The sequence below is a fragment of the Streptomyces sp. NPDC002817 genome (assembly GCF_053592055.1).
This window is the reverse complement of record NZ_JBSFUY010000011.1, coordinates 1-55,264: the sequence shown is the minus strand read 5'-3', so window position 1 is coordinate 55,264 and position 55,264 is coordinate 1. Positions and strand designations below refer to the sequence as shown.

The window sequence follows — 55,264 nt, the reverse complement described above, 5'->3', positions numbered from 1 at the left end:
CGGGGTGCGGGCCGCGATCGGTGTCACCGGGCAGTTCTCCGCCGTCGACGGTCTGATCACCGGCGAGGAGAACATGCTCCTGATGGCGGACCTGCACCACCTGCCGAAGCAGGAAGGGCGTCGGGTCACCGCCGAACTCCTGGAGCGGTTCGACCTCACCGAGGCCGCGAAGAAGCCCGCCTCCACCTACTCCGGCGGCATGAAGCGCCGCCTGGACATCGCCATGACCCTCGTCGGCAGTCCGCGGATCATCTTCCTCGACGAACCGACCACGGGCCTCGACCCCCGCTCCCGCCACAACATGTGGCAGATCATCCGCGAGCTGGTCACCGACGGGGTCACCGTCCTCCTCACCACGCAGTACCTGGAGGAGGCCGACCAACTCGCGGACCGCATCGCGGTGTTGCACGACGGGAAGATCGCCGCCGAGGGGAGCGCCGAGGAGCTCAAGCGCCTCGTCCCCGGCGGTCACGTCCGGCTCCGCTTCACCGACCCGGACGTCTACCAGAGCGCCGCCGGCACTCTGCGTGAGGTCACCCGGGACGACGAGGCTCTGACCCTGCAGATCCCCAGCGACGGCAGCCAGCGTGAACTGCGCTCCCTCCTCGACTGGTTGGACGCGGCCGGCATCGAGGCCGACGAGCTGACGGTGCACACCCCCGACCTCGACGACGTGTTCTTCGCCCTGACCGGCGACATCGACAAGCCCAAGGAGTCCGTCCGATGAGCACCCTGTCCCTCGCCGTCCGCGACTCGTCCACGATGCTGCGGCGCAACCTCCTGCACGCCCGCCGCTACCCGTCGCTCACCCTGAACCTGCTGCTCACCCCGGTCATGCTCCTGCTGCTGTTCGTCTACATCTTCGGCGACGCGATGAGCGCCGGCATCGGAGGTGGCGGGGCGGACCGCTCCGAGTACATCGCGTATCTCGTGCCCGGCATTCTGTTGATGACCATCGGCTCCACCACGATCGGCACCGCGGTGTCCGTCTCCATGGACATGAACGAGGGCATCATCGCCCGCTTCCGCACCATGGCGATCCACCGCGGGTCGGTACTGATCGGGCACGTCATCGGCAGCGTGCTGCAGTGCATCGCCAGTGGAGTCCTCGTCGGGGTCGTCGGGCTGGCCATCGGCTTCCGCTCCGTCGACGCCACCGTCCTGGAATGGATCGCCGCGTTCGGGCTGATCGCGCTCTTCGCCCTGGCGCTCACCTGGATCGCGGTCGGCATGGGCCTGTCCAGCCCGAACCCGGAGGCGGCGAGCAACAACGCGATGCCGCTGATCTTCCTGCCGCTGATCTCCAGCACCTTCGTCCCGGTGGACGCGATGCCGGGCTGGTTCCGGCCCATCGCCGAGTACCAGCCCTTCACCCCGGCCATCGAGACCCTGCGCGGACTGCTGCTCGGCACCGAGATCGGCCACAACGGCTGGCTGGCCGTGGCCTGGTGCCTGGGCCTCACGGCGCTCGGCTACTTCTGGTCCACGTCGCTCTTCGACCGCGACCCGAAGTAGCGGCGCCGGCTCGCCCCGCCCACCCGAGGGCACCGACCGCACCAGGCGGCCGGTGCCCTCGAAGCCGTCACCAGGCCACAGACAGCTGGCGCACCCCATGGATCGCGCGTCCCTCGAAGGCGTACTCCTCCGCGGGAAGGCCGGTCAGACGTAGCGCCGGCAGCCGCTCGAACAGCATCGGCAGGGCGATCTGGAGCTCGGCGCGGGCGAGGGACTGGCCGAGGCAGTGGTGAAGGCCGTGGCCGAAGGCCAGATGCCGGTCGGCGTCCCGGGTGAGGTCGAGCGTGTCCGGGTCGGTGAAGACCGCGGGGTCCCGGTTGGCGGCCTGGAGGGCGACCACCACGCCCTCGCCGGCCCGGACGGTGACACCGCCGACCTCGACGTCCTCGGTGGCGATACGGCGCAGCCCGATGTGCACGACGGTCAGATAGCGCAGCAGTTCCTCCACCGCGCCCGGCACGAGGCCCTCGTCGGCGCGCAGCGCCGCCAGCTGGTCGGGGTGGCGCAGCAGGGCGACGACGCCGAGCGAGAGCATGCTCGCGGTCGTCTCGTGCCCGGCGATGAGGAGCTGGACCAGCATCCCGGCCGCCTCCGCGGGGGTGGCCTCGCCGGTGGCGACCCGTTCGGTGGCGAGCTTGCTCATCAGGTCGTCGCCGGGTTCGCGGGACTTGGCGGCGAGCAGCTCCCGCAGGTAGCCGAAGAGTGCCCCCCAGCCCGCCCGCATGGCCTCCGGCCCCGCCGAGACGGTCGCGAAGGCGGCGGCATGCTGGTTGATGAAGTCGCGGTCCGCGTACGGCACTCCGAGGAGTTCGCAGATGACCAGGAGGGGCAGCGGAAGGGTGAAGTGCTCGACCAGGTCGGCCGGTTGCTCCTGTTTGGCCAGGCCGTCGAGGAGGTCGGCGGTGATGTTCCGGATGGCGGGCCGCAGTTGCTCCACCCGGCGGAAGGTGAACTCGGGGATGAGCATGCGGCGCAGCCGGGTGTGGTCCGGCGGGTCCATGGCGAAGAGCTGGCCGGGCGTGACCGGCGGAGGCGTCGGCTGAAGGCCCGGGAAGCCCGGCCGGACGTTCTGCGAGCTGAACCGCGCGTCGCTGAGAACGGCGCGGGCGTCCTCGTGCCGGGTGACGAGCCAGGGGTGGGTGTCGCCCCAGAGGCTGATTCTGGCGAGGGGGCGCTCCTCGGTCCAACGGCGGTATTCGGCGGCGGGGTCGAGGAGTGGCCGGTGGTGGGGCAGGGATGGGGGCTGGACGTGCATGTGGGGGGAGCTCCAGTGGTTCAGGTGGTTCAGTCGGTGGTGATGCCGGCCAGCGTCAGGAGGAGGTTCTTGACGTCGGTCGCGTCGATCTCGTCGCGGGCGTTGTCGGGCCGCGAGCACAGCAGTACGGGGCTGTCCTGCGGGTCCTGGGGCAGGCGGCCGTGGCTGCCGCGTACGCCGGAGGGGTCCAGCGGGACGGTCTGGATGCGGTAGCGCAGGCCGGCCTTCTTGCGGGCGACCTGGCCGATGGCGCGGGCCTTCACGGCGGGGACGGTGGGGTCGTAGAGGAGTTCGGCGGGGTCGTAGCCGGGCTTGCGGTGGATCTCCACCTGGCGGGCGAAGTCCGGGGCGCGGTCGTCGTCCAGCCAGTAGTAGTACGTGAACCAGGCGTCGGACTCCGCCACGGCGACCAGCTCTCCCGAGCGTTCGTGGTCGAGGCCGTGGGCCGCCTTGCCCTCGGCGTCCAACACCTGGTCGACTCCGGGGAGTTCGGCGACGATCTTCGCCACCGCCGCCGTGTCGGCCGGGTCGCGGACATAGACGTGGGCGATCTGGTGGTCGGCGACGGCGAAGGCGCGGGAGGTCCAGGGGTCGAGGTACTCCATGCCGTCCTGGGTGTGCACTTCGAGCAGTCCAGCCCGGCGCAGGGCCCGGTTGATGTCGACGGGGCGGGAGGCGGGCGCGATGCCGTACTCGCTGAGGATCACGACGGTCGCGTTCTCGCGTCGGAAGTGCTCCAGCAAAGGTCGCAGGGCGTCGTCGAGGCGGCGGGCCTCACGGGCGGTCTGCGGGGAGTCGGGGCCGGAGCGCTGGGGCTCGTAGTCGAGGTGCGGGACGTAGACCAGGGTGAGGTCGGGGCGGTGCTCGTCGAAGATCTGGCGGGCGGCGGCGAGGATCCACTGGCTGGAGGGCAGGCCGGCGTTGGGTCCCCAGTAGGTGAACAGGGGGAAGTCGCCGAGCCTGTCGGTGAGTTCGTCGTGCAGGGCGGGCGGCCAGGTGTAGCAGTCGGGTTCCTTGCGGCCGTCGGAGTAGTAGATCGGGCGGGGGGTGACGGTGAGGTCGACGTCGGCGCCCATGGCGTACCACCAGCAGACGTTGGCGACCTTGTAGTCGGGGTCGGCCTTGCGGGCGGTGTGCCAGATCTTCTCCCCGCCGACGAGGGCGTTGTGCTGGCGCCACAGCAGGACCTCGCCGAGGTCCCGGAAGTACCAGCCGTTGCCGACGATTCCGTGTTCGGAGGGCGGTGCGCCGGTGAGGAGGGTGGACTGCACGGAGCAGGTCACGGCGGGCAGCACGGTGTTGAGCCGGGCTTGGAAGCCTTGTTCGGCGACGGCCGAGACGGCGGGCATGTGGCGGAGCATGCGGGGGGTGAGGCCGACGATGTCGAGGACGACCAGTCGGGTCATGAGACGGGCTCCTTGGGTGAGTGAGGTGTCACATCGAGAAGCGGCTTCAGGCCGAGCTCCTCGAACCGGTCGCGGGTCCACGCCAGTTCGGCGGCCAGACCCGCGACGAGGCCCTCGCGGTCCTGCGGGCGGAGGTGTTCGGGAAGGACCGACCAGGTGTAGGTCTCGACCTCGATGTGGTCGCTCACGGCTTGCGGGCCACCGAGCAACACGCGTAGAGACGAGGTCAGTTCGTCCGCCGTGGTGCTGAGCGGCGGCTCGGGCGCGGCGTGCAGGGGCGCGTGGAAGTGCACCCGCCAGGGCGAGCCGGGGTCCAGGCCGCCCGCCAGTGCCTCGGGAAGGTCGTCCACGCCGGTGACGGTGCCGTCCGGGGCGGTGCGCGTCTGGTGCAGGAACCGGGGTTCCGCGAACCGCTCGAGGGCACGCCTCGCCTCGGGGTCGGCGGGGTCGTCGGCCTGGAGCGCGCTGGACGCCTGCACCTTGACGACCGGGAGCCCGGCGTCGGCGAGCCGGCGCAGCGCGGCGGCCGGTTCCTCGAACTGCACGGCGAGATGGCAGGTGTCGAGGCAGATCCCCAGCCACTCGGGATCCACTCCCCCGAGTTCCCGGGCGGCCTGGACGGTGTTCTCCACCACGCATCCGGGCTCGGGCTCGAACCCGACCCTGATCGTACGGCCGGTCTCCCGCGCCAACTCGGCGAGCTGCCCGGCGAGTTGGTCGAGAGCGCGCCGTGCGGAGTCCCGTGCCTGGGCCGGCCACGGTGTACGCCAGGCCAGCGGAAGCGTCGAGACGCTGCCGCGCCGGGCGTCGTCCGGCAGCAGACCCGCCAGGACCCGGGCGCAGTCGACCGTGTACCGCAGCCGGGCGGGGTCGGCCCAGTCCGGCAGATAGACGTCCTTCTTCACTACCTCGCGGTGGAATCCGCCGTAGGGGAAGGCGTTGAGGGTGACCGTCTCCAGGCCGCGCGCGGCCAGTTCGGCGCGCAGGCGGCGTACGGCGTCGGGAGCGGCGGACAGTTCGGTGACCACGTCGCGGGCCAGCCACAGGCCGATGCCGAGCAGGTCGGCGCCGACGGTCTTCCGTACGGGCTCGGCGTACGCGGCGAGTTGGTCCACCACTCCGTCGAGGTCCTCGGCCTGGTGGACGTTGCTGCAATAGGCGAGATGGACGGTGGTGCCGTCGGGGTGTCCGAAGCGCACGGCGGGATCACTCTCCGCCGCGTTTGATCGAGTTGCCCTCGAAGAGGGCCGTGTCGTCGGCCTTGACGTCCTCGAGGTCGAGCCGGCCGCTCTGCCCGTAGAAGGCGACCGGGTTGCGCCACATGACCTGGTCGACGGTGTCGTCGTCGAAGCCGGCGGCGAGCATCGCGTCGGCGGTCTTCCGGGTCTTGAGCGGGTCGCTGCGCCCCCAGTCGGCGGCCGAGTTGACGAGCATCCGCTCGGTGCCGTGCTCCTGGAGGATGCGCACCATGCGGTCCTCGGTCAGCTTGGTGTCCGGGTAGATGGAGAAGCCCATCCAGCAGCCGCTGTCGGCGACCATGCGCACGGTGAGTTCGTTGAGGTGGTCGACGAGGACGTGCTCGGGCGGGATGCCGGACTCGCGCACGACGTCGAGGGTGCGACGGGTGCCGACGGCCTTGTCGCGGTGCGGGGTGTGGACCAGCACGGGCAGCTCGTGCTCGACGGCGAGTCGGAGCTGGCGGGCCAGGGCCTCGTCCTCCTCGGGGGTCATGGAGTCGTAGCCGATCTCACCGACGGCCACCACGCGGTCCTTGGCCAGGTAGCGCGGCAGGACGTCCAGCACACCGGTGCAGCGCGGGTCGTTGGCCTCCTTCGGGTTGAGGGCGATGGTGCAGTAGTGCTGGATGCCGAACTGTGCGGCGCGGTACGGCTCCCAGCCGAGCAGTGCGTCGAAGTAGTCGGTGAAGCTCTCCACCGAGGTGCGCGGCTGGCCGAGCCAGAAGGACGGCTCCACCACCGCGCGGACGCCGGCGGCGTACATGGCCTCGTAGTCGTCGGTGGTGCGTGAGGTCATGTGGATGTGGGGGTCGAGGATGCGCATCATGCGGCTCCGGTGAAGGCGGCGAGGGCCCGTTCGGCGGCGGTGCGGCGGGCGGGGACGGGTGAGTCGGCTTCGGCGGGCAGCCCGGAGGCCTCCAGCGTGCCGGGGTGGGCGCGCAGGATCGGCCAGACGTCCGCGGGGACCGCCCGGCCGGCGGCGACCCGCTCATGGGCGAAGTCGGCGAGCATGCGGGCGAGTTCGCGGTCGGCGCGCTCGTCCAGTCCGGCGACCCGGTCGAGGGGTATCTCGCAGAAGACGCACTTCAGTACGGCGTGCCGGTAGCCGTCGTAGTCGAGGTGGCGTGCGGCGTACGGGCCGAGGGCCGCCTCGATCAGGCCGGTGTCGTTGCCGCGCAGGGCCGAGTGGACGAGCGGCAGGCCCAGGCCGGCGAAGGAGGGATCCATCTTCTCCAGCAGGGCCAGCGAACGCAGTACCGCCCGCTGTTCGGCGGCGTCCCCGTACCGGTGGAGGGCGGTGACCTCCTCGGCGAGCCCGGCTCCGCGCAGTGGCAGGGCCGCGAGCAGTCGGGCGCGGGCGGCGTCGGCCACCGTCCAGCCGAGGACGAGGGGACCGCGCCCGCAGCGTCGGCCGACGGCCGGGAAGACGGTGCGTACGGCGGTGGGGTCCTGTCCGACGCGGGCGACGGCTTCCGTCAGCCAGAGCTGCGCGTCGGGGGTGAGTTGTCGGTCGAGGGCGGTGGATGTATGGGCGTCCACGGCACAGTTCTCCTGTTCGGATGCGCTGATGTCGAAGGCAAGTCGCGGCCTCAGAACGGCTCGGCGGCCTTCAGGAACTCCAGGGAGCGGCGGGCGACGTCGGGCGCGTCCAGGGACGCGCCCTGGATCTCCACCGAGACCGGCCCGCGATAGCCGGAGGCCTTCAGCGCGGCCAGCACGGGCGGGAAGTCGATCTCGCCCGTGCCGAGTTCGAGGTGCTCGTGGACCCCGCGGCGCATGTCCTCGATCTGCACGTTCACCAGGTGCGGCGCCGCCGCCGCGACGCAGTCGAGCAGCGCAGGCTCCTCCACGCAGTGGGCGTGCCCGATGTCCAGGGTGATGCCGAACAGGTCGGGATCGCCGAGCCGTCGCCGCAGGTCCAAGACGCGCTGCACGGTGTCGACGAACATGTACGGCTCGGGCTCGAAGCCCAGGGCCACACCGTGCTCACCGGCGATCTCCAGGACCTCTTCGCAGCCCGCGGTCAGCCGCTTCCAGGCCTCGTCCTCGGGCATGTCCCGTGGCGCCGGGCCACTGCACAGATGGACGGCCGGGGCGCCGAGACCGGCCGCGATGCGCACCGCGCGCGCCAGCAGGTCGACGCGCCGCCCGGCGTCGGAATCGGACATCAGGGTGGGGTGGTGCTTGTGCCACGGATCCAGGAGGTACGGCGCTCCGGTCTCCACCATGACGGTGAGACCGAGCTGATCCAGCCGCCGTGCCAGGCGGTCGACCTGGCGGGGAAGGTCGGAGGCGTACGGGTCGAGGTGTCCGTGGTCCAGGGTGAGGCCGACGGAGTCGTAGCCCAGGTCGGCGAGGACGGTCAGTACGTCGTCGAGGCGGTGGCAGGCGAAGCCGTTGGTGCCGAACCCGTACCGGAGCCGGTCCGAAGGCCCGGATATCGGGGTCACGTCGGCGACACCTTCCGCGCGAGCCTGCGCGCCAGCGGATGCGCCGCCGCCAGGACCCCGGCGAGCCCCGCCCTCCCGCCGCCCGCGGTGAGCGCCGCCTGGAGGGGCATCAGCGACATGATCCCGGTGCCTACGGCCTTCCGCACGTTCGTCGCGGACGGTTCGCGTGCCGCGCGGACCTGGGCGCTGCCGTACGAGGCGAGGTAGGCGAGCGCTCCCACGGCCGCGCCGATCCGGGCCGTCCTGCCGTGCTTTCGCAGGCCCGGAAGTGCCGCGGCGGCGACGGCGGTCGCGGTGCTGCCGACCAGCGTGGCGACGGGCACCTCGCGCGGGGCGCCGGACACCTCGTGACGGCTCAGCGCCGTGACGGTGTAGGTGTGCGCGCCGACCAGCAGGGCGGCCGGCAGTGCGGACGCCCTGTGTCCCGGCCGGGCTCCGGCCAGGACGTTCAGCGTCCGCGCGCCCGCCATGGCGGCGGGGCCGGCCGGAGTGGACTTGAGGCCGAGGTCGTACGCCCAGACCAGTCCGGTCAGCGGCAGCGCCACACCGAGCGCCCGCCGCCCGCCGGTCAGGGCCGCGAGGCCGAGCCCGGCGGCGGTGAGTCCGCAGGCGGTGGCGAGCGCGGCGCGGCGCTCGACCCGTCCGGACGGTACGGGGCGTTGGGGCCGCTCCACCGCGTCGACGGTCGCATCCGCGTAGTCGTTGAGCGCCATCCCGGCCCAGTAGAGGGCGATGGACGAGGCCATCGTGCCGAGGATGCGGGGCGGCGGTGTCCCGGCGCTCGCGGCGGCCCCGGCCAGGACATCACCGGGCACGCTCAACGCTGCGGGCAGACGGACGAGTTGTGCAAGATCAGCGAGGCGGGGGGAGGAATTGCGGTTGTTGGGGCCGTCCATGATCGGACCCTACGCCCAACGCTTCAGTTTTGGACATCCACTTACCCTCGACCCTGTGAAGAATTCGTGCGCAGGGTGTGCCGCGTGACTCCACCGAGTGACCTACTCGGGCGGTGTCGGTGTGTCGTGCGTGCGGTACATCGCCTGGACGTCCAGCTCCAGTTGGACCGTCGGGCCGACCACGGCGATCCCACGAGCCAGCATGGACCGCCAGTTGAGCGTGTAGTCCTCCCGGTGCAGTTCGGCCTTGGCGAGGGCGGCGCACCGGAGCTCTTCGCCGTAACCGCCGTTGACCATGCCGAGGTAGTTCGTGTCCAGCGACACCGACCGGCTCACGCCGTGCATGGTCAGCGTGCCCAGCAGCGACCACCTGCTGCCGCCCCGGTAGGCGAAGCGGGTGCTCCTGAAGTCGATGTACGGGAAGTGCTCGACGTCGAGGAAGTCGGCGGACCGCAGGTGCGCGTCCCGGGTGTTGTTGCCGGTGGTGATGCTCGAGGCGTCGATGCGGACATGGACACGGGAGTCACCGATGTCCTGGGTGACCTGGATACCGCCCTCGAACCGTTCGAAACGGCCGTGCACATGGGCCATGCCGACGTGCTTGGCGATGAACCGGATCGCGGTGTGCGGCGGGTCGAAGAGCCAGGTTCCGGGGACCGGGAGTTCGGCCTGCCGGGCCGGCTGGAGCCAGACACGCTGGGACGACAGTCCGGCGTCGGCGACGACGTCGATGCTCTCGCGGTGCGGTTCCAGTCCCTCGGCCACGATCATCAGGCTGTAACCGCCCGGTGGCAGCGCGGCCAGGAACAGTCCGTACGGATCCGTGGTGCCGCGTGCCGCGACCTGGTGGCTGCGGAGTTCGGTCACCGTGACATCGGCCCCGCCGAGCGGCTGGTTCACCGGGTCGAGGACCTCGCGGCAGACGACGCCCGCGCCGGCCGGGACCGGCAGTGCGAGGCCCGCGGCACCTCCGGAGGCATTCTTCGGTCGCCGCCGGAGCAGTCCGAGGGGCATGGGGTTCACCTTTCCGTTCTGGTTGTTCAGTAATCTCTGCGTGGCCGGTCGCCGGCGTACGCCGCTCTCAGCACGCCCAGCACGCCCTCCGCGGTGACCTTCCGCGGGTTGGGGTACGCCTGCTCGGCCACCATGCGTGCCGCCACCGCCACATCGGTTTCGCGCAGTCCGAGTTCGGCCAGCGAGCGAGGTACACCGGGCTCGCCGGCGAGGTCCCGCACCGCACCCGGGACGTCGGCCGTGCCCAGGGCCCGGCCGAGCGCCGCCATGGCCTCGGGTGCGGCGGGTGCGTTGTACGCGAGGGCGTAGGGCAGGACCACGGTGTGGGTCTCGGCGTGCGGCAGGCCGAAGGTGCCGCCGAGGACATGGCAGAGCTTGTGGTGCAGCCCCATGGTGGTCGCGCCGAGTGCGGCACCGCAGAGCCAGGCCCCGTACAGGGCCCGGCCGCGGGCGTCCAGGTCCCGGGGAGCGGCGGCCAGTGCGGGCAGGGCACCGGCCATGGCCCGTACGCCCTCCTCGGCCATCAGCGACACCAGCGGCGAGGCGTCCGGCGCGTACAGGGCCTCGGCCGCGTGCGCGAGGGCGTTGACGCCGCTGGTCACGGAGAGGTCCACCGGGAGGGACAGGGTGAGCTCGGGGTCGTAGACGACGCTGCGCGGCAGGACCGAGGGATCGCGGCCGGTGCGTTTGGCCCCGTGCTCGGTCAGGCCCCAGACGGGGGTCATCTCGGAGCCGGAGTACGTGGAGGGTACGGCGACCAGCGGCAGTCCGGTGCGGAGCGCGATCGCCTTGCCCAGCCCGATCGCGGAACCGCCGCCCACGGCCACACAGCCGTCGGCTCCGGCGGCCCGGGCCACCTCCACGGCCCGGTCGGCGCTCCCTACGGGCACATGCATCCGGGCCTCGGCGTGCAGCCCCGCGCAGACATCGCCGAGCGCGTCCGAGACGGCCCGGGCCGTCTCCGCGCCTCGCGGCCCGCTGACCACCAACACGCGCCGGAGTCCCAGCCGTTCGACCTCGTCGGGAACCGCTGTCACGGAGGAGCCGGGCCGCAGGACGACCCGCATCGGCTGGGCCTCGTACGCGAACTCCATCACGAGTCCGCCGAGTTGAGCACGAGGTCGAAGCGGGCGTGCCGGAACGGGTTGGGGACGGCGAACTCCCTTGCCAGGGACGGGTCGTCGGTCGGAGTGAAGTCCTGGACGAGGCTCCTCCTGACCGCGAACACCGCGTCCGAGTCGAGGTAGTCGCTGCCCGCCACGAAGATGTGTGTGGTGACCGGCTCGTGCCCGTCGGCCGTGGCGATGAAGTGGATGTGGGCCGGACGGTAGGGATGCCGGCCCGTGGCCCGCAGCAGCTTCCCGACGGGACCGTCGGTGGGGATCGGGTACGGGCTCGGCACACAGGTGCGGAACCAGAAGCGCCCCTGGTCGTCGGCCGTGAACAGCCCACGTCCGTTGCCGGCGGGCTGGACCTCCGGCTGCTGGACGTCGTAGAAGCCGTTGCCGTCGGCCTGCCAGACGTCGAGGAGCGCACCCGGCAGCGGGGTGCCGTCCGCCGACAGCACCCGCCCGCTGACCACGCAGGGCTCGCCGCCGCCGACCAGGTCGATGTCCGCGCCCAGTGCCCGGACCGGTGACTCGGTCATGTGGAAGGGCCCCAGGACGGTGCTCTCGGTACCGCCCTCGTCGCTGTTGACCGTCTCCACCAGCATCGAGACGCCGAGCACGTCCGACAGCAGGATGAATTCCTGCCGGGTGTCCGTGCAGGTCTGCCCGGTCGCCGTCAGAAAGCCGACGGCCTGCTCCCACTCCGCCATGGTCGGCTCGGTCTCACGGACGAAGGCGTGCAGATGGCGGGTGAGGGCGGCGAGCAGTGCGCGCAGCCGGGGGTCCGTGGTGCCGTCGAAGCTGTCGACCACGGCCTCGGTGAGTTCGGCGCCCATCAGGCGTGCCCGAGGACGCGCCGCACGGCGTCGGTGAGTACGCGCTCGGCGTCCGCACCGGAAGCTGCTGCCGTCGCGTGCCGGAAGGCGACGTACCCGTCCGGCCGTACGAGGAGGGCTCCCCCGTCGGCGACCTCGCTCAGCCGCGCCCAGTCGCCGTACGGGTCCTCGTACTCCTGGCCGGGCCCGATGACGACGGTGGCGATGTCCAGGTCCTGGGCCCCGGCCGCCCGTACCCAGTCGGCGCCGCCGATGCCGGTGACCAGGGTGAACCGGCCCTGTCCGACGGTGTCGAGGGTGGAGAGGGTGCGGGTGCCGGAGGTGATCCAGGCGTGCGGGAGCTTGGCGCCCGGGCGGGAGGTGGGCTGGTGGTGCAGTTCGGGGTCGCGGTCGAAGCCGGGGTCGTCGGTGCCGTCGGGGACGATCGCGGTGGAGGTGTAGCGCTGGTTGAGGTCGACGCCGTGCGCGTTGAACTCGTACGCCTTGAAGGCGATCGCCTCCCGCAGCCGCGCCCGCTGCTTCTCGGCCGCCTCGGTGCCCTCCTTGCGGGCGGCGATGTTGGACCACAGCTGCTCGGGGGTCTGCGGGGAGAGCCCGTCGAGCGCCTCGAAGACGGGGGCGGTCTCGCCGATGGACTTGTTGGCGCGGGTGACGATCTGCCGGCCGATCGGGGCGCGTTCGGCGGTGTAGGTGTCGAGCAGCTTCGGGGAGGCGGTGCCGTCGAGGACGAGCTTGAGCTTCCAGGCCAGGTTGTAGGAGTCCTGGACGGAGGTGTTGGAGCCCAGGCCGTTGGACGGCGGGTGGCGGTGGGTGGCGTCACCGGCGCAGAAGACCCGGCCGTCGGAGTAGGTCTCGGCGTACATCTCGTTGACGGTCCAGGCGGAGGACGACTTGATGGTCACCGGGATGTCGTCGTCGCCGACCAGCTTGCGGACGACGGACTCGGCGTACTCGGTGGTCAGGTCGGGGGCGCCGGCGTTCACGTCGTAGCCCCACACGATCAGCCACTCGTTCCAGGGCCGCACACAGCGCACGAGCCCCGCGCCGATGCCTCCCACGGTGGCACCCGGGGCGAGCACCCAGTAGAGCGTGGAAGGGCGGTGGGCGGTGTACTTCGACAGGTCGGCGTCGAAGACGACGTTGATGCTGCCGGCCACGCCCATCTGGCCGCCCATCGGCAGTCCGGCGTCCTCGGCGACCTGCGAGCGGCCGCCGTCGGCGCCGATCAGGTACTTGGCGCGGATGGTGTACTCGTCGCCGCGCAGCCGGTCCTCGACGGTGACCGTGACTCCGAAGGCGTCCTGGACGAAGGACTTGTAGACGGTGCTGAAGCGCAGGTTCGTGCCGCGCGAGACCGCCGCGTCGATGAGCACCGGCTCCATGAGGTGCTGGGGCATGTCGCACATACGGGTGGGGCTGGCGAGCTCGTGCGCCGCCTGGACGAGCGGGTCGTTGCCCCAGGAGCGGACCCGGCCGAGTTCCTCGCCGGCGAGGCTGGTGCAGAAGGTCGTGTTGCCCATCAGATGCTGCGGGGTGGCCTTCGCCACGACCTCGTCCTCGACACCGAGGTCGCGCAGCACCTCCATGGTGCGCTGGTTGGTGATGTGCGCCCTGGGCGTGTCGGCGAGGCTCGCGTAACGCGTGACGACGATGTTGGGCACGTTGTAGGTGCTCAGGGCGAGCGCGGCGGCGCCGCCCGCGGGACCACTGCCGACGATGAGTACGTCGGTCACGACATCGGGCTCGACGGTGTGCACGGGGGACGCTCCAGGGAATGAGAACAGGCACCGACTGTTCAAGATCATGTACGGGGGTGCGGGAGCGCGGGTGTCTCAATTCGAGACAGAGTGCCGGAGAGGGCCAGGATTGTTGCCCGTTCAACCGTTCCCGTAGGGTGAGCCGTGCCGTGACCACCGCAGAGCGCCCCACCGCCCGCCCCGCCCTCGCCTCGCTGCGCAGGGCCCGCGAGCTGTTCCTGCGCGGGCACCAACTGCCGGACGGGGTCCCGGAAGAGGTGCTCGCCGCCTGGAAGCGTGCCCGGTTCTTCGGCGTACGACATGACGTACGGGAATCGGCGCCCACCGTTTCACCGGCCGAGTCGCCTCTGCTGGCGGCTGCCCGGCCCGTGCTGGAGCGCATCGCCCCCACGCTCGACGGCGGGCAGACCACGCTCGTCCTCACCGATGACCGGCTGCGGGTGCTCTGGGCCACCGGATCCATCCCGGACCACCCCCACCACGACCTCTCCGAACAGGCGGTCGGCCACAACAGCGCGGCCCTCGCCCTGCACACCCGGCGCCGGGCCGAGGTGCACGGTCCCGAGCACTTCCTCGATCTGTGGCAGGACGTCTCCGGGGTCAGTGTGCCGGTGCGGGAGCCGGAGACCGGCCGACTGCTGGGCACGGTGACCGTGTCCTGCGGGCTGTGCGCCGAGTGCGGTCCGCATCCGGGTGCGCCGGTCGCCGAGGCCGCGGTGATCGCCGTGGAGGCGGAACTCCTGTCTCGGTCACGGGCGGCGGAACGGGTGCTGCTGGACGCGTATCTGCGGGCCGCCGGGCAGCAGGGCCGTGCGGTGGTCGCCCTCGACGGTCGCAACCGGTTCGTCAGCGAGGCGGCGGGGCAACTGCTGTCGCCGGAAGAGCTGGAGGTACTCGAGCAGAGAGTGGTCGCACTGGTACGGGAAGGGACGGAGACGCGAGTACGCCTGTCCGACGGTCCGGGAAACGCCGCCACCGTCACCCTCGTCCCCCACCAGGGCTCGGTCATCGGAGCGGTCGCCGTGCTGGAGCCGGCCAGCCACACGATCATGTCGGGGGCCTCCCGGACCGCCGTCGGGCTGGCCGGACGTTCGCTGCCCTGGCGGCATGCCGTCGGCCGTGCGGTGGAGTTGGCCACGTCGCCGGAGCCGCTGCTGATCGTCGGCGAACGCGGCACCGGGAAGACCTCGCTCGCCCGGGAGCTGGTCACCGACCCGGTGACCGTGGATGCGGCCGAGGGTGAACTCGGCACCGACCTCGATGAGTTGGTGAGGGGCCACCCGCTCCTCGTCCGTCACGTGGAGCGTCTCGCCCAGTCCGACACGGCGACCCTCAACTCATTCCTCGACGCACGTCCGGGCGTGCCTCTCCTGGTGACCTACACCCCCGGAGCGGCACCGGGCCCGTGTCTCCAACGGCTTCTGGACACGCTGGCGGCCCGCTCGGTCACCCTCCCCGCGTTGCGCGAACGTCCGGACGACATACGGCAGTTGCTCACGTCCCTGGCCCCCGGGCCGGCACCGGGACATCCCCCGCTCACCTGGTCCCTGGACGCGCTGCGCGCTCTGGAGCGGCATCCGTGGCCCGGCAACATCACCGAACTCGCCCACCTGGTAAGGGCTTTGGCCGAGGGCCGCCGCTCGACGGGACCGGTCCGGCGTACCGAACTCCCCGACCCCGTACGCGAGGGACCCCCGCCCCGCCCCCTCACGCCGATGGAACGTGCCGAGCGCGCCGCCATCCTGGAGGCCCTCCGCCTCAACGGCGGCAACAAGGCCCGGACGGCGGCGGCCCTGGGCATCGGCCGGGCGACCCTGTACCGGAAGCTGCGGGGCTATCGGGGCTGACGGGTCACAGCGTGAAGGCGATGACCTGGCCGTCCGTCTCGATGTAGGTGCCGCTGATGTTGATCGCGTCGTAGCAGCCGTGGCTGCTGAACACCTGCACCCACCGGCCGGCGGGCACGGTGACCGAGATGTCCTTCGCCTGACCGACGGTGAAGCCGCTGTGGCAGGTGTACTGGCCGGCGGTCTGGGTCATGACCGAGTCGCCGTCGGTGACGGTGACGCGCAGGGTGGCCGTGACATCGGCCTGGGCCGTCGCCGACGCGGGTGCGCCGACGGCCAGTACGGCTGTCGCGGCGAGCCCGGTGGCCAGGGCGGTGACGCGAGTACGGCTGAGAGCGGGAAGCAGACGCATGACGACTCCGGATTCCTCGACTCCGGATGATTGTCGGGCCCTCCCGTCCCACGCGCCACACCGGCTTCAGCCATTCTCCGGTGTCCGTACGGCCGACAGCACGCCGATCTTGTCGACGCGGTGTTCGGGGTTCCCGCGGTCGTCGCGCCAGTGGTTGCCGGCCGCGTGGTCCTCCAGGGTCAGACAGGTGGAGACCGTGATCACCGCCTGGGTGGGGCGCCTGCCGGGGAAGCCGGGGACCGCCGCCCGCTGTTCGGCGAGGGAGCGTGCGGAGCGGAAGGAGGTGGTCCTGGTGCCGGTGATCTCGTACTCGTAGACGGTTCCGCCCGAGCTCACCAGGACCGAGTCGCCTTGGTCGAGGTCGGGGAGCCGGCGCAGCGGGCCGCCGTTGGAGAGGCGGTGGGCCGTGACGAGGTAGTTGCCGATCTCGCCGGGGCCGACGCCGCCCTGTTCGCCGTAGGGGCTGGCGGCGAGACCGCGGTTCTGGATCCTCGTACCCGGCCAGTCGTCCGTCGTGCCCTCGTACGGGATGACCCGCAGGTTCTCGACCCCGATGGCCGCGATGGTGAGCGATGCGGGTCGGGGCGCCGGAGGTGCCGCAGGTGCCGAGGTCGGTGTGGGCTCCGCCGGGCTGGTCGCACGTGGTGCCGCTCCCCGGTCCGTCGTGGACTCACCGCCCGCTCCCCCGCCGCCGGAGCAGCCGAGGAGCAGGGCGATGCCGGTACCGGCGAGGAGGGCGCTACGAGCTCGGGACCCAGGCATCTCGCACGGTGAACGAACGGCCCGGAACCGGCGTTCCCCTCACGGGTGGCTCACCAGGTTCGCCACATTGGTCGAGGAGTTGGAGGGGCCTCCCCGGTCGTTGATGACATGCCGGATGGTGCCGGTGCCGCCGAGGGAGACGGTCACCATGTTCCGGAAGCGGACGTTGGGGTTGTCGGGCACCTCGAAGGCATGCTCCGCGGTGACGCTCGGGTTGACGTTGAAGTAGCAGTAGCTGCCGAGTCCGTAGGCCTGGTGGCTGGTGACCGAGTTCGCGACCTTGTAGGCGGCGTAGCCCTGGGTGGAGCCGTTCATCCAGGCGGCCTGGTTGGGCGGGTCGTAGGGCATCTCGTTCTGGTAGAAGTACGTCCGGCCGCCGTTGCCGTTCCAGATCGTCTGGTGCTTCTGGTAGTGCTCGACGAACAGGCCGTACATCGTCACGTCGTCGCCGTTGACCACCAGCCCGGTGTCCGCCGTGTTGGAGTTCCAGCCGATGCCGCTGCCGTGGTCGCCGCGCCAGATCCACATGTGGTCGCCGATGACGTCGTCGCTGTTGACGACGAGGCTGGTGGTCGCCTTGCCCACGGCCGCGCCGCCGACGCGGAAGTACACGTCGTGCAGCGAGGTGGGGTTCGCCGAGTGGTCGGCGGCGGCGCCGGACGGGCCGACTTCCACGAGGGTCTGCGAGTTGGTGGTGCCGGCGTCGAAGAGGACGCCCGCGAGCTTCACTCCGTCGACGTCGGCGACCGTCATGGCCGTGATGCCGTTGTCGGGGATGAACGTGGCGAGGCCGAGCCCGAGGACGACGGTGTCGGGGCGGGTCACCCGCAGGGTCTGGTCCAGGTGGTAGACGCCGGGAGTGACCAGGAGGTTCTTGCCCTCGGCCAGGGCGGCGTTGATCTGTGCGGCGGTCGCGCCCGGCTTCACGACGTAGAACTGGTCGATGCCGAGCGAGGTGCCCGCGGCGTTGCCGTTCGCCCAGGTGGTGGCCGAGGAGTTGGTGCGTACGGACGGGACGAACACCTTGTAGGCGCCGGCCGCGTCGACGTACAGGAAGGGCTTCTCCCTGACCGTGGGGGTCTGGTTCACCGTGGTGTAGGGCGGGTTGGGGAAGCTGTTGCCGGGCACGCCCTGGCTGCCGACGAAGACCATGTTCCAGTTGGCGCCGGTCCAACTGCCGAGCTGGGAGTTGCGGGTCAGCCACTGCTGCTGGGTGCCGGAGCGGACCTGGCCGTCGATCTTGCTGTCGGCCATGAAGCCACCGCTGGACCAACCGCCGTCGCTCAGCTCCAGGTTGCCGCGGACATGCATACGCCGGTAGCCGGAGGCCTGCGAGACCGCCCAACGGTCCGTTCCGCCGGTGGGGTTGACCGAGAGGTTCTCGGCGCCGCGCCAGAAGTTCTGGGTGGCGTTCTGCGGCGGGAACCAGTCGGCCTCCACATGCACGGCGCCGTTGATCGTGACCGAGTCCGGCGACTGCCCCAGGCCCAGGACCTGGGTGTAGAAGCCGACGTTGACGTCGTTGCTGTAGGTGCCGGGCTTGAACATGACCGCGTAGCGCTGGGAGCCGAACTGGTTCGTCTCCTGCTGCTGGAAGATCTGGTTCAGCCGGCTCTGGATGGTGGCCGACGGCATCGACGGGTCGAAGACCACGACGCCCGGGCCGAGGTCGACGTCCCCGGGCGCGGTGCTCACGGGTGCGACCTGGAAGCGCTGGGCGGCCGTGCCGTTGCAGGTGTACTGCACCAGTTGGACGCTGTCGGCCGTGGAGGCGGACGGGACGTCGAGGCACTTGCCGCTGTTGCGGTTGACGAAGTGGTACGCGCCGCCGCCCTCGTCGACGGCCTGCCACTGCTGGTTGTTGCCGCCGCCGTACGCCCACAGGTGCACAGCCGCGTTGTCCGCCGTGGACACATCGCTGACGTCCATGACCTGCGCGGCGTCGTTGCGGTTGTTGATCCGTACGTAGCCGTCGCTGGTCGGTGTGAAGCTCCACTGCTGGGCGGTGCTGTTGTTGCAGGCGTACTGCTGCACGGCGGTGCCGTTCACGGTCGCGGCCGACCGGGCGTCCAGGCACTTGCCGCTGCCGCTGTTCACCACCGTGGTCCAGCCGGTCGGTGGGGCGGCGACCGCCTCGGTGGGCTGCAGGACGGTGAGCGTCGAGGCGATGACGGCCGTGGCCGCGAGAGCGACGGATGGTCTCGGGAGTCGTCGGAGCATGTCTTCATCCGCTTCTGGTGGGGGGCGGCGACTTAGTTCACTGCGTGATTTAAGAAGTGAGGTATGGACATGTCAAGGGTTTGGTGCAGACCAGTACCCTTCCTGGCGCCCACCCGTCGAAAGTTTCGCGAAACTCGGCAACTCTTTCGTGGGAGCGGGCGATTGGCGCATAGTGAAGGCGCTGTTCAACGGCCGGGCAAAGGATCGAGATGACACAGAAGAAAGCCCTGGTGGTCCGAGGCGGATGGGAGGGGCACCGGCCGGTCGAGGCCACGGAACTGTTCGTGCCCTTCCTGCGAAGCAACGGATACGCCGTTCGAGTCGAGGAGTCGACCGATGTCTACGCCGACACCGCCGAGTTGGCCGACACCGACCTCGTCGTGCAGTGCGTCACGATGTCGGAGATCACCGCCGAGCAACTGGCGGGGCTGAGCGCTGCGGTCGTGGCCGGCACCGGCTTCACCGGCTGGCACGGCGGCATCGCCGACTCCTTCCGCGCCTCCTCCGACTATCTCCACCTGGTGGGCGGCCAGTTCGCGACCCACCCCGGCAAGGAGCCGTGCGAGCGTCGGGGTGACGAGTCGGACAACTTCCTGCCGCACACCATCACCCTCACCGATCTCGGCCGCGAACACCCCGTCACCGCGGGCATCGAGGACTTCGAGCTGACCACCGAGCAGTACTGGGTGCTCCACGACGACCTGATCGACGTACTGGCCACCACCACCCATCCGGCCCGGCCCTGGCAGCCCTGGCACCGGCCGGTCACCGCGCCGGCGGTCTGGACCCGGCAGTGGGGCGCCGGGCGGATCGTCGTGACGACACCGGGTCACAGCCTCGACGTGCTGGAGAACCCCAACGTCCGTACCGTCATCGAGAGGGGCATGCTGTGGGCGACACGCACCGCATCGGCGTCGTAGGTCTCGGCGTCATCTCCCGCGCCTATCTGGACACGCTGATCGGCCTTCCCGCCGTCCGTGTCACCGCGGTCGCCGACCTGGACGCCGCCCGCTCGGCCGCGGTCGCCACCGAGTTCCCCGGCGTCCGGGCACTCACCGTCCAGGAGTTGCTGAGCAGCCCGGACGTGGACACGGTGCTGAACCTCACCGTCCCCGCGGCCCACGCCGAGATCGCCCTCGGCGCGATCGCGAACGGCAAGCACGTCTACGGGGAGAAGCCGCTGGCCGCCGAACTCAGCGACGCGCACGCCGTGTTGGAGGCGGCCGCGAAGGCGGGCGTCGGGGTGGGGTGCGCACCCGACACCGTCCTGGGCACCGGAATCCAGACGGCCCGGGCGGCCGTCGCGGCGGGGAGCATCGGACGCCCCCTGTTCGCCTCGGCCGTGATGATCACCCCGGGCCACGAACGCTGGCATCCCCACCCGGACTTCTACTACACCACCGGAGGCGGTCCCCTCCTGGACATGGGCCCGTACTACCTCGCCTCCCTGATCCATCTCCTGGGCCCGGTGCGGGCCGTGACCGGGGCGTCCAGCCGACCTCGCACCGAGCGCGTCATCGCCTCCGGCCCCCGCGCGGGCGAGCGGATACCGGTCGAGGTCGACAGCCATGTCTCCGGAGTGCTCGAGCACACCGACGGAACGCTGACGACGATCACGACGAGCTTCGACGGCGTGACCACGACCGCCGCACCGATCGAGGTGCACGGCGAGACCGGGACCCTCACGGTGCCGGACCCGAACCACTTCGACGGCGAGGTACGCCTCTTCGAACTCGGCGGCACCGAATGGCGCACCCTCCCACCGTCGGCGGGCTACGTCGACGGCTCGCGGGGCATCGGCCTGCTGGACTTCGTCACCGCCGACGCCCAGCGGGCGCCCCGCGCCGGCGGTGAACTCGCCCTGCACGTACTGGAAACCATGACCGCACTGCTCCGCTCGTCGGCCGAGGGCCGGCGCATCGAGCTGACCACCTCGACGCAGCCGCCCGCCCCCGTGCCGCTCACGCCCGCCCGGGAATGGAGGAGCTGAGAATCTCTCAGTCCACGGGCCAGGTGTGCGCCGCCGCGTTGAGGTGCATGTAGTCCATGTAGGTCGAGGTCATCCGCCGCAGCGCCTCCTGACGGTCGTGGATGCCTTCCTTCTCCATCTGGTGGACCGTCTCCACCTGCCACAGGGCGCCGTTGCGGGCGCTGACGCAGCGCTGCTCGACGATGCCCAGCAGCGGTTCGCGCCACTCCGCGTCCATGCCGGCCAGCTCCAGGCCCCGGTGGGCCAGGGGCAGCAGCCGTCGCAACACCAGTTCCGTGACCGGGACTTCGCCGACGCCGGGCCAGTACAGACGGGCGTCGATACCGTCGCGGGCCCCGGCGTGGAGGTTCTCCTCGGCGACCGAGAAGGACATCCGCGTCCACACCGGCCGGTCCTCGTCGACCAGCGCGCGGGTCAGGCCGTAGTAGAAGGCGCCGTTGGCGATGATGTCGGACACGGTGGGTCCGGCGGGCAGGACCCGGTTCTCGATGCGCAGATGCGGTCCGCTGTCGGTGACGGCATAGATGGGGCGGTTCCAGCGGTAGATCGTGCCGTTGTGCAGCGTCAGTTCCCCCAGCTCCGGCACTCCGTCGCCGTCCAGCACCTCCTGCGGGTCCTCCTCGTCGCACACCGGCAGAAGAGCGGGGAAGTAGCGCACGTTCTCCTCGAAGAGGTCGAAGACACTGGTGATCCACCGCTCGCCGAACCACACCCGGGGCCGCACGCCCTGCGCCTTGATCTCCTGCGGGCGGGTGTCGGTGGCCTGCTCGAACAGCGGGATTCGGGTCTCACGCCACAGCTCCCGGCCGAAGAGGTAGGGCGAGTTCGCCGCCAGGGCGATCTGTACGCCCGCGACGGCCTGGGCCGCGTTCCAGTAGTCCGGGAACTCCTTCGGCGCGACCTGCAGATGGAACTGGGTGCTGGTGCAGGCGGCCTCGGGCGTGATGGCGTCGGCGTACATCGCCAGGCGTTCCACGCCGTCCACCCTGATGCGCAGGTCCTCGCCCCGTGCCGCGAAGATCTGCTCGTTGAGCAGCTGGTACCGCGGATCACCGGACAGGGCGTGCGCGCCGACGTCCGCCTCGCCCAGGGTGGGCAGGATGCCGATCATGATCAGATGCGCGCCCACCGCCGAGGCACGTTCCTCGGCGTGGTTGAGCGCGTCGCGGATCGCCTGCTCCCAGGCACCGGGGCCGCCGGCCGTCAGCTCACGGGGCGGGATGTTGATCTCCAGGTTGAAGCGCCCCAGCTCACTCGACCAGGCCGGGTCGGCGATGGCCTGGAGCACCTCGGTGTTCCGCATCGCGGGCAGCCCGTCGTCGTCCACCAGGTTGAGCTCGATCTCCAGCCCGACCTGCGGACGCTCACTCTCGAACCCCGACTCGCGCAGCATCTGCGCCAGCACATCGAGGCAGGTGTGCATCTTGTCCCGGTACCGACGGCGGTCCTCCCGCGTGAACACCAGGGCCGGCACATCACGTCCCATCGTGCCCTCCGAGTCCCCTCGGCGGATGTCTCTCGTCCCAGCGTCGCACTTCGGAGGCGCCCGGGACAGTCAAGGAGCGCGGGAGCACCACCGAGTGCCCGGCCCGCCCGCCCGGAATGCCGTTGTCACTGCCCCGGGCTAACCTCCGGACTACCGATTCTTTGCCCCGTTCCGGGAGGGTTTCATGGGTTCGCGACTCAATCCCTACATCAGCTTCGACGGAGACGCCCGCCAGGCGCTGGAGTTCTACCAGGAGGTCTTCGGCGGCACGCTCGCGCTCAACACCTTCGGCGCTTTCGGCCAGCCGGACTCCCCCGAGGCCGACAAGATCATGCACGGCATGCTGGAGACCCCGAGCGGCTTCACTCTCATGGGCGCCGACTCCCCGCCCGGCATGGAACACGACCCCGGCACCAACTTCTCCGTGAGCCTGAGCGGCGAGGACGACGCGGAGCTGCGCGGCTACTGGGAGAAGCTCTCGGCCGGGGGATCGGTGTCCGTGCCGCTCGACAAGCAGATGTGGGGCGATGTGTTCGGCATGTGCACGGACCGCTTCGGCATCCCGTGGATGGTCAACATCAGCGAGCCGCAGGGCTGAGCGAGACCGGTCGCCCGCCCTACCCCCGCGGGGGTGGCCCGCTGGTCCCCCTGATGACCAGCTTGGGATCCAGCACCGCCTCCCGCGGCTCCAGCTCCGGGCTCTCCAGCCGTTCCACGGCGAACCGCACCGCGTGCTCCGCCATCAGCACGGCGTCCTGGCGTACGGTCGTCAGCCCGATCGGCATGAGATGCGAGAGGTGGCTGTCGTCGTAGCCGACGACGGACATGTCGCGCGGAACCTCCACGCCGGCCCGCGTCAGCGCCATCAACAGGCCCATGGCACACCGGTCGTTGCCCGCGAGGACCGCCGTCGGCGGGGGCAGACCCCGGTCGCGCTCCGCCACCAGCAGCCGGCCGGCCTCGATGCCGGCCTGCTCGGTGTGCTCGCCCGGGACGACCCGTGCCTCCGCCTCCAGCCCGTGCCGGCGCATCGCCGCGCGATAGGAACGGCGCCGGTCGGCCGACCCGGGGCCACGGCCACCGTCGATGTGCACGATCCGCCGGTGACCCAGTTCCACCAGGTGATCCATGGCCTGCCGAATGCCCTTGCCCTCCGCGCTGTGCACGAAGTCCACACGGGCCCGCGGCACCCTGCGGCTCACCGAGACGGTGGCCACGCGCTGCCCGAGCTCGTCGAGATAGGCGGGCTCGGCGTCCGGGCCCAGCAGGATCAGCGCCTCGCAGCGGTGGCCGAGCAGCGCCTCGACGGCCTTCTCCTCGCTGCGGCCCAGGGCGGTGGCGGAGAGCAGCACGTCGTAGCCGAACCGTTCCGCCTCCGGGTAGATCCCCTCGATGAGATCCGTCTGGAAGGTCTGGCGCACGGTGAACATCACGCCGATGGTGCGACTGCGCCCCCGGGCCAGCAACCGGGCCGCACTGTCCGGCCGGTAGCCGATCTCGTCGGCGACGCGCAGGACCCGCTGCCGGGTCTCCTCGCTCGCCCCCGGCTGGTTGCGGAACACGATCGAGACCAGCGCCCGGGAGACGCCCGCCTTCTCGGCGACGTCCGCCATCGTGGGCCGCTGCCTGCCCGATGCATCCACCTGTGAACCCACCCTCCGACGGCGCCCACCTTAGTGGGCTCCCGAGAAATCTCCCGGCAGCAAGCTATTGACATGACATTTGGACAGGGGTCATCGTACTCGCACTAGAGCGCGCTAGTAGAGCGCGACAGGAAGGGAAAGCCAGCCCTGATGCCGTTCGAAGTGCTGACCATGGGCCGGGTGGGAGTGGATGTGTATCCCCTCCGGACAGGTGTGGGACTGGCCGAGGTCACGTCGTTCGGCAAGTACGGGCGGTGCGGGTGCGCGGCTTCGGGATGGGCGTCGCGGCCGTGGTGCTGTGGCTGACCGACTTCCTCTACGTCCCCGAGACCAAGGGACGCACCCTCGAAACCCTCGAAGTCGAACTCCGGGCGCGCTTCTCCTGGTTCAGGACCAGTTAGGAAACGATCATGACTGTACGTGTAGGTGTCGTCGGCGCCGGCTGGATCGGCAAGGAGCACATCCGGCGTCTCACCGAGACCGTCACGGGCGCCCGGGTCACCGCGGTGACCGACATCGACGCCAACCGCGCCGCGGAGGCGGCGGCACCGGTCGGTGCCCAGGTGCTGCCCGACGGCGCGGCCCTGATCTCTTCTCCGGAGGTCGACGCCGTACTCGTGACGTCGTGGGGCCCCACCCACGCCGAGCACGTGCTGACCGCGATAGCCGCGGGTAAGCCGGTGTTCTGCGAGAAGCCCCTCGCCACCGGCGCCGAGGACTGTCTGCGGATCATCGAGGCGGAACAGGCCCACGGCCGCCGTCTGGTCCAGGTCGGCTTCATGCGCCGCCACGACGTCGGCTACCGGAAGATGAAGCAGGTCATCGACTCCGGCCGCATCGGTGAGCCGCTGATCGTGCACTGCGCCCACCGCAATCCGACCGTCCCTGAGTCGTACACCTCCTCGATGGCCGCCCTGGACACGGCGGTGCACGAGGTGGACGTGCTGCGCTGGCTGCTGGACGACGAGATCGTCTCCACCCAGGTGGTCACACCGCGCGCCACGAGCAAGCGGTTCGCGCATCTCAAGGACCCGCAGATCATGCTCTTCGAGACCGCCAAGGGCGTACGCATCGATCTGGAGGTCTTCGTCAACTGCCAGTACGGATACGACATCCAGTGCGAGGCCGTGGGCGAGGAGGGTCTGGTCCGGCTGCCGGACCCGGCGGCGGTCGGTCTGCGCAGCGCGGGCCGGCACAGCACGGAGGTGCTCACGGACTGGGTGGGCCGGTTCGCGGACGCCTTCGACACCGAGTTCCGTGAGTGGATCGCGGGCATCGCCGCCGGCGTGGAGCCCACCGGTCCCTCGGCGTGGGACGGCTACGCGGCCACCGTCATCACCAGCGCGACCGTCGAGGCCCTGGAGTCGGGCCATGTCGTCGCCACCGACCTCAAACCCCGTCCCGCCTTCTACGGAGGTGCCGCGTGAAGATCGCCCTCGACCCGTACATGTTCCGCGCCCTGCCGATCGGCGACATGGTGCGCACAGTTGCCGAACTCGGCTACGACTACATCGAGTTGTCGCCCCGCGACGACTTCATGCCGTTCTTCCTGCACCCGCGGGCCGACGACGATCGGCTCGCCGAGCTCAGGAACTCCCTGCGGACGCACGGCGTTCAGCTGTCCTCGGTGCTGCCGCTCTACAAGTGGTCGTCACCGGACGAGAGCGAGCGTCAGGCGGCCGTCCGCTACTGGAAGCGGATGATCGAGATCACCGCCGACCTCGAATGCCCGCTGATGAACTCGGAGTTCAACGGCCGCCCCGAGCGCGCCGCGGAGAGCGAGGCGGCGTTCTGGCGCTCGATGGAGGAGCTGCTGCCGGTGTTCGAGCGGGAAGGCATCGCTCTGAACCTGGAGGCGCACCCGGACGACTTCTGCGAGGAGAACACCCCCGCGGTCGACCTGGTCCGGGCCCTCAACAAGCCCTGGGTGAACTACCTGTACTGCGCGCCGCACTCCTTCCATCTGTCAGGGGCCGATCCGACCGCCGACATCGCGGCGATGATGCGCTACGCCGGTGACAAGCTCCGGCACGTGCACATCGCCGACTCCTTCAACCACAAGGGTTCCAGCGGGCTTCGCTACATCCTCAACCCGCCCGGCACCGCGGCCCGTATCCACCAGCACCTCGACATCGGTCAGGGCGAGGTCGACTGGGACGCCTTCTTCGGCACCCTGCGCGACCTGAACTTCGACGGCGTCGCGACCGCCTGTGTCTTCGCCTGGGAGGAACGCGCCCCCGCGTCCTCGGCGTTCATGCTCGACCGCATCACCAAGGAGCTCGCCCCTTAGGGAGGGGGTGCGTGGATGAGACGATGCCGCGCATGACGCTGTCGACGGCTTTCACGACGTTGTTCGGTGTGCGGCATCCCATCGCCCTTGCTCCCATGGGCGGTTCGGCGGGCGGTGCGCTCACCGCGGCCGTCTCGCGCGGTGGCGGGCTGGGGTTGCTCGGGGCGGGAGGCGGGCATCCGGACCTGCTGGCCCGGGAGTTGCCGATCCTGGCGGATGTCGAGGAACCGTGGGGCGTCGGGTTCCAGACCTGGGCGACCGAGCCGCGCGCGGTCCATGAGGTCCTGGAACACCACCCCGCCGCGGTGATGTTCTCCTTCGGCGATCCGAGCCCGTTCGTCGACCGGGCCCATGAGTCCGGTGTGGCGGTGCTCCTCCAGGTCACCGATCTGGAGGAGGCCAGGCAGGCGGTGGACCTGGGCGCCGATGTCATCGTGGCGCAGGGCACCGAGAGCGGTGGCCACGGCGCCCGGCACGGGCGGTCCACGCTGCCGTTCGTGCCGGTCGTGGTGGATCTGGTGGCACCGGTGCCGGTACTGGCGGCCGGTGGCATCGCCGACGGCCGGGGGGTGGCCGCCGCCCTGGCCCTGGGGGCCGCCGGGGCGCTGATCGGAACCCGCTTCCAGGCCACCGCCGAGGCGCTCGTCGATCCCTCGGTCGCCGAGGCCCTGGTTCGGGGACGGGGGCAGGACACCGAACGCAACCGCATCCTCGACATCGCCCGAAGCTCCCGATGGCCCTCGAAATACACGGCTCGCACCCTCGGACACACCTACCTCGACCGATGGCGGGGCCGCGAGGCGGAACTCGCCGCGGATCCGGCGGCTGCCCGCCGGGCCTACGACGCCGACGTGGAACGCGGCGCCGTACCCCCGTCGCCGATCTGGGCGGGCGAGGCGGTCGACCTCGTCACCGATCTGCCTCCCGCGACCGCACTCGTGTCCACCCTGGCCGCCGAGGCCGAAGCGGCTCTGGCGAGAGCGGCGGGCCGCTGACCGGTCCTGCTCGGTACGTACATGTCTCCCTTGAGGCAGCGCAGTGGTGTCACACGGCTGCGGAGCCGTGACGGCTCACCGGTGTTCATGGACCCACCGTGCGCCACGGGCGCCAGGACCGACCAGCCCTCTCCCGCTGGCAGGATCGCCGATCCCGGTAGCAACACCACCATGCTCAAGGGGAATACGCGGACCGCCGACGCACCCACCCGAGGACCACCAGCGAGCACACCGCCGCGAACGCACACCAGGTCGAGGCGAACTCCAGCCGCCACAGCGCCCAGCACACCAGCACACCCACCGCGGCCAGGACTCCGAATCCGAACAGCCAACGGTCGCCGGAGAGCAGCAGGGCGCCTACCGTGGCGAGCAGATAGCCCGCGATGAGCACTTCGGTGCGGGGCAGCCCGAGGACGTAGCCGACGGTATGGCCGCGGATCTCCGCACGCACGGGCCCGGTGGCGATGGCGTACGCCATCGCGCCGGCGGTCACGACACCGCACACCACGGGAATCGCCAGCCGGCCCCACGCCTGCCGCGGTACCGCGCACAGCACGGCCAGCGGCACCCACGCCGCCAGGAGAGGAAGGGCGATCACCGCCCATACGACGGTGGCCGGCCCGGTCCCGCCCCCGACCTGCCAGACGCGGGCCTCGACCAGCTGATGCGCACCGAGCAGCAACGGCACCGAGGCCATCGGCAGATCGCCCGCTCTGCGCACTCGTGCCACGCAGGCCACACCGACGCCGACGATCCCGGCACCGGCGACGAGATCGGCCGTGGCACTCCAGCACATGGCAACCACCATGGCAACGATCCGCCACAGGCGCACACCGGAAACCGGAGCCGAACCCCATGCCCTTGCCCCAGCACGTCACCCCACCTAGCCTGACTTTGTGCCGCTAATAAACAAAACCCGAACGCACAACGACGTGCCGGGTGACAAGGGGAACGCCCTCAGCCGCCTCCGCATCGTCCTGACCGTCTTCTTCGCCCTCGACGGCTTCGTCTTCGCGGGCTGGGTCGTCCGCATCCCCGCCATCAAGGAGCAGACCCACGCCACCGCCAGCACCCTCGGCCTCGCGCTCCTCGGCGTCTCCGCCGGTGCCGTCATCACGATGACGCTCACCGGTCGGCTGTGCCGCCGCTACGGCAACCACCAGGTCACCGTCGCCTGTGCCGTACTCCTCTCCCTCAGCGTGGCCCTGCCCCCGCTCACCCACTCCGCGCCGGCCCTCGGCGCCGTGCTGCTGGTCTTCGGCAGTGCGTACGGCGGGATCAACGTCGCCTTCAACAGCGCCGCCGTCGACCTGGTCACCACCCTGAAGCGCCCCATCATGCCCAGCTTCCACGCCGCCTTCAGCCTCGGCGGCATGGTCGGTGCCGGCCTCGGCGGGGTGGTCGCCGCGCACCTCTCCCCCACCCGTCATCTGCTCGGCCTCACCGTCATCGGACTTCTCGTGACAGCCGTGGCCGGACGCACCCTGCTGCGGATCGAACCGCCCGTACCGCCCGAGCGGACGGAACCGCGAGCGGGCCCCGCCCCGCGTCGGCTGGACCGGCGGACCCGTGGGCTGGTGGTCGTCTTCGGACTGATCGCCCTCTGCACGGCGTACGGCGAGGGAGCCATGGCCGAATGGAGCGCGCTGCATCTCCAGGAGGACCTCCACACCTCCCCCGGTGTCGCCGCCGTCGGCTTCTCCTGCTTCGCCCTCACCATGACCGTCGGCCGGCTCACCGGCACGACACTGCTGGAGCGGCTCGGCCGCACCCGCACCGTGATCGTCGGCGGTTCCACCGCGGCGGCCGGCATGCTGCTCGGCGCGCTCGCCCCCGAACTGTGGGCGGCGCTCCTCGGTTTCGGCATCGCGGGACTCGGCCTCGCCAACCTCTTCCCCGTCGCCATCGAACGCGCCGGAACGCTCGCCGGCCCCACCGGTGTCGCCACCGCCTCCACCCTCGGCTACGGCGGCATGCTCCTGGGCCCACCCGCGATCGGTTTCATGGCGGACTGGTTCTCCCTCCCCATCGCCCTCACCAGCGTGGCCGTCCTCGCCGCCACGGCAGCCGTCATCGGGTTCCTCACCCGACGTCACGGCTGAGGTCGCCCGCGGAGCGGGTTCAGTGAGGTGACGGAACGGCGACCGGCCGCGTTCCCATGCGGCACACTCACCCCCATGGAGACTGCCGAGTTCGTCCACATCCTCGACCAGGAAGGCAGGTCGCTCGCCGCGGCCGCCGAGCAGGCCGGTACCGATGCCAAGGTGCCGACCTGCCCGGAGTGGCAGGTGCGGGACCTGCTGAGGCACACGGGGGCGGTGCACCGATGGGCGGCGGGGTTCGTTGCCGACCGGCATCCGTCGCCCCGGCCCCTCGGGGACCTGCCCGACCTCGACGGCGCCGCGCTCGTGGCCTGGTACCGCGAGGCTCACGGGCATCTCGTGGACACCTTGACCGCGGCCGATCCGGACATTCAGTGCTGGCACTTCCTGCCCGCGCCCTCGCCCCTCGCGTTCTGGGCGCGTCGGCAGGCACACGAGACCGCGGTGCACCGCTTCGACGCGGAGAGCGCGCGGGGTGGCTCACCGAGCGGCATCGCCCCGGCGTTCGCCGTCGACGGCATCGACGAACTGCTGACCGGGTTCCATGCCCGCCAGAAGAGCCGGGTGCGCAGCGAGCGGCCCCGAGTGCTGCGGGTGCGGGCCACGGACACCGAGGGCGCGGTGTGGACCGTACGACTGTCCCAGGAGCCGCCCGCGGCCCGGCGAGGCGCGGAAGGCGACGCGGAGTGTGAAATCGCCGGTCCGGCGGGGCAGTTGTACCTGTCTCTCTGGAACCGCGTGCCGTTCCCGGCCGTGACCGGCGACACCGCCCTCGCCGAACTGTGGCGCGAGAAGTCCGGGGTCGTCTGACCCGCGGCCCGCGTCAGTCCGACCCCAGCGTCCTCGTCAGCACCGCACGCTGCACCGGCAACACCTCGCCGTGCAGCGTGCGCCCCTTCGCCGTGAGCGCCACCCGGACGCCCCGCCGGTCCTCCGAGCACATGGCTCGCTCGACGAGTCCGTCCTTCTCCAGGCGGGCGATCAGCCGCGACAACGCGCTCTGGCTCAGATGGACCCGCTCTGAGATCTCCTGGACGCGATAGGAGCAGTCGCCGCCCGTGGCGCGCCGCACGTCGGCGAGGACGTCGAGCACCTCGAAGTCGCTGGCGCACAGGCCGTGCTGGTGGAGTGCACGGTCCAGCTCGCACTGGGTGCGCGCATGCAGCGCCAGGATGTCCCGCCACTGGTCCACGAGCGTCTGCTCGGCCTTCTTCGCCGCCATGGGCGCACCGTAGCAGAGAGCCAAAATTATTGCACCGTAATTAAATGCGCTTGCATTCGATGCATGCGCATGTAGTGTCTCGGGCATGACCTCTCCGCTCAACAAGCCTGCGCCCGAAGGGCGTTGGACTCCCCGACTGTGGGGCACGCTGCTGGTGCTCTGCGCCGCGATGTTCCTGGACGCGCTCGATGTGTCGATGGTGGGCGTCGCCCTGCCGTCCATCGGCGCCGACCTCGGTCTGTCGACCTCGACCCTGCAATGGATCGTCAGCGGCTACATCCTCGGGTACGGCGGCCTGCTGCTGCTCGGCGGTCGCGCCGCCGACCTGCTGGGCCGACGCCAGGTGTTCCTCGTCGCCCTCGCCGTCTTCGCGGTCGCCTCGCTGCTCGGCGGGCTCGTCGACTCCGGGCCGCTGCTGATCGCCAGCCGGTTCATCAAGGGCCTGAGTGCCGCGTTCACCGCGCCCGCCGGCCTGTCCATCATCACCACGACCTTCGCCGAAGGCCCCCTCCGCAACCGCGCGTTGGCGATCTACACCACCTGCGGCGCCACCGGCTACTCGATGGGCCTGGTCTTCTCCGGCCTGCTCACGGAGGCCAGTTGGCGCTACACCATGCTGCTGCCCGCCCCCGTCGCGCTGATCGCCCTGATCGCGGGACTGAAGCTGCTGCCGCGCAGCGAACGTGAACAGAGCACCGGTGGCTACGACATCCCGGGCGCCGTGCTCGGCACCAGCTCGATGCTGCTGCTGGTGTTCACCGTGGTCCAGGCGGCGGAGGTCGGCTGGGGTTCCGTCCGCACGATCCTGTCCTTCCTGGCCGTCGCCGTCCTGCTGACCGCCTTCGTCGCCGTCGAGCGGCGCAGCCCCAGCCCGCTGATCCGGCTCGGCGTCCTGCGTTCCGGCCCACAGGTCCGGGCCCAGCTCGGCGCGTTGACGTTCCTCGGCAGTTACATCGGCTTCCAGTTCCTGGTCACCCTCTACATGCAGCAGCTGCTCGGCTGGTCGGCGCTGCACACAGCGCTGGCCTTCCTGCCGGCGGGCACACTGGTGGCGCTGTCCGCGACCAAGGTGGGCACGGTCATCGACCGGTTCGGCACCCCGCGGCTCATCGTGGCCGGCTTCGCGCTGATGGTCGTCGGCTATCTGCTGTTCCTGCGCATCGACCTCGACCCGGTCTACGCGTCGGTGATCCTGCCGACCATGCTGCTCGTCGGCGCCGCCTTCGCACTGACCTTCCCCTCCCTCAACGTCCAGGCCACCAACGGCGTCGACGAACACGAGCAGGGCATGGTCTCGGGTCTGCTCAACACCTCGGTCCAGGTGGGCGGCGCGCTCTTCCTGGCCGTGGTCACGGCGGTGCTGACGGCGAACGCCCCCGCGGAGAACGCCTCTCCCCAGGCCGTCCTCGACAGCTACCTCCCCGGCCTCACGGTGGTCACCGGCGTCGCGGTCGTGGGCCTGCTGATCTCACTGACGGGACTGCGGGTCCGGCCCCGCCAGAAGACCGTCGTGGTCGTCAAGTCCACATCCCAGGAGGAGGCGGAGCGCGTGACCGTGCGCGACTGACAGGGGGACGCCTCCCCTGTCGTGCGCCCGGCGGAGTGCTTGCTCCGTCGGGCGCACGGCTGTGAGAATCGTCGTATGACCGCATACGGGGGCCGACGGGATCAGGCCGCGCGGGACGCGATCACCGTCGAGATCGGATACGCGCTGTTCAGCGCCGCGTTCGCGGCGGCGGTCGTCTTCGGGGCGCTCGCCGGCCCGGCGCTGCTCTTCGACCTGCCGGAGACCATGGAGAAGCTCCTGATCCATGTGAGCCTCGCGCTCGCACCAGTGCTGTTCATGGCCCGGGTCATCAGTGTGCTGCTGCGCTTCCAACGCAAGGACAGCGCGGATCAGCCCAGCCAGCCCGGCCGCACCAACCCCGACTCATAGGCCAGTACGACGAGTTGGGCCCGGTCACGGGCCCCCAGTTTCACCATCGTGCGGCTGACGTGGGTCTTCGCGGTGAGCGGGCTGACCACCAGGCGCCGGGCGATCTCCTCGTTGGACAGGCCGATGCCGACCAGCGCCATCACCTCCCGCTCCCGCTCGGTGAGCCGGGCCAGCGCGTCGGCCGTCGCGGGCTCCTTGGAACGGGCCGCGAACTCGGCGATGAGCCGCCGGGTCACCCCCGGCGAGAGCAGCGCGTCCCCCTCCACCACCGCCCTGACCGCGCGCAGGAGTTCCTCCGGTTCGGTGTCCTTGACCAGGAACCCGGAGGCGCCCGAGCGGATCGCCTCGAAGACGTACTCGTCGAGCTCGAAGGTGGTGAGCATGACCACCTTGACGCCCGAGTGCCGCTCGTCGGCGGTGATCCGGCGGGTCGCGGCGAGACCGTCGAGCACCGGCATCCGGATGTCCATCAGGACGACGTCCGGGCGCAGTTCGCCCACCAGGCGCACCGCCTCCTCACCGTCGGAGGCCTCGCCGGCCACGTCGATGTCCGGCTGCGCGTCGAGCAGTGCCCGGAATCCGGCCCGGACAAGCGACTGGTCGTCGGCGAGCAGTACGCGGATCACCGGTTCTCCTTCACTGTGAGGGGCAGTACGGCGAGTACCCGGAAGCCTCCGTCGGGACGCGGCCCGGCCTCGATCGTGCCACCCAGGGCCGCGGCCCGCTCCCGCATTCCGGCCAGCCCGTTGCCGCTGCCGCCCGCGTCGGTGCCGGTCGCGGGCCCGTCGTCGTCGATACGGAGCCGTAGCGTCGCCCCGTCGTCATGAGCGAGGTGCACGCGGGCGTGCCGCGATCCCGAATGCCGTACGACATTGGTGAGCGCCTCCTGGACGATGCGGAACGCGGCGAGATCCGTACCCGGCGCGAGTTTCGGGGCCTCCCCCTCGATCTCCACGGTCAGTCCCGCGCTCGCCGCCTGCTCCACCAGTTCCGGCAGCCGGTCGAGCCCGGGGGCCGGCGCGCGGGGCGCGTCCCCGGGGGTGCGCAGGGTGTCGAGGACCTGGCGGACCTCGCCGAGCGCCTCCTTGCTGGCGGCCTTGATGGTGGTGAGCGCCGTGCGTGCCTGTTCGGGGTCGCTGTCGAGGAGGGCGAGGCCGACGCCGGCCTGCACATTGATCACGGAGATGCTGTGCGCGAGGACGTCGTGGAGTTCGCGGGCCATCCGCAGCCGCTCCTCGTCGGCGCGCCGTCGTGCCGCCTGCGCCTGCTCGGCCCGCTCCCGCACCCACTGCTCGCGGCGGGTCCTGGCCAGCTCCGCCAGCGCCACGATGGCGACACCCCAGGCTGCGACCACCCCCTCCGAGCCCCAGGAGGCCGCCTCGTCCCCGGACGGCGGCAGCCACTGGTAGAGCCAGTGGGCCACCAGGACATGCCCGGTCCAGAGCAGGCCGAGCGCCGTCCAGGCGGACTTGCGGTGACCCGCGGCGATGGCACTGAAGCAGCCCAGGGCGAAGGTCACGAAGACCGGCCCGTAGGGGTATCCGGCGCCCAGGTAGAGCATCGTGGCGGCCGCCGTGCCGAACACCACGACCACCGGGTACCGTCGGCGCCACAGCAGCAGTCCGGCCGCCACGACGAGCAGCACGCGCGCGAAGGTGTCGAGCGGGGCCCGCTCGTCCATCTGCTGCTCGGCGGCGAAGCGGGATCCGCCCAGCACGAAGACCGTGATCAGCACGGTGGACGGCCACGGCCACCGCGAAGCGCGCTCCACCTCGTCCCAGCGGTGCCACCACGGCGGCCCGTGCCGCCACCACAGACCCCCGGAAACCCGCTGCTCATCCATGTCCGCCACGCTAGACGCCGCCCGCCGCCCGGGACGTCAGCCGGGCGTGGTCATCACACGTACTCCCCGCGAAGTACGTCGCCCTCCCTGACCCGCAGCCGCCGCAGCCGCTTCGGCGCCCACCAGTTCGCCCGCCCCGCGAGCCGCATCGTCACCGGCAGCAGGACGACCCGGATGAGGGTGGCGTCGACGAGGATCGTCAGGGCCGTCCCGACGCCGAGTTCCTTGAGGAAGACGACGCCTCCGGTGGCGTACGACAGGAAGGACAGTGCGAGGATCCCGGCCGCGGCGGTGATCAGGGGTGCGCTGCGCCGGATGCCCTCACCGACGGCGCGCTCGGTGTCGCCGGTCCGCTCGTGCTCCTCCTTGATGCGGGCCAGCAGGAACACCTCGTAGTCCATGGAGAGCCCGTACGCCACGCAGAACATCAGCACCGGGATGCTCGGCTCGATCGAGCCGGTCGGGGTGAAGCCGAGGAGCCCGGACAGGTGTCCGTCCTGGAAGACCCAGACCAGACAGCCGAACATCACCGACAGACTGAGCAGGTTGAGCACGGTCGCCTTCAGCGGCAGCAGCACACTGCCGGTCATCAGGAAGAGGATCACGTACGTCGCCACCAGGACCAGGCCCACGGCGAGCGGCAGCCGCTCCAGGAGGGTGGCGCGGAAGTCGGTGGTCTCGCCCGGGTAGCCGCCGACGAGGGCGGGGGCCGGGGCGGCGGTGTCCCGGATGCGTTCGACGAGGGCGGGGACGTTCCCGTACATCGCCTGTTGCGTGGGTACGACGGCCAGGCGCGCGCGTCCGTCGGGTGCCGTCAGCCGGTCCTGGCCGGGGGCTCCGGTGCGCCGGCCGTCCCGGTAGGCGCCGTCGGGGGCGTCGACCTGGTGCACGCCGGGGACGCGGGAGAGCCGGGCGGCGTACGCGCGCGTGTCGGCGGGTTCGGTCAGGACGACCTGGACGGTGTCGGTGGGTTCGGCGGCGAACTCTCGGTGGACGATCTCGGAGGTCGTGCGCGAGGACGTGCCCGCGGAGAGGGTGCGCTCGTCGGGCAGGCCGAAGCGCAGGCCGAGCAGGGGTGCGGCGGCGACGAGGAGGACCGTGAGGACTCCGGCACCGGCGAGGAGCGGGCGGCGCATGGCCGCCAGCGCCGTGCGGTGCCAGAAACCGGAGGCCGGTGCGGTGGGCCGTTCCACGCGGTGACCCCACAGGGCGAGCGCGGCCGGCAGGACGAGCACGGCCCCGGCGACCGCGCAGAGCACGACGAGGACACCGGCGTAGGCGAACGAGCTCAGGAAGAAGAACGGGAACACCAGCAGCGCGCACAGCGACACGGCGACGGTGATCCCGCTGAAGACGACCGTGCGGCCGGCGGTGACGGTGGCCGCGAGGACGGCCGTCTCCCGGTCGCGGCCCGCGGCGCGCTCCTCGCGGTAGCGGTTGATGACGAACAGGCCGTAGTCGACGCCCAGTCCGAGGCCGAGCACGAGGGCCAGGTTCGCCGCGAACGTCGACACTTCCGTGAACTGCGCCAGCAGGCGCAGCCCCGCGAGTGCGCCGAGGACGGACAACAGACCGACGGCCACGGTCAGCAGGGCGGCCGCGGTGCGCCGGTAGACCAGGATCAGCAGAAGCACCACGGCCGGCAGGGCGAACGCCTCCGCCCGCAGGAAGTCGGCGCGGGCCTCCTCGCCGACCTGCCGGGAGATCTCCTCCTGCCCGCCGACGCGGACATCGAGCTCGGGGGTGGTGCGGGTCAACCGGGGTGAGAGGGCGGCGAGTTCCTCGCGGGTCTCGGTCGCGTCGCCCGCCAGGTGAACGAGGATCAGGGCGCGCCGCCCGTCCTCGCCGCGCAGGGCGGAGCTACCGGCGTCCCAGTAGGAGGTCACGTCCATGACCAGCCGCAACTCCGCGACCTCCGCGAGGAGTTCACGCGCGGCCCGCTCGGTGCGCGCACTGTCCACGTCTCCGTCGCGTGCCGTGACCAGGAGGGCGAGATTGGGGTTCCCGGTGCGGAAGCCGTCACGCAGCAGGTCCCCGGCACGCACCGACTCGGTGCCGGGCGCGCTCCAGCGCGACAGATCGAGATCCTCCTGGGCGCCCGCACCGTAGGCGCCGAGACCGAGCAGGACGAGAAGTGCGCCGGTCAGCACGGCGCGACTGCGCCGCACCGCCAGACGGCCGAGCCGGGTGAGCATGGGGCAGCCCTTCCAGAGGAGTTCCGGATCGAGTGACCCGCTCACCGTCCGCCCGCTCGCTGGAAGGCCCGCTGGAAGATCCACTGGAAGACGCGCGGGGACAGCTTTGCCACCTGATCGAAGACGGCTGCGAGGGAGCTGCGGTGGACGTGGTGCGGATCATGGAAGCATTGGCCGAGCAGGGGGTCACGGTCCTGTTCAAGGCCGACGCCGAACGAATGCGCGACGGCGTCAAACCAAGGACCTTCGTCGCCGGCGGCGCCCCGTTCCACGAGGACCTGCTCGTGCGCACGGACGCCGTCTCCGTCGAGTCCTGCCTGAAGATCTGCCTGCCGCAGCTGCGCGAGCGGGGTCCGGTCATCCCGGAATGAGGCTCGGGCGGCGTTAGGCTCGACCCATGGGTGATGGGACTGCCGGGACCGTGCGCTTCGAACTGCTGGGCCCGCTGAGGGCGTTGCGCGACGGCACCGAGATCCCGCTGGGCCCGCCGAAGCAGCGCGCGGTTCTCGCCGTGCTGTTGCTCCAGGAGGGGCGGACCCTGTCGTACGACGGGCTGGTCGAGGCGGTGTGGGGCGGGGCGCCGCCGGTGCATGTGCGCAACCTGGTCCAGAAGTACGTCTCCGGGCTGCGCCGCGCGCTCGGGGACGGTGTGCTGCTGGAGTGGACCGGCGCGGGGTACCGGCTGACCGGCGCCGCCATCGGCGACCTGGCCGAACGGCGGCTCCTGGTGGACGAGGCGCTCACCGCGCGGGATACCGGTGAGGTGCGGCGGGCGGTCGAACTGGCGCGTCGGGCCGAGGAGTTGTGGCGCGGTGACTTCGCGGAGGGCCTGCGGGCACCCTGGTTGGCGGCGGAGCGGCTGCGCTGGGCCGAGAAACGGCTCACCGTCCTGGAGGCGCGGCTGGAGGGCGAGATCGTGCTCGGCCGTTCCTTCGAGTACGTCCACGAGCTGGTCCGCCTCGTGGCGACGCACCCTCTGCGCGAGCGTCTGGTGGAGCTGCTGATGCTCGCCCTGTGCCGCCTCGGGCGCCCCTCGGACGCGCTCACCGCCTACGAGGGCGCCCGGCAGCGGCTCGCGGAGGCGATGGGGGCGGACCCGGGACCGGTGCTGCGGTCCCTGCATGCGCGGGTGTTGCGTCAGGACCCGGAACTGCTGCCCTCACCGGCGGTGCCGGTCGGCTGAGCCACCAGCCCCACCCCGTGGGCGAGTCGGGTCGCGGCCTGCCGGAAGAACGTGTCGCGGTCCTCGACGACCCGGTTGAACTGCCCGAACAACTCGAACCCCACCAGCCCGAACAGCTGGGCCCAGGCCGCGACGAGCGCGGCCACCGACCCGGGCGGCAGGTCCGGGGCGAGGTCGGCGGTCATCCGCTCGGCTTCGGGGCGCAGTTCGGCGGACAGCGGGGGCTCGGTCAGGGCGGCGCCCTGGTGGGCGTCGCGGACGATGCCGATGAAGACGAGGCCGACCCGGGAGGCGGCCGGGACGGTGGTGTCGGGCGCGGTGTAGCCGGGCACCGGCGAGCCATAGATCAGCGCGTACTCGTGCGGGTGCCGCAGCCCCCAGCCGCGTACCGCCTCGCACACTGCGGTCCAGCGCTCGGCCGGCCCGGCGCCCGCGGCCTTGTCGTGCGCCGCCTCCGCGCTCTCGCCGACGGAGTTGTAGGCGTCGATGATGAGGTCGGTGAGCAGGTCGTCACGGCTCGGGAAGTACCGGTAGAGCGCGGACGAGACCATGCCGAGCTCACGCGCAACGGCCCGCAGCGAGAGCTTCGCGGCACCGTCGGCGGCGAGCTGTCTGCGCGCCGCGTCCTTGATGGCGGCGGTCACTTCGATCCTGGCCCGGGCACGGGCGCCGTGTGCGGTGCTCATGGGAGCCAGTGTCCCACGAATGCAGAGCAGTGCACACAAACGAGAGCAGCGAACAAATAAGAGAGCACTGCTCTTGCTTTGGAGCACTGTTCTGCTGCAGACTGAGGGCACATCGAGAGCACCGCTCTCCATCTGATGGGGGTCACCATGTCGCAGCCGTACTACCTCAAGGGCAGCCCGCTCAACGTCCGCTTCAACAGCGTCTTCGGCTGGCTGGCCCGGCACGGTCTCAGCCTGGCCGGGATGGCGGAGATGTCGGTGCGCGGCCGCAAGAGCGGCAAGATGCAGCGCATCCCGGTCAACCCGCACACGTACGAGGGCGAGCAGTACCTGGTCTCGGCACGCGGCCACTCCCAGTGGGTGCGCAACATGCGCGTGGCCGGCGGCGGGGAGCTGCGGGTCGGCCGCAAGGTCCGCGAGTTCACCGCGGTGGAGCTTCCCGACGCGGAGAAGCTCCCGATCCTGCGGACCTACCTGGAGAAGTGGGGCTGGGAGGTCAACCAGTACTTCCAGGGGGTCACCGCGAAGTCCTCCGACGAGGAGATCGTCGCGGCGGCCCAGGACCACCCCGTCTTCCGGATCACCGTCAGGAAGTGACCTCGTCGCCGTCCGGTACCTGCCGGCGGTCCAGCGTGGCCAGAACACGCTGGGCCATGGGACGGCCGCGGACGAGCTCACCCAGCGTCGTGGACCCGCGTGTGATCTCCATGAACGCCCTCCAGACCGGCCGGAACCCGGTCAGCGCCGCGTGGAAGAGGCCGGGGCGGCGCTCGAACGCCATCAGCAGCCGCTTGCCGACGCTCATCTCCACGCCCAGCCCCGCCTTGATGGCGAACGCGTAGTTCAGGGCCTGTCGCCGGGTGTCCACGGCGTCATGCGCCTCGGCGATCCGCACCGCCCACTCCCCCGCGAGCCGCCCCGACCGCAGCGCGAACGAGATGCCCTCGCGCGTCCACGGCTCCAGAAGTCCCGCCGCGTCCCCGCACACCAGCACCCGGCCACGGGACAGCGGCGAGTCGTCGGCCCGGCAGCGCGTCAGGTGACCGGAGGAGATGCTCGGTTCGAACCCGGCGAGCCCGAGCCGCCCGATGAACTCCTCCAAGTACCGCTTGGTCGCGGCCCCTTCACCGCGCGCCGAGATCACCCCGACCGTGAGGGTGTCGCCCTTGGGGAAGACCCAGCCGTAACTGCCGGGCATCGGCCCCCAGTCGATGAGCACCCGCCCCTGCCAGTCCTCGGCGACGGTCTCCGGCACCGGAATCTCCGCCTCGAGGCCCAGATCCACCTGGTCGAGCTTCACCCCGACATGTGCTCCTATACGGCTGGCGCTGCCGTCCGCACCCACGACCGCCCGCGCGAGCACCGTCTCACCGCCCTGCAGGACCACGGCGACGGTACGCCGGTCCGGCACCGCCGACCCGTGCTGCTCGACCCGCTGGACGGCGACGCCCGTGCGCAGGTCGGCGCCGGCCTTCTGCGCGTGCTCGACGAGCTGGTGGTCGAACTCGGGCCGGTTGATCAGCCCGAACAGCATCTGCTTGGAGCGACGCGTCCGGGTGAAGCGCCCGTTGTGCGAGAAGGTCACCGCGTGCACCCGGTCCCGCAGCGGCAGCTCGAAGCCGGGTGGCAGGGAGTCGCGCGAGGGTCCGATGATGCCGCCGCCGCACGTCTTGTAGCGGGGCAGCTCCGCCTTCTCCAGCAACAACACACGCCGGCCGGCCACCGCCGCCGCGTACGCGGCCGAGGCACCTGCCGGCCCCGCACCCACCACGACGACGTCCCACACCTGCTGCGCGTCGTCCGCCGAAGAGTTCTCGCTGGTCACGATGGTCTACTGCTCCGATCAAGCCCGTTGCCGCACCTGCCTCCCGCATCCTACGACCGTCATCGTCGCAGGCCACTGTGGGAGGATCTCCATACCCACATGTACAACGTCGCACCTACAAGGAGCGTGCCCATGTCGTCGAATCCGGTCGCCGAGACCGTCGCCTCGCTGATGCCCAGGGCGCGGGCGGAGCTCACCGAACTGGTGGCATTCAAGTCGGTGGCGGACTTCGACCAATTTCCCAAGAGCGAGAGCGAGGGTGCCGCCCGCTGGGTCGCCGACGCGCTCGGCGCCGAGGGCTTCCAGGACGTGGCCCTGCTCGACACCCCGGACGGCACCCAGTCGGTCTACGGCTACCTGCCCGGCCCCGACGGCGCGAAGACGGTCCTGCTCTACGCGCACTACGACGTGCAGCCGCCGCTGGACGAGGCCGCCTGGACCACTCCGCCGTTCGAGCTGACCGAGCGCGACGGCCGCTGGTACGGACGCGGTGCCGCCGACTGCAAGGGCGGCGTGATCATGCACCTGCTCGCCCTGCGCGCACTGAAGGCGAACGGCGGCGTGCCGGTGCACGTCAAGGTGATCGCCGAGGGCTCCGAGGAGATGGGCACGGGCGGTCTGGAGCGGTACGCCGAGGAACACCCGGACCTCCTGGAGGCCGACACCATCGTCATCGGCGACGCGGGCAACTTCCGGGTCGGTCTGCCGACGGTCACCTCCACCCTGCGGGGCATGACCCTGGTCCGTGTCCAGGTCGACACGCTCCAGGGCAACCTGCACTCGGGCCAGTTCGGCGGCGCGGCACCCGACGCGCTGGCCGCGCTGATCCGCGTACTGGACTCGCTGCGCGCCGAGGACGGTTCGACGACGGTCGACGGCCTGGCCCCCGAGACCGGGTGGGACGGCCTGCAGTACGACGAGGAGCAGTTCCGCAAGGACGCGAAGGTCCTGGACGGCGTCGAGCTGATCGGCTCCGGCACGGTCGCCGACCGCATCTGGGCGCGCCCGGCCGTCACGGTCCTCGGCATCGACTGCCCACCGGTCGTCGGTGCCACCCCGTCCGTGCAGGCGGGCGCCCGCGCCCTGGTCAGCCTGCGGGTGCCGCCGGGCGTCGACGCCGCCGAGGCGACCAAGCTGCTCCAGGCCCACCTGGAGGCGCACACCCCGTGGGGCGCCCGGGTGCGCACCGAGCAGACAGGCCAGGGCCAGGCCTTCAGCGCCGACACGACCAGCCCGGCGTACGCGGCGATGGCCGAGGCCATGTCGGTCGCCTACCCGGGCCAGGAGATGCAGTACGCGGGCCAGGGCGGCTCCATCCCCCTGTGCAACACCCTCGCCGCCCTCTACCCGCACGCCGAGATCCTCCTCATCGGCCTGAGCGAGCCGGAGGCGCAGATCCACGCGGTGAACGAGAGCGTGTCCCCGCAGGAGCTGGAGCGCCTCTCGGTCGCGGAGGCGCTGTTCCTGAGCAACTACGCGGCGGGCTGACCGGCTCTGCCGCCGGCAGAAGGCCCTCGTCCACGGGCGGGGGCCTTTTCTACCGTCGCCCCATGGTCGTCATCGAGCTCCTCCCCCGCCTCCACCCCCTGCGCTTTCCGGTCGGCCGGGCCTGTCTCTGGTGCGACGACACCGGGTTGACGCTGATCGACGCCGATCCGCCGGCGTCGGGCGAGTTGGCCGCGTCGACGGGTGCCGAGGTGGTGACCCACGCCCTGGAGGCACCCGCCGTACGACGTGAAGTGCCGGGCCCTGCACCGGTGTTCGAGGACCGGGAGCGGCCCCTCCACGCGGAGGCCGTCAAGCAGCTCCCCCAAGGCGACTTCGGACGCCATACGAAGGTCACGGAGTTGAACGACGGCGATGTCCTCGACTTCGGCGGAGGTGCCCGAGCCGTCCACGCTCCCGGCCATACGCACGGCAGCATCGCCCTCCATCTCCCCCACCACGGCGTGCTGTTCACGGGTGACGCCATCGCCGCGTCCCCGCTGGACGGGGCGGTGATGCTCGGGGTGTTCAACGTCGACCGGGACCGAGCCGTCCGTTCCTTCCGTCGTCTGGCGGCGCTCGACGCGGAGGTGGCCTGTTTCGGCCACGGGGATCCGGTGACCGGCCAAGCCTCGGCGGCACTGCGGAGATCGGCGGACACCTACGCGGTGCCCGACCGAGGATGACTCCATGTCCCGCACCGAACGCCGCACCGCCCATGCCGACATCGCCACGTCCCTCGCGCTCCTCAGCGACACCGAGCTCATGGAGCTGGTGGAATCGGGCTCGCCGCTCGGCACCGGAATCGGCGGACGTGCGGCGCTCGTCGAGGTGGACGGCAGACGCGTCTTCGTGAAGCGGGTACCGCTCACCGACCTCGAACGGCGGCCGGAGAACATCCGGTCCACGGCGAACCTCTTCCAGGTCCCGCCGTACGTCCACTACGGCATCGGGAGCCCGGGGCTGGGCGCCTGGCGGGAACTCGCCGTCCACACGATGACGACCAACTGGGTACTGGCGGACCGCTTCCCGGGATTCCCGCTGATGCACCACTGGCGGGTCCTGCCCGACACCCCACAGCCCCTTCCCACCCAACTCGCGGACGTGGAAAGTGTCGTCGCCTACTGGGGCGGCAGCCCGGCGGTGCGCGAGCGCCTCGAGGGGCTACGGACGGCGTCCGCGAGCCTGGCACTGTTCCTGGAGTACGTCCCGCACACCCTCCACGACTGGTTCGACGCCCGGTTGCGCACGGACGACGCCGACGCCACGTGCGCCTTGGTGGAACGGCAGCTGGGCGAGCTCACCGACTTCCTCGGCAGCAGCGAACTCCTGCACTTCGACGCCCACTTCCAGAACATCCTCACCGACGGCCGGCAGTTCTATCTCGCCGACTACGGCCTCTCCCTCTCCACCCGCTTCCGCCTCACCCCGCAGGAGCGTGCCTTCTTCGACCGGCATCGGCACTACGACCGCGACTACACCACCAGGCACCTGGTGATCTGGCTCGTCACCGCCCTCTACGGGCATCGCGGGCAGGAGCGGGACGCCTTCATCCGCGCGTGGGCCGACGGCGAGCGGCCCGAGGGCGGGATCCCCCGGGCCGCGGCCGACATCATCACCCGCTGCGCCCGACCGACGGCGGTGATGGACGACTTCGTCCGTCGACTGTGCGAGGAGAGCAAGCTGACCCCCTATCCGGACGAGGCGCTGCACGCCGCCGCTCAGGCCGTCGGGACGCCCGCCTCCAGGTAGAGCGCCGCCCCGCGTTCCCGGGCCCGCAGCGCCCACCGCAGCCGCTCGTAGCGGACGGGCGGCAGCAGGTCGGCGGCCTCCTGCTCGGTGACGAAGCGCCAGTCCCGCAGTTCGGGCCCCGGCAGCAGCACCCGGCCCGCCTGCGCGGAGTCGAGGCGGCCGCCGTCGAAGAGGAGCCGCAGACCGCCGTAGCCGGGCGGCCGGGGCTGCTCCCAGTCGACGACGAGGAGCCGCGGTACGTCCTCCAGCCGTATCCCGGTCTCCTCGGCGACCTCGCGGATACCGGCCCGCGCCGGGGCCTCGCCGGGTTCGACGACGCCGCCGGGGAACTCCCAGCCGGCCTTGTAGGTGGGGTCGACGAGCAGCACCCGGTCCTGCTCGTCGAAGAGGAGCACTCCGGCGGCGAGGGTCTCGGCGGTCGGTTCGGGGGTCTGCACGATGTCGCAGACGGGCACGGAGCCGGATCCGACCGCCTCGGCGATGCGGACGGCCGTCTCATACGGGGTGAGGGCGCCGTTGTCGACGGGGTGGGCGTCGGCGGTCAGCCAGGAGGCGAGGGCGGTGCGGTACGGCTCGATGTGGTCGTACGACCACTGCCGTATCCGGATGTCGCCGTCGGGCACGTCCGGCGGGATCTCCCGCCCGGCTATTCGCTCCCGCAGGATCGTTTCGGCCGGGGCGAGAAGGAGGTGCCGGACCGTGATCCGGCGGGCGGCGAGGCCACCGAAGACCTCATCGCGGTACTCCTGACGCAGCAGGGTCATGGGGACCACGAGGGTCCCGCCGAGCTCGGCCAGCATGGCGGCGGCCGTGTCGATCACGAGACGTCGCCAGATCGGCAGGTCCTGGAAGTCGCCGACCTCGGCGAGGTGCTTGGGCGGGAGCAGGTGCGTCAGCGCTCCGCCGATGACCTCGGGGTCGAAGAGCGTGCTGTTCGGGATCAGTTCGATCAGTTCTCGTGCGGTGGTGGTCTTCCCCGCACCGAACGCACCGTTGATCCAGACGATCACGGTTCCCCCTCTTCTGTTGGCCCCCTGAGGCTTGCCCGCTTCACCCTGCCACGGAAACCAGCCCCAGTTGAGGGGGCGCATACGACGGCGCCGGCACCCCCTGACGCGAGGGGCACCGGCGCCGTGTTCCGGTCGGCCTCAGCCGTTCTGCCCGAGGGCGGTGTCGTCGACGGAGAGGCTGTCGCTGGCGATCGTGTCGCCGAGCGTGCTGACGGTCTTGTCCACGTCGAGGTCGGGCAGGTCGTCCCCGAGCGCGTGCGACGGGGTGACCGCGGCGACGACGAAACCGGTGGCCATGGTGGCGATGGCGAGCATGGTGCGCTTCTTCATGCCCGGATCAACGGCGCGGGCGACCCGGAGTCACGGGATCACCGACGAAAGCGGCCGGCGGACGTACGCGAGTGCCCGGGTCCGGCGCGCGGCGGCGCCGGGGCCCGGGCACCCGTGGTCTGCCGGATCTCACTCCTCGCCAGGCATCTTTCCCGGCTTCGGCTGACTCCCGGAGTCCCCCATGCCCCGGTCGGCACCCGGTCCCTCGCCGGGCATCAGGCCGGTCGTGGGGCCCTCGCCGGGCATCAGCCCGCTGTCGGCCCGCTCTCCGGGCATCGTCCCCAGCGGCTGCTCACCGTTCGGCACGGGTTCGGCCGGCACTGCCTGCGGGGCGAGGGCGGCCTGCTGGATGCGGTCGGCCAGCTCCGTCGGCGGGTCCTCGGGCACGGATGCCAGCGCCACCTTGCGCACGCCGGGGTCGTCGTCCGCGACCAGGTCGGAGAGGACCGCGGCGGCGGACTCCGGGGGCAGACTCGCCGCGGCACTGGCCGCCGCGACGCGCAGCGTCGGGTCGTCGCTGCGGGCGGCCGTGGTCACCACGTCCTGCCCGGTGTCGCCCGCCAGTTGCCCGGCCGCGTAGGCCGCCTTGGCCGCGAGCAGCGGATCATCGCCCGCGACCAGCCTGCGCAGGTGGGGCAGGCTGTCGGTGCCCAGCCGGGCGGCGGCCGTGTAGTCCGGCTCCTCGGGATCGAGGACCTTGCGCACATCACGCATCGATACGCTCACCGAAGCCTCCTAGATGTCCTGGGTCCGAGGACTGTCGAGCATGGTCTTCACCTCGTCCGAGACCAGGTCGGGCGGCGGGTTCGTGATGTTGGCCGTCCCGTTGCCCGTCATCAGGCGATTGTTGTCGTTCACGTGCCGCAGCCCCAGGACGTGCCCGATCTCATGGCCCAGTGTCCACTGTGTCGCACCCTGGGCCACGACGGCACCCGGACGGTCGGCGGGATGGGCCGCGCAGCCGTTGAACGGCGGAACCGTCGACCGTACGAAATAGGCGACGACGTCGTTGGCGCCCGCGTTGTTGCGATGGGCGAAGAGCTGGTTCTGCTCGGCCGTCGTCTGTCCGCTCACGCACTGCCCGACGTCGATGTCGTTGAGGGCCGGCAGGTTCAGGCTCTCGGTCGACGCCAGTTCGACGGCGATGCCCGCGGTCGCGTACACCTCCCGCATGCGCGCCACTGCGTCGGCGACGGACACGTTCGGAGTGGTGAGGACCTTGGCGTGCAGCCGCACGGTGGGGACCTGTGTCCACCACTTGTGCCACATCGCGCTGTCGGTGCCGGCGACGAACGTGTCGATCCGGTTCGGCCCCCACGAGACGGCCGCCGGCGCGCTGGTCAGCACACCACCGAGGCTCTCCCAGCCGGACCAGCCGTTCTGGAACCACTTGTGCCACATCGCCGAGTCGGTACCCGCCACGAAGACGTCGAGCCGCCCGGACGCCCAACTCGCCACCGCCGGGGCAGAGGTGAGGACGCCGCCCAGGCTCTCCCAGTTCGACCAGCCGTTCTGGAACCACTTGTGCCACAGGGCCGCGTTCGTGCCGGCGCCGAAGACGTCGATACGACCGTTGCCCCAGGAGACGGCCGCGGGCGCGCTGGTCAGCACACCACCGAGGCTCTCCCAGCCGGACCAGCCGTTCTGGTACCACTTGTGCCACAGCGCGGAGTCCGTCCCCCGCGCGAAGACGTCGAGCCGCCCGGACGCCCAACTCGCCACCGTGGGCCCGGAGGTGAGGACACCGCCCAGACTCTCCCAGCCCGACCAGCCGTTCTGGAACCACTTGTGCCACAGCGCGGAGTCAGTCCCCCGCACGAAGACGTCGATACGGCCGTTCCCCCAGGAGACCGCCGCGGGCTCCGAGGTGAGGATGCCCCCGAGGCTCTCCCAGTTCGACCAGCCGTTCTGATACCACTTGTGCCACAGCGCGGAATTCGTCCCGCGCACGAACGTGTCCAGCCGCCCCGAGGTCCAGGACGACACACCGGGGCCGCTCGTCAGCGTGCCCCCGAGACTCTCCCAGCCCAGCCACGTCATGGCATTCCCCCTTCAGCCGCGGAACGCTTTCGCGGAAGGCCCATGACGCTACTCGTCCGGCTTACGGCGGCTAAGCAGGAAATCGGGCCATAAACAGGGTGATCAGCCATGTTCTACGGGAAACCGGGATATGCCAGAGATACCCACAGGACGGCGCGGGGTGTGCCACCTGCTCCGTGCCGCGGGCATGCAACGGCCCCGACAGAACTGGATGTTGGCCGAAACCGAGCACGCGGCGGCCTGTTGACCGCACTCGGCGGCTGGACCCGACGGTCGTCGTCGGGTCCAGCCGCCGAGTGAACGTTCCTGCCGAGGACCGGTCAGACCGGGGCGGCGTCCGTCCGCTTCGCGAGCGCGGCCGCCGCCGCGCCCACCAGACCCGCGTCGGTGCCCATCTGGGCCGGTGTGACCACCAGACGCTGCACGAAGGACAGGGTGGCGTAGTCGGTCAGGGCCTTGCGCAGCGGCGTGAAGAGGACGTCGCCCGCCTTGCCCACACCGCCGCCGATCACGGCGATGTCGATCTCGACGAGTGTCGCGGTGGCGGCGATGCCGGCGGCGAGGGCCTGGGCCGCCCGCGCGAAGGAGGCCACGGCGACCGGGTCACCGGCCCGGGCGGCGGCGGCGACCGCAGCCGCGGAGGTGTCACCGTCGGGGCCGGGGCGCCAGCCGTTCTCGACAGCCCGGCGGGCGATGTTCGGACCGCTCGCGATGCGCTCCACACAGCCGCGCGAACCGCATGCACACGGGTCGCCGTCGATGTCCACGCTGATGTGGCCGATGTGGCCCGCGTTGCCCGTCGGACCGGGGTGCAGACGGCCGCCCAGGACCAGACCGCCGCCGACGCCCGTCGAGACGACCATGCACAGCGCGTTGTCGTGGCCGCGGGCCGCGCCCTGCCAGTGCTCGGCCGCGGTGATCGCCACGCCGTCGCCGATCAGCTCGACAGGCAGTCCGCCCGTAGCCTCCCGGACCCGCCGGACCAGCGGATAGTCGCGCCAGCCGGGCACGTTCACCGGGCTCACCGTGCCCGCGGAGGCGTCCACGGGTCCCGCGCTGCCGATGCCGAGGGCGCAGGCACGTCCCCACAGCGGCGACGCGGTGAGCTCGCCGAGCACCTCCTCGACGGCACCCATCACGGTCTCGCCGTCCTCCTTGGCGGGCGTGGCGCGCTGGGCTCGCACCAGGATCCGGCCCTGGTCGTCGACCAGCGCTCCGGCGATCTTGGTGCCGCCGATGTCGAGCGCGGCCACGAGGTCGGTGTGCATCAGTGTGTGGTCTCCCGGTCAACCATGAGCAAGTGTGGGCCGATCCCGGGGTGGGGGCACGGAACCGGAGATTGCGGTGGACAGTGTCCCCTGCATCTGACAACGTTGTCCAGGCTCTATGCTCGACGCCACATCCTCATACAAAATCATGGACGCCGCACCCTTCTCGGCCGACAGGAACAGGACGCCGCATCGTGCCCGACTCCACCCGCCGCGCAGACCGCCTCTCCGCCTCGCGTTACGGCAACCGTCCGACGATGAAGGACGTGGCCGCGCGCGCCGGGGTCGGCCTCAAGACGGTCTCCCGTGTGGTCAATGGCGAGCCCGGCGTCACACCGGAGACCGAGCGCCGGGTCCAGGAGGCCATCGACGCGCTCGGCTTCCGCCGCAACGACAGCGCGCGGGTGCTGCGCAAGGGCAGCACCGCCAGCATCGGGCTGGTCCTGGAGGACCTCGCGGACCCCTTCTACGGACCGCTGAGCCGTTCCGTCGAGGAGGTGGCCCGTGCCCACGGCGCCCTGCTGATCAACGGCTCCAGCGCGGAGGACCCGGACCGTGAGCAGGAGTTGGTCCTGGCGCTCTGCGCACGGCGCGTGGACGGCCTGGTGGTCATCCCGGCCGGTGACGACCACCGGTATCTGGAGCCCGAGCTGAAGGCGGGCGTCGCCACGGTGTTCGTGGACCGTCCGGCCGGACAGATCGACGCCGATGTCGTCCTCTCCGACAACTTCGGCGGCGCCCGCGACGGCGTCGCCCACCTCATCGCCCACGGGCACCGCCGGATCGGCTTCATCGGCGACATGCCCCGCATCCACACCGCCGCCGAGCGGCTGCGCGGCTACCGGGCCGCCATGGAGGACGCGGGCATACCGGTCGAGGACGCCTGGATGTCCCTCGGCGTCACGGACCCCGAGCGGGTGCGCCGGGCGGCCGAGCAGATGCTCTCCGGTCCGACGCCGGTCACCGCGGTCTTCGCGGGCAACAACCGGGTGACGGTCACCGTGATCCGCGTCCTCGCCGAGCATCCGCGCCGCGTCGCCCTGGTCGGCTTCGACGACATCGAACTCGCCGACCTGCTCCAACCGGGCGTCACCGTCGTGGCCCAGGACGCCGCGGCCCTCGGCCGCACCGCCGCGGAGCGTCTCTTCCGCCAGCTCGACGGCACCCTGGTCGTCCCGGAACGCATCGAGCTGCCCACCCGTCTGATCACCCGCGGCTCGGGCGAACTCCCGCCGGCGGACTGAGCGGCCGGTGGAGGAACGCACGCGCGGGGTACGGCAGCCTGAGCAGGCCCCGGACGAACCCGCGAGCGGTCCGTCACAGCCGGGCTCGGTACCGAGAGCTTCCGCGGCTGATCCCCGGCAGCCGTTTCCGACGTCGGGCGGACACGCGGGCGGACCGGCGCCCAAGGTCCCGGATGACGATCCGCGGCAGTCCGAGCCGACCCTGGACGGATACGCGGACGGTCCGTCACAGCCGGGGGCGGCCTCGGAGGCCTCGGCAGGCGATCCACAACAACCCTCTCCGGCCTCGGACGCAGGCACGCGCGGCCTGCCACAGCCGGTTTCACCGCCCAAGGCGTCGGAAGGCCATGCGCCGCAGCCCCAGCCGACCCTGGACGGACACGCGGACGGTCCGTCACAGCCGGGTCCGGCCTCGGAGGCCTCGGCAGGCGATCCACAACAACCCTCTCCGGCCTCGGACGCAGGCACGCGCGGCCTGCCACAGCCGGGTTCACCGCCCAAGGCGTCGGAAGGCCATGCGCCGCAGCCCCAGCCGACCCTGGACGGATACGCGGGCGGTCCGTCACGGCCGGGTCCGGCCTCGGAGGCCCCCTCTCGGCCCTCTCCGCTCGCGGCCGATCGCCGGAGCGGCGTACGAGACGCCGAACCCGCCCCGGACGCCCGCACCCTGGAGTCCCTGGGGCTGGCCGAGGCGCCGCGTGATCATCCGCTGCTCTACCCGGGTGTCTGGCCGGCCGACTCCGGGCTCCTGGACGGGGACCGCCTCCTGCCCCTGGACCGGCTGCTGTACGAGGACCGCGTCCCCGTCCTCGCCGTCGGCTCCAACGCCAGCCCGGCCCAACTGCGCCACAAGATGGCCGAGTACGGGATCACCTCCCCCATCCCGATGGTGCGGACCCGTGTCACGGGTATCGACGTCGGCGTCTCCGCGCACGTGAGCTTGCTGGGGTATGTGTCCGCCTCGCCGGTCGACGCACCCGCTGCCGTACGGGAGTTGTTCGTGACCTGGCTCGACGCGGAGCAGTTGGCGGTGGTCGACGCGAGCGAGGGGGTACCGCTGCCGACCGGCAACTACCAGCGCGTCTGGCTGCCCTCCCCCGAGGTCCGGATCGAGCTGGCGGACGGCACGCACCTCCCGGGCGTGTACGTGTACGTGAATCGTCACGGCGTCCTCCACGACGGCACCGGCGCCCCCCGCACCCACCCCGGCCAGCGCGCGCTGCTCACCGAACTCCTCGTCGGCTCCGCCCGGTTGAGGGAGCTGTTCGGGGTCACGCCCGAGGAGTTCTGTGCCCGGGCACGGGCCGACCGAGAACTGTGTCGGCAGGGCACGCGGCTCTTCGAGGAGGAGAAACTGGTGACCTCCTCCGGCCTGGAGCGCCACGTGCGGGCTCAGCAGACCGGGAGCCCGGGCACCGGTTCGTCGTTGTCGCCGCCCTTGATGTAGACGTCGCTGACGTAGACGTTCGTGTTGCCGCTGTCGTCGTCCGTCCTGGCCCACCAGACGTTGGTCCACTCACCGTCTGTCTCGCGGCGGCCCAGATTCTGCTGGCAGTAGAAGTAGTTGGTGCCGGCTTTGAGGATGCCGACCTCGGTGCCGGAGGCGGTGTAGGAGGCGGCGGTCTTCCAGACCGTGCAGTTGTACTTGCCGCCGCCTATCGAATAGCAGGCCGGGGCGGGGGTCGTCTCGCCGCCACCGCCCGAGGTCCCGCCGCCGCCCGAGGTCCCGCCGTCGCCGCCGCCCGAGGTCTTCGTCGGGGAGGGCGTGGTGGCTCGGCCGGTGGGGGTGCTCTCGATCGTGCGGCCCGGTGTCCCGGTCGCCGTCGGGGACTTCTCGTCCTCCTGCTCGGTGGGCTTGGGGTCGTCCGTGCGGACGGCGCCGCCACGGCCGCTCGCCGAGGAGGTGGCTCCGATGCCGGTGGCGGACGTCGTGGGCCGCACGCCGGTCTCCTTGTCGCCGCCGTTGTTCAGCAGGGCGACGGTGACGCCGGCCGACGCCAGGACGACGGTGACGGCCGCGGCGGCAAGGAGCACGCGGCCCTTGCGGCGGGGCGGCCGGGTGGTGTCCACGGGTCCGGTGACAGCCGGGTCCTGCGGTCCCGGGGCGGCTGTCCCGAAGCCGTGCGAAGGCGGTCCCGCGTGGCCGGGAGCACCGTAGCCCTGCGGGGCGGGGACGCCCTGGCCGGGAGGGCCGAAACCCTCCGAGCCCGGTCCACCCGTCGCGAAGCCGTGTCCTGCCGGAGCGACCGGCGTCACCGGCCCGAACCCCGGCGGCACCGACGGCACACCGCGCTCCGTCTCCGCCGACACCGGCCCCGCCGTACCCCGGAGGGCCGTCGTCGGTGAATCCGTGCCGTCGGCGTCCGCGACGGCCTGCAGCAGTTCCCGCGCCTCCTCCGCCCCCGGGCGGCCCTCGGGGCGCTTGTCCATCAGCCGCCGGAGCACGGGCCCGAGCGCTCCCGCGCGACCGGGTTCCGGGAGCGGCTCGGTGACGATCGCGGTGAGGGTGGAGAAGGTGGAGGTACGACGGAAGGGCGAGGAGCCCTCCACCGTGGCGTACAGCGTGGCGCCCAGGGCCCAGATGTCGGAGGCCGGGCCGGGGTCGGCGCCCTGGGCCCGTTCGGGTGCCAAGTAGTCGAGGGAGCCGACGAGTTCGCCGCTGTGGGTGAGATGGGTGGCGGAGCCGTCGCCCGGGTCCTCCATCGTCGCGATGCCGAAGTCGGTGAGGACGACCCGCCCCGACCGGTCGAGCAGGATGTTGCCGGGCTTCACGTCCCGGTGCAGGACTCCGACGCGGTGGGCGGCCGCCAGCGCGCCCATGACCTTGGCGCCGATCCCGGCCGCCTCGGCAGGATCGAGCGTGCCGCGCTCACGCAGGACGTCGTCCAGGGAGGGTCCGTCCACCAACTCCATGACGATCAGCGGGCGGCCGTCGACCTCGGTCACGTCGTGGACGGCGACGACACCGGGATGGCGCACCCGGGCGGCGGCGCGGGCTTCGCGCTGCATGCGCAGCCGCAGGCCGGCGAGCTCGGGGCCCTCGGAGTCGTTGTAGGTGCGCAGTTCCTTGACGGCGACCTCACGGCCGAGGACCTCGTCGACGGCCCGCCAGACCACGCCCATGCCGCCCCGGCCGAGCTGTGCCACGACGCGATAGCGCCCGGCCAGCACTCGGCCGGTCTCGTCCGTCCGTCCGTTCTCCCCCGATGACACCGTTGCCCCGTTCCTGTGACCCGTCCGTGCGTGTCGCCCAGACTAATCCGTCACGCACGGCTCCTCGGGTGCCACCCGTCACTCGTAGTCGGTCGCCGCACGCAGCGCCCGGGCCAGGAAGGTCCAGTCGCCCCCGGCGGGGAGGTCCTTGTCGAAGTTCCGGTACCAGCCCGGCGCGGAGCCGATCCACGCCGAGAGCGCCTCCAGGAAGGTGTCGACGGTGCGGTTCTCCCACGCGTCACCCCGCTGGAGACACTCCTCGTGCAGTACGCGGACGAACGCGGCCAGTTCCTCGCGGGTGCGTCTCTCGTCATCGGGTGCGAGCGCCATGGCCGCAATCCAACGGCCCCTACTGGCCGGAGATCGTCAGGTCACCGCGCCGAGGTGCCGCGAAGGCCTCCAGGTCGGCCCTGGTCAGGCCGGTCAGGCGGGCGACCTCGGCGATGTCGAGGGCGCCGCAGTCCAGGCCGCGCAGCAGATAGCCGCCGAGGGCCTTGGCGGTGGCGGGCTCGTCCATGACGTCGCCGCCGGTGTGGTTGGCGTAGCGGGCGAGACGGGCGGCGGCCTGCTCGAAGCCCTCGCGGTAGAAGGCGAAGACGGCGGCGTACCGGGTCGGGATGTGGCCGGGGTGCATGTCCCAGCCCTGGTAGTAGGCGCGCGACAGGGCGCGGCGGGTGAGGCCGTAGTGGAGGCGCCAGGCGTCGTGGACCTTCGCGGTCGGGCCGATCGGCAGGACGTTCGTGGAGCCGTCGCAGACGCGTACTCCGGTGCCCGCGGCCGCGACCTGCATGATCGCCTTGGCGTGGTCGGCGGCCGGGTGGTCGCTGGCCTGGTAGGCGGCGGAGACGCCGAGGCAGGCGCTGTAGTCGAAGGTGCCGTAGTGCAGACCGGTGGCGCGGCCCTCGGCGGCCTGGATCATACGGGCGACCGTGGCGGTGCCGTCGGTGGCGAGGATGGACTGGCTGGTCTCGATCTGGATCTCGAAGCCGATCCGGCCGGGCTCGAGGCCGCGCGCCTTCTCGAACTCCTCGAGGAGGCGCACCATGGCGGTGACCTGCTCGGCGTAGGTCACCTTGGGCAGCGTGAGGACGAGCCCCTCGGGCAGGCCACCGGCCTCCATCAGCCCGGTGAGGAAGATATCCAGGGTGCGGATGCCGCGGTCGCGTACCGCCGTCTCCATGCACTTCATACGGATGCCCATGTACGGCGCCGCCGTGCCGTTCCGGTACGCCTCGGCGATCAGGCGGGCGGAACGAGCCGCGTCCTGGTCCTCGTCCTTGCCCTGGTAGCCGTCCTCGAAGTCCACCCGCAGGTCCTCGATGGGCTCGCGCGCCAGCTTGGCGCGCACCCGGGAGTACACCGGCTCGGCCAGCTCGTCGGACAGGCCCAGTACGGCGGCGAAGGACGCGGCGTCCGGGGCGTGTTCGTCGAGGGCGGCGAGGGCCTGGTCGCCCCAGGAGCGCAGGGTGTCGGCGGTGAAGGCGTCGCCGGGGACGTAGACGGTGTGGACGGGCTGGCGGGTGCCGGGGTCACCGGGGTAGCGGCGCTCCAGCTCGGCGTCGACCGGCGCGAGGGAGGCACTGATCTCCTCGCTGACGGCACCCGCGAGGCTCGTCGCCACCTGCTCCTGCTGGCCCTGACCCATGCCACACCCTCCTATTTTCCGCTCTACGGAATCAACAATCCGTAGAACGAAGTTATCCGTGGAGTTCCTGCCGGTCAACACCCGTCCGCAGCATGAGTCACCACAGTCATTCCAGACGCCCTCTTTCGCACTCCGGTTCGGGCATTCATCCTGACCCGTCGGGAGGGGATTACATGTCGCACACCAACAGGATGACGCGCCGCATGGGTCTGAGAACCGTGGTGGCCGCCGCGGTCGCCGTGCCGCTGATGGCCTCGATGCCGGCCTCCGTCGCCAGGTCGGGCAACCGCCGGATGGAGGTCATGACGTTCAATCTGCGCTTCGCGAGCACCTCCGAACCCAACAGCTGGGCCGCCCGCCGCCCGGTGATGCGCGAGCTCCTACGCCGCGAGTCCCCCACGCTCATCGGTACCCAGGAGGGCCTCTACCAGCAACTGCGGGACATCCACACCGACCTCGGCCCGCACTACGACTGGATCGGCACCGGCCGCGAGGGCGGCAGCCACGACGAGTCCACGGCGATCTTCTACGACACCCGCCGGCTGTCGCCCGTCGAGCACGACACGTACTGGCTCTCCGACACCCCCAGGAGCATCGGCTCGAACACCTGGGGAGCCGCCCTCCCCCGGATCGTCACCTGGGTCCGCTTCCGTGAACGCGCCCGTGGCGGGCGCCAGTTCCACGCCCTCAACACCCACTTCGACCATGTGAGCCAGTACGCGCGGGAGCGTTCCGCGTCGTTCGTCGCCGAGCGGATCGCGGAACTCGCCCGCTCCTCCCCGGTCGTCGTGACCGGAGACTTCAACGCGGCGGCTCGGAACAACCAGGCCCACGACACACTCCTGGCCGCCGGACTCGTCGACACCTGGGACGCCGCGGCCGAGCGCGGTGAGCTGTACGCGACCTTCCACGGCTACAAGCCGCTCACTCCCGGCGGCGAGCGCATCGACTGGATCCTCGCCACGTCCGGCGCCACCGTCCACCGCGCCTGGATCAACACCTTCGCGCGGGACGGACAGTTCCCGAGCGATCATCTGCCGGTGCAGGCCTCGCTCACCCTGGCATGAGAGAGGCCCCCGCGAACCGCTCGGAGAACGGTTCGCGGGGGCCTCGTCACGCCTGAGTGCGATCAGCCCTTGCGGGTGTTGATCTCCTCGGTGAGGGCGGGGACGACGTCGAAGAGGTCGCCGACGACGCCGTAGTCGACGAGGTCGAAGATCGGGG

At 71.3% G+C, this 55,264-nt stretch carries 53 protein-coding genes and 2 pseudogenes (1 of these 55 cut by a window edge); 24 read left to right on the top strand and 31 right to left on the bottom strand.

Going from position 1 to position 55,264, the window contains the following annotated elements; all coding sequences use genetic code 11:
• Together ACWD3I_RS22050 and ACWD3I_RS22045 are read left to right on the top strand one after the other, a co-directional pair.
• A protein-coding gene (locus ACWD3I_RS22050) for an ATP-binding cassette domain-containing protein (protein ID WP_365401826.1) crosses the window boundary here: on the top strand, positions 1 to 727 show its 3' portion. It extends 266 nt beyond the left edge of the window; only the last 727 of its 993 coding nucleotides appear in the window; the start codon falls outside the window, past its left edge; it ends in the stop codon at positions 725 to 727.
• Positions 724 to 1,515 (top strand): ABC transporter permease, encoded by a 792-nt coding sequence (locus ACWD3I_RS22045; RefSeq protein ID WP_365401829.1) that lies wholly within the window; start codon positions 724 to 726, stop codon positions 1,513 to 1,515. The genes ACWD3I_RS22050 and ACWD3I_RS22045 overlap by 4 nt, the downstream gene beginning before the upstream one ends.
• A 67-nt stretch (positions 1,516 to 1,582) precedes the next feature.
• Here ACWD3I_RS22045 and ACWD3I_RS22040 read toward each other — a convergent pair whose 3' ends face one another.
• The 11 genes from ACWD3I_RS22040 to ACWD3I_RS21990 form a co-directional block, all read right to left on the bottom strand.
• Positions 1,583 to 2,770 carry a cytochrome P450 gene (locus tag ACWD3I_RS22040; RefSeq protein WP_365401832.1) on the bottom strand — a complete coding sequence of 396 codons (1,188 nt, stop codon included), beginning with the start codon at positions 2,768 to 2,770 and terminating at the stop codon, positions 1,583 to 1,585.
• Positions 2,771 to 2,799: 29 nt separating this feature from the next.
• Complete coding sequence (locus ACWD3I_RS22035; RefSeq protein ID WP_365401835.1) at positions 2,800 to 4,176, bottom strand: alkaline phosphatase family protein; 1,377 nt, start codon at positions 4,174 to 4,176, stop codon at positions 2,800 to 2,802.
• Positions 4,173 to 5,375: a metabolite traffic protein EboE gene (gene eboE / locus ACWD3I_RS22030; RefSeq protein WP_365401838.1), complete on the bottom strand. Its 1,203-nt coding sequence runs from the start codon at positions 5,373 to 5,375 to the stop codon at positions 4,173 to 4,175. Before eboE ends, ACWD3I_RS22035 begins: the two co-directional genes overlap by 4 nt.
• A 7-nt stretch (positions 5,376 to 5,382) precedes the next feature.
• Positions 5,383 to 6,237, bottom strand: a complete 855-nt coding sequence (locus ACWD3I_RS22025) for a TatD family hydrolase (protein WP_365401841.1) — start codon at positions 6,235 to 6,237, stop codon at positions 5,383 to 5,385.
• Positions 6,237 to 6,953: an EboA domain-containing protein gene (locus ACWD3I_RS22020; protein ID WP_365401844.1), complete on the bottom strand. Its 717-nt coding sequence runs from the start codon at positions 6,951 to 6,953 to the stop codon at positions 6,237 to 6,239. Before ACWD3I_RS22020 ends, ACWD3I_RS22025 begins: the two co-directional genes overlap by 1 nt.
• Before the next feature lie 50 nt (positions 6,954 to 7,003).
• Entirely contained in the window at positions 7,004 to 7,864 is an 861-nt protein-coding gene (locus tag ACWD3I_RS22015) for a sugar phosphate isomerase/epimerase family protein (RefSeq protein WP_365401847.1), read from the bottom strand.
• Entirely contained in the window at positions 7,861 to 8,760 is a 900-nt protein-coding gene (locus tag ACWD3I_RS22010) for an SCO3242 family prenyltransferase (protein ID WP_365401850.1), read from the bottom strand. The genes ACWD3I_RS22015 and ACWD3I_RS22010 overlap by 4 nt, the downstream gene beginning before the upstream one ends.
• Before the next feature lie 102 nt (positions 8,761 to 8,862).
• Entirely contained in the window at positions 8,863 to 9,774 is a 912-nt protein-coding gene (locus ACWD3I_RS22005; protein WP_365401853.1) for a YceI family protein, read from the bottom strand.
• A gap of 26 nt (positions 9,775 to 9,800) precedes the next feature.
• Positions 9,801 to 10,868 carry a maleylacetate reductase gene (locus ACWD3I_RS22000; protein ID WP_365401856.1) on the bottom strand — a complete coding sequence of 356 codons (1,068 nt, stop codon included), beginning with the start codon at positions 10,866 to 10,868 and terminating at the stop codon, positions 9,801 to 9,803.
• Entirely contained in the window at positions 10,868 to 11,719 is an 852-nt protein-coding gene (locus ACWD3I_RS21995; RefSeq protein ID WP_365401859.1) for an intradiol ring-cleavage dioxygenase, read from the bottom strand. The genes ACWD3I_RS22000 and ACWD3I_RS21995 overlap by 1 nt, the downstream gene beginning before the upstream one ends.
• On the bottom strand, positions 11,719 to 13,476 hold the full coding sequence (locus ACWD3I_RS21990; RefSeq protein WP_365401862.1) for an FAD-dependent oxidoreductase: 1,758 nt from the start codon (positions 13,474 to 13,476) through the stop codon (positions 11,719 to 11,721). The genes ACWD3I_RS21995 and ACWD3I_RS21990 overlap by 1 nt, the downstream gene beginning before the upstream one ends.
• Positions 13,477 to 13,625: 149 nt before the next feature.
• Here ACWD3I_RS21990 and ACWD3I_RS21985 point away from each other — a divergent pair, with 149 nt between their 5' ends.
• Positions 13,626 to 15,323: a sigma-54-dependent Fis family transcriptional regulator gene (locus ACWD3I_RS21985; protein ID WP_365401865.1), complete on the top strand. Its 1,698-nt coding sequence runs from the start codon at positions 13,626 to 13,628 to the stop codon at positions 15,321 to 15,323.
• A gap of 4 nt (positions 15,324 to 15,327) precedes the next feature.
• Here ACWD3I_RS21985 and ACWD3I_RS21980 read toward each other — a convergent pair whose 3' ends face one another.
• From ACWD3I_RS21980 to ACWD3I_RS21970, 3 genes are all read right to left on the bottom strand, one after another.
• Positions 15,328 to 15,675: a hypothetical protein gene (locus ACWD3I_RS21980; RefSeq protein WP_365401868.1), complete on the bottom strand. Its 348-nt coding sequence runs from the start codon at positions 15,673 to 15,675 to the stop codon at positions 15,328 to 15,330.
• A gap of 66 nt (positions 15,676 to 15,741) precedes the next feature.
• Entirely contained in the window at positions 15,742 to 16,437 is a 696-nt protein-coding gene (locus ACWD3I_RS21975; protein WP_365401871.1) for a class E sortase, read from the bottom strand.
• 39 nt (positions 16,438 to 16,476) lie between these two features.
• Positions 16,477 to 18,657, bottom strand: coding sequence for an RICIN domain-containing protein (locus ACWD3I_RS21970; protein ID WP_365401874.1), 2,181 nt, complete (start codon positions 18,655 to 18,657; stop codon positions 16,477 to 16,479).
• Positions 18,658 to 18,866: 209 nt separating this feature from the next.
• On the opposite strand from ACWD3I_RS21970, the gene ACWD3I_RS21965 reads away from it, so the two are divergent.
• Together ACWD3I_RS21965 and ACWD3I_RS21960 are read left to right on the top strand one after the other, a co-directional pair.
• Positions 18,867 to 19,577 (top strand): ThuA domain-containing protein, encoded by a 711-nt coding sequence (locus ACWD3I_RS21965; protein ID WP_365401877.1) that lies wholly within the window; start codon positions 18,867 to 18,869, stop codon positions 19,575 to 19,577.
• Complete coding sequence (locus tag ACWD3I_RS21960; RefSeq protein ID WP_365401880.1) at positions 19,547 to 20,647, top strand: Gfo/Idh/MocA family protein; 1,101 nt, start codon at positions 19,547 to 19,549, stop codon at positions 20,645 to 20,647. Before ACWD3I_RS21965 ends, ACWD3I_RS21960 begins: the two co-directional genes overlap by 31 nt.
• Before the next feature lie 7 nt (positions 20,648 to 20,654).
• Here the strand turns inward: ACWD3I_RS21960 and ACWD3I_RS21955 are convergent, their stop codons facing one another.
• Positions 20,655 to 22,133 (bottom strand): glutamate--cysteine ligase, encoded by a 1,479-nt coding sequence (locus ACWD3I_RS21955; RefSeq protein ID WP_365401883.1) that lies wholly within the window; start codon positions 22,131 to 22,133, stop codon positions 20,655 to 20,657.
• A 184-nt stretch (positions 22,134 to 22,317) separates the two neighbouring features.
• Here ACWD3I_RS21955 and ACWD3I_RS21950 point away from each other — a divergent pair, with 184 nt between their 5' ends.
• Positions 22,318 to 22,731, top strand: coding sequence for a VOC family protein (locus ACWD3I_RS21950; protein ID WP_365401886.1), 414 nt, complete (start codon positions 22,318 to 22,320; stop codon positions 22,729 to 22,731).
• 19 nt (positions 22,732 to 22,750) lie between these two features.
• Here the strand turns inward: ACWD3I_RS21950 and ACWD3I_RS21945 are convergent, their stop codons facing one another.
• Positions 22,751 to 23,746 (bottom strand): LacI family DNA-binding transcriptional regulator, encoded by a 996-nt coding sequence (locus tag ACWD3I_RS21945; protein WP_365401889.1) that lies wholly within the window; start codon positions 23,744 to 23,746, stop codon positions 22,751 to 22,753.
• A 180-nt stretch (positions 23,747 to 23,926) separates the two neighbouring features.
• Between ACWD3I_RS21945 and ACWD3I_RS21940 the strand changes: the two are divergent.
• From ACWD3I_RS21940 to ACWD3I_RS21920, 5 genes and pseudogenes are all read left to right on the top strand, one after another.
• Positions 23,927 to 24,025, top strand: a pseudogene (locus tag ACWD3I_RS21940) (5-dehydro-2-deoxygluconokinase); the annotation flags it as partial.
• A pseudogene (locus ACWD3I_RS21935) lies at positions 24,010 to 24,177 on the top strand (MFS transporter); the annotation flags it as partial. The pseudogenes ACWD3I_RS21940 and ACWD3I_RS21935, both read left to right, overlap by 16 nt.
• A 9-nt stretch (positions 24,178 to 24,186) precedes the next feature.
• A complete protein-coding gene (locus ACWD3I_RS21930; protein ID WP_365401892.1) occupies positions 24,187 to 25,203 on the top strand; it encodes a Gfo/Idh/MocA family oxidoreductase in 1,017 nt (338 codons plus the stop codon).
• Positions 25,200 to 26,066 (top strand): sugar phosphate isomerase/epimerase family protein, encoded by an 867-nt coding sequence (locus tag ACWD3I_RS21925; RefSeq protein ID WP_365401895.1) that lies wholly within the window; start codon positions 25,200 to 25,202, stop codon positions 26,064 to 26,066. The genes ACWD3I_RS21930 and ACWD3I_RS21925 overlap by 4 nt, the downstream gene beginning before the upstream one ends.
• 11 nt (positions 26,067 to 26,077) lie before the next feature.
• Complete coding sequence (locus tag ACWD3I_RS21920) at positions 26,078 to 27,061, top strand: nitronate monooxygenase (RefSeq protein WP_365401898.1); 984 nt, start codon at positions 26,078 to 26,080, stop codon at positions 27,059 to 27,061.
• Between the two features lie 175 nt (positions 27,062 to 27,236).
• Here the strand turns inward: ACWD3I_RS21920 and ACWD3I_RS21915 are convergent, their stop codons facing one another.
• Entirely contained in the window at positions 27,237 to 27,857 is a 621-nt protein-coding gene (locus tag ACWD3I_RS21915) for a DUF6629 family protein (RefSeq protein ID WP_365401901.1), read from the bottom strand.
• Positions 27,858 to 27,957: 100 nt separating this feature from the next.
• On the opposite strand from ACWD3I_RS21915, the gene ACWD3I_RS21910 reads away from it, so the two are divergent.
• Together ACWD3I_RS21910 and ACWD3I_RS21905 are read left to right on the top strand one after the other, a co-directional pair.
• On the top strand, positions 27,958 to 29,163 hold the full coding sequence (locus ACWD3I_RS21910) for an MFS transporter (protein WP_451084142.1): 1,206 nt from the start codon (positions 27,958 to 27,960) through the stop codon (positions 29,161 to 29,163).
• Positions 29,164 to 29,238: 75 nt separating this feature from the next.
• Positions 29,239 to 29,973, top strand: a complete 735-nt coding sequence (locus tag ACWD3I_RS21905; protein ID WP_365401907.1) for a maleylpyruvate isomerase family mycothiol-dependent enzyme — start codon at positions 29,239 to 29,241, stop codon at positions 29,971 to 29,973.
• Positions 29,974 to 29,986: 13 nt separating this feature from the next.
• On the opposite strand, the gene ACWD3I_RS21900 is transcribed toward ACWD3I_RS21905, so the two are convergent.
• Entirely contained in the window at positions 29,987 to 30,385 is a 399-nt protein-coding gene (locus tag ACWD3I_RS21900) for a MarR family winged helix-turn-helix transcriptional regulator (RefSeq protein ID WP_365401910.1), read from the bottom strand.
• An 85-nt stretch (positions 30,386 to 30,470) separates the two neighbouring features.
• Here ACWD3I_RS21900 and ACWD3I_RS21895 point away from each other — a divergent pair, with 85 nt between their 5' ends.
• Both ACWD3I_RS21895 and ACWD3I_RS21890 read left to right on the top strand, forming a co-directional pair.
• Positions 30,471 to 31,952, top strand: a complete 1,482-nt coding sequence (locus ACWD3I_RS21895; RefSeq protein ID WP_365401913.1) for an MFS transporter — start codon at positions 30,471 to 30,473, stop codon at positions 31,950 to 31,952.
• A 75-nt stretch (positions 31,953 to 32,027) separates the two neighbouring features.
• Positions 32,028 to 32,321 (top strand): DUF6332 family protein, encoded by a 294-nt coding sequence (locus ACWD3I_RS21890; protein ID WP_365412717.1) that lies wholly within the window; start codon positions 32,028 to 32,030, stop codon positions 32,319 to 32,321.
• On the opposite strand, the gene ACWD3I_RS21885 is transcribed toward ACWD3I_RS21890, so the two are convergent.
• Genes ACWD3I_RS21885 through ACWD3I_RS21875 form a run of 3 tightly spaced genes read right to left on the bottom strand, consistent with a single transcriptional unit; the run spans position 32,282 to position 36,404 of the window.
• Positions 32,282 to 32,947, bottom strand: a complete 666-nt coding sequence (locus tag ACWD3I_RS21885) for a response regulator transcription factor (protein WP_365412719.1) — start codon at positions 32,945 to 32,947, stop codon at positions 32,282 to 32,284. The two genes, ACWD3I_RS21890 and ACWD3I_RS21885, sit on opposite strands and share 40 nt — an antisense overlap.
• Positions 32,944 to 34,164 (bottom strand): sensor histidine kinase, encoded by a 1,221-nt coding sequence (locus ACWD3I_RS21880; RefSeq protein WP_365412721.1) that lies wholly within the window; start codon positions 34,162 to 34,164, stop codon positions 32,944 to 32,946. The genes ACWD3I_RS21885 and ACWD3I_RS21880 overlap by 4 nt, the downstream gene beginning before the upstream one ends.
• A gap of 53 nt (positions 34,165 to 34,217) precedes the next feature.
• Positions 34,218 to 36,404 carry an MMPL family transporter gene (locus ACWD3I_RS21875; RefSeq protein ID WP_365412724.1) on the bottom strand — a complete coding sequence of 729 codons (2,187 nt, stop codon included), beginning with the start codon at positions 36,402 to 36,404 and terminating at the stop codon, positions 34,218 to 34,220.
• Between ACWD3I_RS21875 and ACWD3I_RS21870 the strand changes: the two genes are divergently transcribed.
• Both ACWD3I_RS21870 and ACWD3I_RS21865 read left to right on the top strand, forming a co-directional pair.
• Complete coding sequence (locus ACWD3I_RS21870) at positions 36,392 to 36,730, top strand: hypothetical protein (RefSeq protein ID WP_365412726.1); 339 nt, start codon at positions 36,392 to 36,394, stop codon at positions 36,728 to 36,730. The two genes, ACWD3I_RS21875 and ACWD3I_RS21870, sit on opposite strands and share 13 nt — an antisense overlap.
• A 26-nt stretch (positions 36,731 to 36,756) precedes the next feature.
• Positions 36,757 to 37,542, top strand: a complete 786-nt coding sequence (locus ACWD3I_RS21865; RefSeq protein WP_365412728.1) for an AfsR/SARP family transcriptional regulator — start codon at positions 36,757 to 36,759, stop codon at positions 37,540 to 37,542.
• On the opposite strand, the gene ACWD3I_RS21860 is transcribed toward ACWD3I_RS21865, so the two are convergent.
• Positions 37,497 to 38,228: a TetR/AcrR family transcriptional regulator gene (locus tag ACWD3I_RS21860; protein ID WP_365412730.1), complete on the bottom strand. Its 732-nt coding sequence runs from the start codon at positions 38,226 to 38,228 to the stop codon at positions 37,497 to 37,499. The two genes, ACWD3I_RS21865 and ACWD3I_RS21860, sit on opposite strands and share 46 nt — an antisense overlap.
• Positions 38,229 to 38,375: 147 nt before the next feature.
• Here ACWD3I_RS21860 and ACWD3I_RS21855 point away from each other — a divergent pair, with 147 nt between their 5' ends.
• The gene (locus ACWD3I_RS21855) at positions 38,376 to 38,825 is read left to right on the top strand and encodes a nitroreductase family deazaflavin-dependent oxidoreductase (protein ID WP_365412732.1); all 450 of its coding nucleotides are present in this window, start codon (positions 38,376 to 38,378) and stop codon (positions 38,823 to 38,825) included.
• Here the strand turns inward: ACWD3I_RS21855 and ACWD3I_RS21850 are convergent.
• Complete coding sequence (locus tag ACWD3I_RS21850) at positions 38,815 to 40,053, bottom strand: geranylgeranyl reductase family protein (RefSeq protein WP_365412734.1); 1,239 nt, start codon at positions 40,051 to 40,053, stop codon at positions 38,815 to 38,817. The two genes, ACWD3I_RS21855 and ACWD3I_RS21850, sit on opposite strands and share 11 nt — an antisense overlap.
• A gap of 132 nt (positions 40,054 to 40,185) precedes the next feature.
• Here ACWD3I_RS21850 and ACWD3I_RS21845 point away from each other — a divergent pair, with 132 nt between their 5' ends.
• The 3 genes from ACWD3I_RS21845 to ACWD3I_RS21835 all read left to right on the top strand — a co-directional run bounded on the left by ACWD3I_RS21845 (position 40,186) and on the right by ACWD3I_RS21835 (position 43,290).
• Positions 40,186 to 41,541, top strand: a complete 1,356-nt coding sequence (locus ACWD3I_RS21845; RefSeq protein ID WP_365412736.1) for a dipeptidase — start codon at positions 40,186 to 40,188, stop codon at positions 41,539 to 41,541.
• Positions 41,542 to 41,603: 62 nt separating this feature from the next.
• Positions 41,604 to 42,224: an MBL fold metallo-hydrolase gene (locus tag ACWD3I_RS21840; RefSeq protein WP_365412738.1), complete on the top strand. Its 621-nt coding sequence runs from the start codon at positions 41,604 to 41,606 to the stop codon at positions 42,222 to 42,224.
• A gap of 4 nt (positions 42,225 to 42,228) precedes the next feature.
• Positions 42,229 to 43,290, top strand: a complete 1,062-nt coding sequence (locus ACWD3I_RS21835; RefSeq protein WP_365412740.1) for a protein kinase family protein — start codon at positions 42,229 to 42,231, stop codon at positions 43,288 to 43,290.
• On the opposite strand, the gene ACWD3I_RS21830 is transcribed toward ACWD3I_RS21835, so the two are convergent.
• The 5 genes from ACWD3I_RS21830 to ACWD3I_RS21810 all read right to left on the bottom strand — a co-directional run bounded on the left by ACWD3I_RS21830 (position 43,260) and on the right by ACWD3I_RS21810 (position 47,938).
• Complete coding sequence (locus tag ACWD3I_RS21830) at positions 43,260 to 44,300, bottom strand: NUDIX hydrolase (protein ID WP_365412742.1); 1,041 nt, start codon at positions 44,298 to 44,300, stop codon at positions 43,260 to 43,262. The two genes, ACWD3I_RS21835 and ACWD3I_RS21830, sit on opposite strands and share 31 nt — an antisense overlap.
• Before the next feature lie 138 nt (positions 44,301 to 44,438).
• Positions 44,439 to 44,630 carry a hypothetical protein gene (locus tag ACWD3I_RS21825; RefSeq protein WP_046258057.1) on the bottom strand — a complete coding sequence of 64 codons (192 nt, stop codon included), beginning with the start codon at positions 44,628 to 44,630 and terminating at the stop codon, positions 44,439 to 44,441.
• Positions 44,631 to 44,759: 129 nt separating this feature from the next.
• Positions 44,760 to 45,356 (bottom strand): HEAT repeat domain-containing protein, encoded by a 597-nt coding sequence (locus ACWD3I_RS21820; RefSeq protein WP_365412744.1) that lies wholly within the window; start codon positions 45,354 to 45,356, stop codon positions 44,760 to 44,762.
• A 9-nt stretch (positions 45,357 to 45,365) separates the two neighbouring features.
• Positions 45,366 to 46,670, bottom strand: a complete 1,305-nt coding sequence (locus tag ACWD3I_RS21815; RefSeq protein ID WP_365412746.1) for a hypothetical protein — start codon at positions 46,668 to 46,670, stop codon at positions 45,366 to 45,368.
• A gap of 320 nt (positions 46,671 to 46,990) precedes the next feature.
• Positions 46,991 to 47,938, bottom strand: coding sequence for an ROK family protein (locus ACWD3I_RS21810; protein WP_451084141.1), 948 nt, complete (start codon positions 47,936 to 47,938; stop codon positions 46,991 to 46,993).
• Positions 47,939 to 48,132: 194 nt separating this feature from the next.
• On the opposite strand from ACWD3I_RS21810, the gene ACWD3I_RS21805 reads away from it, so the two are divergent.
• Together ACWD3I_RS21805 and ACWD3I_RS21800 are read left to right on the top strand one after the other, a co-directional pair.
• Positions 48,133 to 49,182, top strand: coding sequence for a LacI family DNA-binding transcriptional regulator (locus ACWD3I_RS21805; RefSeq protein ID WP_266895891.1), 1,050 nt, complete (start codon positions 48,133 to 48,135; stop codon positions 49,180 to 49,182).
• Positions 49,183 to 49,849: 667 nt separating this feature from the next.
• Entirely contained in the window at positions 49,850 to 50,629 is a 780-nt protein-coding gene (locus ACWD3I_RS21800) for a hypothetical protein (protein WP_451084151.1), read from the top strand.
• Here ACWD3I_RS21800 and ACWD3I_RS21795 read toward each other — a convergent pair.
• From ACWD3I_RS21795 to ACWD3I_RS21785, 3 genes are all read right to left on the bottom strand, one after another.
• A complete protein-coding gene (locus tag ACWD3I_RS21795; RefSeq protein WP_365413933.1) occupies positions 50,575 to 52,395 on the bottom strand; it encodes a serine/threonine-protein kinase in 1,821 nt (606 codons plus the stop codon). The genes ACWD3I_RS21800 and ACWD3I_RS21795 overlap by 55 nt on opposite strands.
• Before the next feature lie 78 nt (positions 52,396 to 52,473).
• Positions 52,474 to 52,725, bottom strand: a complete 252-nt coding sequence (locus ACWD3I_RS21790; protein WP_365413935.1) for a DUF7660 family protein — start codon at positions 52,723 to 52,725, stop codon at positions 52,474 to 52,476.
• Between the two features lie 19 nt (positions 52,726 to 52,744).
• Positions 52,745 to 54,040 (bottom strand): DUF6986 family protein, encoded by a 1,296-nt coding sequence (locus tag ACWD3I_RS21785; RefSeq protein ID WP_365413937.1) that lies wholly within the window; start codon positions 54,038 to 54,040, stop codon positions 52,745 to 52,747.
• Positions 54,041 to 54,243: 203 nt separating this feature from the next.
• Between ACWD3I_RS21785 and ACWD3I_RS21780 the strand changes: the two genes are divergently transcribed.
• Positions 54,244 to 55,107, top strand: coding sequence for an endonuclease/exonuclease/phosphatase family protein (locus ACWD3I_RS21780; RefSeq protein ID WP_451084140.1), 864 nt, complete (start codon positions 54,244 to 54,246; stop codon positions 55,105 to 55,107).
• The last annotated feature ends 157 nt before the right edge of the window (positions 55,108 to 55,264 follow it).

Bases quoted from the DNA above. Each gene is read 5' to 3' on its own strand.
- ACWD3I_RS21955 (WP_365401883.1), bottom strand. From the start codon at position 22,133: ATGGGACGTGATGTGCCGGCCCTGGTGTTCACGCGGGAGGACCGCCGT.
- ACWD3I_RS22040 (WP_365401832.1), bottom strand. From the start codon at position 2,770: ATGCACGTCCAGCCCCCATCCCTGCCCCACCACCGGCCACTCCTCGAC.
- ACWD3I_RS21970 (WP_365401874.1), bottom strand. From the start codon at position 18,657: ATGCTCCGACGACTCCCGAGACCATCCGTCGCTCTCGCGGCCACGGCC.
- ACWD3I_RS21810 (WP_451084141.1), bottom strand. From the start codon at position 47,938: ATGCACACCGACCTCGTGGCCGCGCTCGACATCGGCGGCACCAAGATC.
- ACWD3I_RS21905 (WP_365401907.1), top strand. From the start codon at position 29,239: ATGGAGACTGCCGAGTTCGTCCACATCCTCGACCAGGAAGGCAGGTCG.
- ACWD3I_RS21890 (WP_365412717.1), top strand. From the start codon at position 32,028: ATGACCGCATACGGGGGCCGACGGGATCAGGCCGCGCGGGACGCGATC.
- ACWD3I_RS21790 (WP_365413935.1), bottom strand. From the start codon at position 52,725: ATGGCGCTCGCACCCGATGACGAGAGACGCACCCGCGAGGAACTGGCC.
- ACWD3I_RS21995 (WP_365401859.1), bottom strand. From the start codon at position 11,719: ATGGGCGCCGAACTCACCGAGGCCGTGGTCGACAGCTTCGACGGCACC.
- ACWD3I_RS22025 (WP_365401841.1), bottom strand. From the start codon at position 6,237: ATGCGCATCCTCGACCCCCACATCCACATGACCTCACGCACCACCGAC.
- ACWD3I_RS21980 (WP_365401868.1), bottom strand. From the start codon at position 15,675: ATGCGTCTGCTTCCCGCTCTCAGCCGTACTCGCGTCACCGCCCTGGCC.
- ACWD3I_RS21835 (WP_365412740.1), top strand. From the start codon at position 42,229: ATGTCCCGCACCGAACGCCGCACCGCCCATGCCGACATCGCCACGTCC.
- ACWD3I_RS21930 (WP_365401892.1), top strand. From the start codon at position 24,187: ATGACTGTACGTGTAGGTGTCGTCGGCGCCGGCTGGATCGGCAAGGAG.
- ACWD3I_RS22010 (WP_365401850.1), bottom strand. From the start codon at position 8,760: ATGGACGGCCCCAACAACCGCAATTCCTCCCCCCGCCTCGCTGATCTT.
- ACWD3I_RS21895 (WP_365401913.1), top strand. From the start codon at position 30,471: ATGACCTCTCCGCTCAACAAGCCTGCGCCCGAAGGGCGTTGGACTCCC.
- ACWD3I_RS21880 (WP_365412721.1), bottom strand. From the start codon at position 34,164: ATGGATGAGCAGCGGGTTTCCGGGGGTCTGTGGTGGCGGCACGGGCCG.
- ACWD3I_RS21945 (WP_365401889.1), bottom strand. From the start codon at position 23,746: ATGGCGGACGTCGCCGAGAAGGCGGGCGTCTCCCGGGCGCTGGTCTCG.
- ACWD3I_RS21865 (WP_365412728.1), top strand. From the start codon at position 36,757: ATGGGTGATGGGACTGCCGGGACCGTGCGCTTCGAACTGCTGGGCCCG.
- ACWD3I_RS21840 (WP_365412738.1), top strand. From the start codon at position 41,604: ATGGTCGTCATCGAGCTCCTCCCCCGCCTCCACCCCCTGCGCTTTCCG.
- ACWD3I_RS21950 (WP_365401886.1), top strand. From the start codon at position 22,318: ATGGGTTCGCGACTCAATCCCTACATCAGCTTCGACGGAGACGCCCGC.
- ACWD3I_RS21780 (WP_451084140.1), top strand. From the start codon at position 54,244: ATGGGTCTGAGAACCGTGGTGGCCGCCGCGGTCGCCGTGCCGCTGATG.
- ACWD3I_RS22000 (WP_365401856.1), bottom strand. From the start codon at position 10,868: ATGGAGTTCGCGTACGAGGCCCAGCCGATGCGGGTCGTCCTGCGGCCC.
- ACWD3I_RS22035 (WP_365401835.1), bottom strand. From the start codon at position 4,176: ATGACCCGACTGGTCGTCCTCGACATCGTCGGCCTCACCCCCCGCATG.
- ACWD3I_RS21825 (WP_046258057.1), bottom strand. From the start codon at position 44,630: ATGAAGAAGCGCACCATGCTCGCCATCGCCACCATGGCCACCGGTTTC.
- ACWD3I_RS21845 (WP_365412736.1), top strand. From the start codon at position 40,186: ATGTCGTCGAATCCGGTCGCCGAGACCGTCGCCTCGCTGATGCCCAGG.
- ACWD3I_RS21785 (WP_365413937.1), bottom strand. From the start codon at position 54,040: ATGGGTCAGGGCCAGCAGGAGCAGGTGGCGACGAGCCTCGCGGGTGCC.
- ACWD3I_RS21815 (WP_365412746.1), bottom strand. From the start codon at position 46,670: ATGACGTGGCTGGGCTGGGAGAGTCTCGGGGGCACGCTGACGAGCGGC.
- ACWD3I_RS22045 (WP_365401829.1), top strand. From the start codon at position 724: ATGAGCACCCTGTCCCTCGCCGTCCGCGACTCGTCCACGATGCTGCGG.
- ACWD3I_RS21900 (WP_365401910.1), bottom strand. From the start codon at position 30,385: ATGGCGGCGAAGAAGGCCGAGCAGACGCTCGTGGACCAGTGGCGGGAC.
- ACWD3I_RS22005 (WP_365401853.1), bottom strand. From the start codon at position 9,774: ATGCCCCTCGGACTGCTCCGGCGGCGACCGAAGAATGCCTCCGGAGGT.
- ACWD3I_RS21975 (WP_365401871.1), bottom strand. From the start codon at position 16,437: ATGCCTGGGTCCCGAGCTCGTAGCGCCCTCCTCGCCGGTACCGGCATC.
- ACWD3I_RS21915 (WP_365401901.1), bottom strand. From the start codon at position 27,857: ATGTGCTGGAGTGCCACGGCCGATCTCGTCGCCGGTGCCGGGATCGTC.
- ACWD3I_RS21860 (WP_365412730.1), bottom strand. From the start codon at position 38,228: ATGAGCACCGCACACGGCGCCCGTGCCCGGGCCAGGATCGAAGTGACC.
- ACWD3I_RS21965 (WP_365401877.1), top strand. From the start codon at position 18,867: ATGACACAGAAGAAAGCCCTGGTGGTCCGAGGCGGATGGGAGGGGCAC.
- ACWD3I_RS21855 (WP_365412732.1), top strand. From the start codon at position 38,376: ATGTCGCAGCCGTACTACCTCAAGGGCAGCCCGCTCAACGTCCGCTTC.